Raw genomic sequence first — 57,671 nt, 5'->3', positions numbered from 1 at the left:
ATGACGTTTTCAGCTTCGGCAAATCCGATTGTATATTTGGGGGCAACTCCAGTTTTTGTAGATTCTGAACCTGAAACGTGGAATATTTGTCCCCAAGCGTTGGAAGAAGCCATCAAAGATCGAATGGCGAAAGGGAAAAAACCCAAAGCGATTATAGCGGTACACTTGTATGGGATGCCCTTTCAAGTAGATGCTGTGGTGGCATTGGCGCGCACCTATGATATTCCGTTGATTGAGGATAGTGCTGAGGCGCTGGGTAGTCACTATAAGGGTCAGTTTTGTGGAACGTTCGGGAATTTTGGCGTGTTGTCGTTTAATGGTAATAAAATCATCACAACATCTGGCGGTGGAGCTTTGGTTTGTCGTACTACCGAACAAAAAGACCATGCTGTATTTTTAGCGACACAAGCCCGCGATGCCGCCCCACATTATCAACATAGTCATATTGGATATAATTACCGCTTGAGTAATATTTGTGCGGGCATTGGTCGGGGACAGATGGAGGTATTGGACAATCATATTGGTTTACGCCGTAAGATGCATGATTTTTATAGCGATTTATTTCAATCCCATGAGGGCGTTCGGGTTTTTCAAGAGCCGAGTTCCGACTATTTTTGTAATTTTTGGTTGTCTGCTATCCTTGTCGATCCCTCGCAATGCCAAGGTAAAAATCGTGAAGATTTGCGTTTGAGCTTGGAGGCAGCCAATATTGAAAGTCGCCCTTTGTGGAAACCCATGCATTTACAACCTGTATTTGCTTCGGCTCCATACTATGGAGGAACCGTTGCAGAACAGTTATTTGACAACGGATTATGTTTGCCTTCAGGATCAAATCTAACCGATAACGATTGCGAACGGATAGCCCGTGTAATAAATTCTTTTTAGTTTTTTTTAAGAATTAAAATTCCCTAACTTTACGTCAATTATTAGGTTGGATTGGAGGATAAGGATAGATATAATTATTTTGCCCTATTTCGAAGAGCTTTTGCGGACGTAAATACGTCATTTACTTTTCGTAACCTCGGGTATTTGCCGCGATGGCTCATTTTGTTACTGGATGTGTGTATTGTTTCACTCTCCAGTATCATCACCTATTTTTTATTCAAAGGGCTCCGTTTGTCGTATGTTCCCGACAATTCACTCTCTTTTGCATTGGTGTTTTATCTCCTCATCAATGTATTTTTCTTTTGGTTATACCGCACCTATTCAGGGATTATTCGACACTCTTCGTTAATTGATGCCTTAAAATTATTCTTTTCGCAATTGTCAACCTTCATTGCGATTTTGGTTTTCAATTTTATTGTTATTGTATTTACTAACTCCAAAGTATATTTAACGACAGGAGCTTTTATCAATGCGGTATTGTCGTTCAGTTTTTTGTTTTTTTATCGTTTGGTAGTGAAGCAAATTTTCGATCGTATGTTTACTTCTACGACCGACGAGCATCGTATTTCAGCCATTATTTACGGGTCGGATGCCAATGCCATTGCGGTAGCCAACGCCTTATTTTCGGAGCGCCCAGGTCGATTTAAGTTGTATGGGTTTATCGATAAAGACAATCAGAATTTTACGAAGCGAATTTTGAATCTGCCCATTTTTCAAATTCGCAAAAGTGTCCCCGTATTGCTGCGTTCCAAAGGAGTAGAAGCATTGATCATTGCCGATCGATCGTTGACCAAAGAAGAGCGTTCGATTATAGTGGACGAATGTATTGAGTATGGATTTAAGGTCTATACCTTGCCCGTTGTTGCTGATTGGGACGATCAAAAAGAAATTTCCAAGAAAATTAAGAATTTTGAAATTCACGATTTATTGGAGCGTAAACCGATTACGTTGGATACCCAATTGATTTCGGAGTATTTAAAAGATAAAACAATATTAGTGACGGGTGCTGCCGGTTCCATTGGGAGCGAGATTGTACGTCAAGTGCTTTTATTCCAACCCAAGCGTATTATTCTATTGGACCAAGCCGAAACACCGTTGCATTCCCTTTCTTTAGAAATATCGGGAAAAGATTCAGCAGTTGAATTGATTGATGTAGTGGGCGATGTGAGGGATTATGCTTTTATGGAAACGGTTTTTAAAGCTTATCTTCCCGATGTAGTGTATCATGCTGCGGCCTATAAACATGTTCCTTTGATGGAAATCAATCCTGCGCAAGCCGTATTTACTAATGTTTTGGGTACGCGCAATGTAGCGGATTTGTCCAACCAATATCATGTCGATCGTTTTGTGATGGTTTCCACCGACAAAGCCGTGAATCCCAGTAGTGTCATGGGAGCCAGTAAACGCATTGCAGAAATGTATGTCCAGGCCAAGCATTTTAAGCACCAACTTCAGAACAGCGATCGATTTACGCGATTTATTACCACTCGATTTGGGAATGTATTAGGCTCCAATGGTTCCGTAGTGCCTCTTTTTACGAAACAGATACAAGAAGGTGGTCCCATTACGATTACCCATCCTGAGATCATTCGGTATTTTATGACTATTCCCGAAGCTTGCCAATTGGTTTTGGAAGCAGGATCTATGGGTAAAGGAGGAGAGATTTTCATTTTTGATATGGGGAAACCCGTTAAGATTATTGATTTGGCTCGAAAAATGATTCGTTTGGCAGGTTTTGTTCCTGAAAAAGATATTGCCATTAAGATAGTAGGATTACGTCCTGGCGAGAAGTTGTATGAAGAATTGTTGAATGATTCGGCCAAAAACTTGCCTACCCATCACGAAAAAATTATGATTGCCATGGAAACTAGTGCCGATTTTGAGGAGGTAAGTCAACAGGTAGAAACTCTGATTACTATCGCTCGAACAGGCGCTTATGAAGCCACGGTATCTCAAATGAAAGCGTTGGTTCCCGATTTTAAAAGTTTGAACTCGGTGTACGAAAAATTGGATAGTTAATCCAAACCACTAGCTTTGGGAATAATCCCTATATTTGCACCTCATAACGAATACTATGAAGAAAATTTCCTTTATTTTTTTATTGCTTTTGGCTCTTACCCAAGTGTCGTGTGTCTCTAAGAAAAAGTATTACTATTTACAAGGCGATTACAATATGAGCAATGCGGCTGCCAATTATGAGCCTATTATTCAGAAAGATGATCGAATTTCTATACAAGTGTTTACTTATCAACGCGAACTTTCAGAGCCATTTAACATTGATATAGGCGCTAACGGAAATATGGGAGGGGGTAATTTAGGGAATAATCCAAATATGGGATATTTAGTGGATAGTGAAGGTACCATTGATTTTCCTACTCTAGGGAAATTATCAGTGGCGGGATACACTATTGAACAATTGCGCTTAATGTTGACCGATAAACTAAAAGCCTATTTGGTTGATCCGATCATCAATATTCGTATTCTTAATTTTAAAGTCACTGTTTTAGGCGCAGTAGCAAGTCCTGGGGTGAAATCCTTTACTACCAATCGGGTTACGATATTGGATGTGATTGCAGCATCGGGTGATGTATCCCCTTATGGGCGTCGTCAAGAGGTGATGGTTATTCGCGATTATCAAGGCGTGAAATCGTTTAACACCATTGATTTGACCAAATCCGATTTAGTGAATTCCCCGTATTTCTATATGGATCAAAATGATGTGGTGTATGTGCGTGAGCGTAAAGCCAAAATTGATGCTACAGCATTACCCAACTTACCTATTATTGTTTCATCCATAAGTTTTTTAACTACAATGGTTTTGTTACTTACTCGATAATTGAACTATGCACCAACCCCTATTACAAAATACGACAACCCCAACCGAAACAAAATCGGACGAATTTAATATTAAAGACATTCTCTTTCGATATCTTATTTATTGGAAGTGGTTTGTGTTATCAGTGATTATCTTTTCGGCGTTAGCCTATCTCTTTTTGCGTTATAAAGAGGTTTACTATGGTGTTAATGCGTCTATTCTTATCAAAGATGAAAAAAAAGGAGGTACGAGTGAGTTTTCTGCTTTTAGCGACCTAAACATCTTTGCGGGAAAAAACAATATCGAAAATGAAATCGCTATTTTAAAATCGCGAGGCATTTCTCAAAATGTCGTAAAAAAACTAGATCTTGATCTTAGTTATTTCAGCGAAGGGCGGGTGGTTGCCAAAGAATTGTACCGGGATTCTCCCATTAAAATGGTCTTTGTCAAGAAGAATGAATCGTATGATTCTCGCGCTATATCTTGGCGTGTCCGTGTACTTGATTCTAAGTCTTTTGAACTTTCCCAACCTGATTTATCACAGTCACAACGGTACCGTTTTGGACAGTTAATTCCTTCGCCTGTTGGAACTTTTTTTATTCAAATCAAATCTTTCCCTGTCAACAAGCCGATGTCTGACATTCTTATCGTCAAAAGTTCGGTAGAGGCAAAAGCCAATGCGCTTCGTGCTAGCTTAGGCGTCTTGAACCAAGAAAAAACAAACATCGTCAATTTAAGTTTTACTGACTTAACCCAGGAACGTGGGTTGGATTATTTGAACGGACTCATTGAACAGTTCAATGAAGATGCGGTTCGTGATCGGAACCAAGTGGCGGAGTTTACCAAAGAATTCATCAATAGACGATTGGAAATCATTACCAAAGAATTAGGAGGCGTTGAAGGCGAAGCAGAGGTGTTTAAAAAGCAACGCGGTTTAACTTCCCTAGAGGCCGATGCAGGGTTGAGCTTGACCTCTAAAACGGAATACAATAAATCGGTATTAGCAATTGAAACAGAATTAAAAGTCAGCGACTTCTTGTTGGAAGAAGTTCGCAAAATGAAAAAAGGAATGTTGATTCCAACCAATGTGGTTACGGCTTCTCCTTCCATAGTATCTTTCATTAATAAGTACAATGAATCAGAATTAAGTCGAAAAACTTTTTTAATCAGTGGTACGGAAAATAACCCTCGCGTTAAACAAATTGAGCGTGAATTGGAGGACGTAAAACAAAGTGTTATCAGCAGTATTATCAGCCATCAACGGGACTTGCGTATCAAAAAGAACGATTTATTAAACCAACGAGCGCTTTATGAAGGAAAGGTGTATAATGTACCTACCAATGAGCGTTTTTATAATGAAATCGCACGGCAACAAAAAATTAAGGAAACACTTTATTTATACTTATTACAAAAACGAGAGGAAACAGAAATATCCTTAGCAGTCACTTCCCCTAAAGCCAAAATTATTGATGCCGCCTATCTAACAGGACCGATATCCATCAAAGCTTCTCTAGTGTATTTGATTGCTTTTGTGTTAGGTTTGGCATTGCCCATCGGATTTTTGACCTTACTTTTTGCGTTAGATACCAAGATTAAAAGTCGCATGGACGTGGAAGGAAAAGTGTCTGTTCCCTACTTGGGCGATATTCCACGTTCGGATAACAGTGAAGAACTTATCGACTCCAACAGCCGCTCCAGTTCGGCAGAGGCGGTTCGTATGATTCGTACCAATTTAGAGTTTGTTCTTTCTGATGTGCAACAAGGACGTTGCAAAACGATTTTTGTCACGTCATCTATACCCAAAGAAGGGAAGACGTTTATTGCTGTAAACTTAGCGACCACCATTGCGCTTTCTGGGAAGAAAGTCTTGATTATTGGATTGGATATTCGAAATCCAAAATTGGATACGTATATCAATCTTCCCGCCAAAGGACTAACTAATTTCTTGTCCAAAACGGGTGAATCTATTCAAGATTATATCATTAAAGTGAAAGGGTATGAAAATTTCTATGCACTACCCTCCGGCGTCATTCCCCCCAATCCCGTAGAACTTTTGATGAATGATAAAATCAATCGCCTTTTTGATGAGTTGAAAACGGAGTTTGATTATATCATTGTAGATACCGCTCCCGTGAGTGTGGTTACGGATACTTTCTTGATTTCGCACAATGCTGATGCCTTTATCTATGTGATGCGTGCCAATTATTTGGATAAACGTATGTTGCGCTTTGTGGAAACGCTTTACAAGGATCACAAGTTGCCCAATATGGCTATGGTGTTGAATGATACCGATATTCAACGTTCCTACGGCTACGGCTATGGCTATGGTTACGGCTATGGCTACGGCTATGGTTACGGTTATGGTGTAGAAGAAAAGAAACTCACCCTCACGGATAAGATACTCCGCTTTTTTAAGAAATAGTAGTTAACTTATTTCGCGTTAAAGTCTACATTTTTTTGGAGTAATTCTATTACGGCTTTTTCGTTTTTTAAGGCTAGGGGCTGGCGTAAGGCGAGCACATGTTTTTCATGGTGCACATCGGTTCCCGAGTAGTCATAAAGTCCTTCATTTAATAGCAATTCTGCAGTTTTTAGGACCGGCCAGCCATAATACCCTGTTAGCGCAGGAAGATTCAATTGAAATAAGCACCCTGCTTTTTTAAGACGTCGGTACTCGTCCATTTTACCATGATAAAAATTGTACCGTTCCGGATGTGCTAAAACCGGGCGATAGCCTTCAACTTGAAGCTCAAACAGCCAGTCGTATAAAGCCAAAGGAGGCTGTTGGTAAGACATTTCAACCAAAACCAAATTGTCTTTTAAGGTGCAAAGAGGCCCTTCCTGTAGTTTTTGCGTAAAATCGGCATCCAACATATATTCGGCGGCCCAATGAAACGAACTTGAGTCTAAAGGGATATGGTCTGAAAACGACTGCGCTAAGGGTTCGATGGTAGCCCTAGTATTGTTCCAAACGCCCGCCATAATATGAGGCGTAGCGGTAAAGTGATGAATCCCCAACGCTTTCAATTCCATGCACCGCTGTTGCGTATCTTCCCACGAATTACAACCGTCGTCAATCCCCGGCAAGAGGTGCGAATGAATGTCGACATAACCTTCAGGGAGTAAGCACGATAATGAAGGCTTTTGTTTCTTAAAGAACCACATGAAATTATCCGTTTTTAAAGCGGGGTAAAGGTAACTAATTCGTGATTTAGTTTTATATTTGCTCGACAAATAACCCAACCCTCGTGACTCAAAACACGCGCCCACATAACGAATCCGAAGCCTGGGATCTCATTATCAAAGGAAAACAAGGAATCTTTGCGCTCCATCTTAAGGATTTATGGCGATACCGTGATTTACTCTTCATGTTTGTGAAACGCGATTTCGTAAGTTTCTACAAGCAAACGATTTTGGGCCCGCTTTGGTTATTTATTCAACCTCTTTTTACCACCTTAGTCTTTACTTTTGTATTTGGGAATTTGGCAGGCATCAGCGCCGACGGTTTACCCCACCAGCTTTTTTATTTGTGTGGTATCACGGCTTGGAATTATTTTGCCGATTGCTTGACCAAAACAAGCACTGTATTTAAAGACAATACCAATATTTTTGGCAAAGTCTACTTCCCACGTTTGATAATGCCTTTAAGTATCGTGGTGAGCAATCTGGTGCGTTTTGGAGTGCAATTATTGTTGCTAATCGCCATGATGGGCTATTTTACGCTTTATCCTATCCCCGACACCTCGTTTCAGATAACGAAAGGTATTCTTCTATTTCCTTTTTTAGTCTTGCTGATGGCGCTTTTGGGACTCGGATTGGGTTTGATAATCACAGCCATTACCACCAAATACAAGGATCTTACTTTTTTGGTTACGTTTGGCGTGCAACTCATGATGTATGCTACTTCGGTGATTTACCCGTTGAGTTATATCCAACCCGAATATAAAAAATGGATTGCTTGGAATCCCATGACAACGATCATTGAGGCGTTTCGTTATGCCTTTTTAGGAAAAGGAGAATTTACTACGTATAGCTTATTGTATACCGCTGGGGTAACCTTAGTGGTATTGTTTTTGGGAATTTTGATTTTTAACAAAACCGAACGCACGTTCGTCGATACCATCTGATGCCACGCACTGTTATAGAAGTTCACCAGCTTTCCAAAGCGTATCAAATCGGTCAAATCGGTACTGGAACGATTTCCCGTGACCTAGAACGATTTGTGGTGACCAAAATTTTACGCCGTGAAGACCCTTTTTTGAAAGTAGGAGAGGTAAACGATCGTACCGTAAAATCCGATTCGGATATTGTTTGGTCTTTGCGCGATATCAATTTTGATGTCCAAGAAGGCAATGCGTTGGGGATTATTGGTAAAAATGGTGCCGGAAAAAGTACGTTGCTCAAACTCTTATCCCGCGTTACGGCTCCTACAACCGGTGAAATTCGTATCAAAGGACGTATTGCTAGTTTGCTGGAAGTAGGTACGGGTTTTCATCCCGAACTGACCGGCCGAGAAAATATTTATTTAAACGGGGCGATTCTAGGCATGCGCAAAAAAGAAATCGATCGCAAAATCGATGAAATTATTGCTTTTTCTGGCTGTGAACGCTACATTGATACGCCGGTAAAACGCTACAGTAGTGGGATGACCGTTCGTTTGGCCTTTGCGGTAGCGGCGCATCTCGAACCCGAAATTTTGGTGGTCGATGAGGTTTTGGCTGTGGGGGATGCCGAGTTTCAAAAGAAAGCCATTGGTAAAATGCAAGACATTTCCAAAGGCGAGGGGCGTACCGTATTGTTTGTTAGTCACGATATGACCGCCATTCATGCCTTGACGGATTCGGTGATTATTTTGAAAAATGGGGAATGCTCTGATCGAATGCCTACCGATGAAGGTATCCAGCAGTATTTAGCTACCAATTTGGCCCAAAGTAATGGTACGTTAATTCGTAAATCGGAGGGCGATTTGTATGTAGAACGCTTTTTGATCAATAGCGATGAGGTGAATTATACTCAAATTCCTTCAGGCGACCCTTTACGCATGCAGTTTTTTCTAAATAAACCCATTTCGGCGCAAGAGGCTTCGTCTTTAGCGTTTTATGTCGTTTTTAGAAACGAATTAAATTATCCTGTTTTTACGGTTTCTAATCGTTACGATGCCCATGCCCAAGTCTCCGATTCGGGTCAGGTGCAATCCATTGAATGCCTCGTGCCCTCTATGGCCTTGGCGGAAGGAAAATATACAGCCAAAACGTGGATGGCCTTCAAAGGAGGTTTTTGTGACGAAATTACCGATGCGTTTGAAGTGGAAGTGTTGGCTTCCAACTTTTTCCATACGGGTCAAATGCCCATCGCGCGGAAGCACGGTGCCTTTTTGTTGAATCAAAATTGGACGTTGAAATGATAGCGAACAAAATTCGAGAATTCATCTATCGCCGTTATAATATTAGCTTTTCCAAGGCAGGAGAAGACATGCAATTGATGAAATTAATCATTCATCGTACGCCCGGCGTTTATGTCGATATCGGTTGCTGGCATCCCGTGAAAGCTTCCAATACCTATTTGTTTTATATCCACGGTTGGAAAGGCATTTGCATCGATCCCAATCCCGAGCTTCGTCCTTTGTACCAAAAGTTTCGTCCTACCGATATTTTTGAAAATTGTGCTTTGGGTAATCAAGACCTTAATTTAAAGTATTATATGCTTCCCGATAGTTCGATGAACACCCTTGATTATGGGTTTATCGAAAAACGGGAATTGCAATCGCAAATTCAGCAGGTACTCGACGTACCGACCATTCCATTGGCTACTATTCTAGAACGGCATCTGCACCCTGGAGATCGTTTGGATTTCTTAGATGTTGATGTGGAAGGATATGATCTTGAAGTGCTGAAGACCAACAATTGGGAGCGTTTTCGTCCCCGATTTTTAGTCGTTGAATCTGATTTGCCACTTAATCAAGATTTGGCTTCCGAGATGCATGATTATCTCGCTTCTGTAGGGTATACTATCATTGGTAAAGTGGTCACCAAAGGAAATCTCGGCAATACATTTTATATCGATAACCGTTTGTAATATGCGCTCTGGTTTTAATCCCAATAAAGATCAGCTGGTTCCCCCTTCAAAATACTTACATCAAGTAGTTGTACCGGTGCATATACCCCACCAAACGGACTATTTTAAGGACAGTCTTCGAATTTTACAATATTGCCTCGACTCTTTAACGGCTACAATACAGCCGTTTACCTTAATCACCGTGGTCAACAACGGCTCTTGCGAAGCTGTAATACAAGAATTGAACCGCCGACACCAAGAGGGTACAGTGCATGAAATTATCCACACCACCGCCATAGGCAAAGTCAATGCCCTGATTAAGGGACTTGTTGGCCATCAAATCCCTTTGGTAACACTCACCGATGCCGATGTGCTGTTTCAATCAGGTTGGCAAGAGGAAACTATAGATTTGTTTGAAAAAGTGGAGCGGATCGGAGCAGTGGGACTCATTCCGCAGATGAATTTGTTTCGTATCGATGGTTTTTCGTTGGTGTGGGAACATTTGTTTTCTCACCGCTTGCGTTTTGCAAAAATATCCGATCTCGCTGCTGCCGAACGTTTTTACGACAGTATAGGTTGGAACGACAATTACAATCCCAATCACCTCATCTACAATTTGCAATACACCGAAAATGGCAAATCCATGTGGGTAGGTTCCGGTCATGTGGTCACTACATTTCGACGGGATGTTTTTCAGGATTTACAACAGTCCGTTCCGCATCAGTTAGGGGGCGATTCGGAATGGTATCTTGAAGAAAAACCCTATCAGTTTCATTACCATAAAGTGACTACGCAGTCCAATTTTGCTTTTCATATGGGCAATGTTTGGGAGTCTTGGATGGAAGTTCCACCAACGATGCCAAAGACCTCCAGTCGAACCCATATTGAATTGTCTCCCTCAGCTCCAAAGATTAATCGTATATCTTACTTTTGGCGGTATCGCTTTTGGCGAAGAATTATGATGAACACTCCAATACTTTTCCGTCGATTCATTCTTCGGAAAGGACTCCCAAAAACGGTCATAGACACATGGTAACAAATCCCGTATTCAGCCTTTTAATCTCTACCCGCAACCGTTGGTCGGACTTACAGTTTACGTTGCAACAGCTATTGCCTTTATTACAACGATCCGATGTGGAATGTTTGATTGTTGACGATGGCTCTACCGATAGTACTTCTGCGTTTGTCAAAGAACAATTTCCTCAGGTGCAACTTTTTACCAACCCCAAGCCAAAAGGTTATATTTATAACCGTAATTTTTTATTGCATACCGCCAAGGCGCCCTACCTAATAAGTTTGGACGATGATGCACATTTTGTGTCGCCACAACCCCTTGAATTCATCCAACAGCACATGGAGAAACATCCCCGTTGCGGACTCATTGCTTGTCGTGTTTTTTGGGGAAAAACGTTGCCTGCTTCTCTCCAAACGGACGCGTTACCCCACAATGGTTTTGGATTTGTAGGCTGTGGACATGTTTGGCGAAAATCGGCTTGGGAAGCCATTCCCAATTATCCAGAGCATTATGGGTTTTATGGCGAGGAAGAATTTGCTGCGATGGCCCTTCTCCAAAAACGTTGGGAAATGTATTATGTTCCCGATATACTTGTTCACCATAGGGTAGAAGTTCGCCAAAGAAAATTTGATCCTGATTATGCCTACCGTCAACGAAAAGCATTTGTAAATGGGATTCGCAATTACATGACTTTTTACCCGTACTTTCGACTTCCCTATACGTTGGCGTATTGCACGGTCTTGCAGTTTTATAACAAATTAAAAGCACGGGATTATGTGGCTTTTTGGGCTACGTTTCGAGCGATTTTTAGTATATTAGGTGCCTTAGGCGACTTGTTTCAAAACCGATACCGTTTGACCAAAATGCAGTATATTCGGATGAAAAAGTTACCTTTGAATCCCATATTCTGGAAACCTAACCCATGACAAACCAGTATATCGCTATTATTCCAGCCCGCGGCGGGTCAAAACGCTTACCCGGTAAAAACATTCGTTTATTGGGTGACCTGCCCTTACTTGCCCATAGTATTCGGTATGCACAAGCTTCTTCTCGTATCCAACGGGTGATCGTAACTACTGATGATCCTGCGATTGAAGCGGTGGCCTTGGACTATGGCGCCGAAGTCATCCAACGTCCCCATGAATTTGCGGGCGATGAAGCCCCTACTGTAACGGCTTTGCAACATGTGTTAGGGCAACTAACTGATCTTCCCGATGGGGTAGTGGTGTTGCAACCTACCAATCCGTTACGACCTCTGGGTCTTTTGGACGAGGCTTTGGATTGTTTTGAGCAAAATAAAGTGTCGGGTTTGTTTACCGTTTCCCCTAATACGCATAAATTAGGACGCATCCAACAGCAGCGGTTTGTGCCGTTTAATTATCATTTTGGTCAACGCAGTCAAGATATGGAACCATTGTTTTATGAAAATGGATTACTCTATGTTTGCACGCCTTCGCTTATCGACAGTGGCGCTGTGATGGATGAAACCTGCTATCCCTTAGTTGTTACGCATCCCTATGCTGCGGTCGATATCGATACAGAAGCCGACTTTGTCTTTGCCTCATTGTGTTTCAACTATTATCAAACTCAACCTAAAGAAAACCACCCATGAATCCCTACTTTGAAATCGCTGGTCGCAAAATTGGACCAGATTACCCACCCTTGGTGATAGCCGAAATTGGAATCAATCATGAAGGCGACCTGGAAGTGGCCAAAGCGATGGTTGATGCCGCGCATCGTGCAGGTGCTGAGGTCGTAAAACACCAAACCCATATTGTTGCCGACGAAATGAGTGGTGCTGCCAAGAAGGTAATTCCGGGCAATGCTTCGGTTTCCATCTATGAAATTATGGAGCGTTGTGCTTTAAATGAAGCCGACGAATGGGCGTTAAAATCCTATGTGGAAAGCAAAGGAATGCTATTTATTTCTACTCCTTTTTCCCGAGCTGCCGCCGAACGTTTAAAGCAATTTGATATTCCCGCGTATAAAATCGGTTCGGGTGAATGCAACAATTATCCCTTACTCGAGCATATCGCGGCCTTTGGAAAACCCGTGATTTTGAGTACAGGCATGAATACCATCGAAAGTGTACAAAAAGCGGTGGCTATTTTTGACCGTCATCAGGTCCCCGTAGCCTTATTGCATACCACCAATTTGTATCCAACGCCTATACCGCTGGTCCGACTGGGAGCCATGACGCAGTTGCATGAAGCTTTTCCCGATAAAGTTTTCGGATTGTCGGATCACACCCTAAACAACAATGCATGCCTTGGGGCAGTGGCGCTAGGAGCGAGTATTTTGGAACGCCATTTTACCGACCACATGCAACGCACCGGTCCCGATATTGTGTGCAGTATGGATGAACAAGCGTGCCGTGAATTGATAATTAGTTCCAATGAGATTTGGCAAATGCGGGGTGGTGAAAAACGTCCTGCGGCCGAAGAACAAGTGACCATCGATTTTGCTTTTGCAACGGTTTGTTCCATCGCACCGATTGCTGAAGGTGAAACGCTAACCAAGGACAATATTTGGGTAAAACGACCCGGAACCGGTAAGATTTTAGCGGAGCATTATGATTCGTTGCTTGGAAAAAAAGCAACCCGTGCGATTGCAGCCGATGAACAATTGGACTTTTCAGATTTTAACTAAGTACTATGCGCGTAGGAATGAACCCTCAAAAAAGCGAAGGCTTTATTTCGTTGACGTCCAAGCACCGGATGATCATGGTTTGTTATATTCCTGATTTTAGTGATTATTACCAAGCGTCCTTTGAGGTGTTACAACTTTGTGTCGAATCGGCAATAAAAACGTTTAATGCGCACGGAAAAATTACCCTAGTCAACAACGGGAGTTGTGCTGCAGTACGAACCTATTTCAATGTATTATTTGAGTCAGGGCAAATAGATAGTGTGATTCACCATCAAGAAAATATGGGTAAAATAGATGCCATGATGCAGGCAGCTCGCGGCGTTCGTGAAGAATATATTACCTTTTCGGATACCGATATTTTATTCAAAAACGGCTGGCAACAAGCGGTGGAACAGCTTTTAGATGCGTATCCCGATATCGGGTCGGTTTCTCCCATATCGGTTCGCAACACACACAGTTATGTCACCATGGCTACGATGCGAAAATTGCTTCGCGGGAAATACCGTTTTTACTACGAATCGTTACCCCAAAATATGGAGGACTACAATCGTTTTCTCCTTAGTATCAATTGGAAACCCATTGACGATGTTCAGGTGAAATGGCCTGTTATTGACTTGGGCGCTCACAAAGTTTTGATGGGAGGTGGACATAGTGTCGTGACGATTCGTCGTTCAATTGTACGGGATTTTGTTCCCAAAGATCCCACGTTGATATTAATCGGGAAGCATTCGGTGTATAATTACATCGATTTGCCCGTAGATTTGGCGGGAAAAATGCGGGTTTCCACTTATGCCAATTGGGCATATCACATGGGGAATGCCGCCGATACTTGGATGTATGACGTGCAAAAAGACAATCAAGCCGCGCCTCAAGTACCCTATGACCCTCCTGTTTTTCAACAAGGGAAAATGATAGACTATAAAACGTTTTGGTACAAAATTCAAAAAGAGGTGTTTAAAAAACTATTCTTTTTACGTTATCCCAATCCATGAAAAAAATTGTTTTTTTAACTGGTACCCGAGCCGATTTTGGTAAAATCAAATCCTTAATTCAAATTCTGGAGGAACATCCCGATTTTGAACCCTATGTTTTTGTCACCGGAATGCATTTGCAACAAACCTATGGCTATACGCTCATTGAGATTCAACGGTGTCAGTTTTCACACGTTCATACCTTTGAAAATCATACGCATGAAACCACGATGGATTTGACTTTGGCCAAAACCATTGAGGGATTTTCGGTCTATGTCAAAACGGTTCAACCCGATATGATTGTGGTTCATGGCGATCGGGTGGAAACACTGGCGGGTGCCATCGTGGGTTCGCTCAACAATATTTTGGTCGCACACATTGAAGGCGGCGAATTGTCGGGTACGGTTGATGAATTGATACGGCACAGTGTCTCCAAATTAAGTCATGTGCATTTTGTTTCCCATGAAGAAGCGGCCAACCGATTGATTCAAATGGGCGAAATGGAACCGTCTATTGTGACAATCGGGTCGCCCGATGTTGATATCATGTTTTCCGATCAGTTGCCCTCCCTCGAAACCGCCAAAACGTATTATGAAATTCCGTTTGAGACCTACGGAATTCTCATGTTTCATCCCGTGACTACCGAAGCAACAGCCATGCAGGGGTATGCCCAGCAATTGGTGCAGGCCTTGCTTGATGATACCCATCATTATGTCGTGATTTATCCGAATAATGATTTGGGCAGTCAAAAAATTCTAGACGCCTACGCTGCTTTTCAAGGGCATTCGCGGTTTCGGGTGTTTCCCTCCTTGCGGTTTGAGTACTTTTTGACCCTGTTAAAAAATGCGCAGTTCATCATTGGAAACAGCAGTGCGGGCATCCGTGAAGCGCCCTATTATGGCGTGCCGATCATAAATATTGGCACCCGTCAGCAAAATCGTGCCTTGCATGCCGATATTATCAATACCGATTATTCTTTTGAAGCCATTCGAGAAGCTTTGAAGGGAATCGATGCGCATGCTGTGCAACCTTCGGCTTCCGATTTTGGAGCGGGTAATAGCGCAGCGCTATTTCTTGAAGCTTTGCAACGCCCGGGGTTGTGGGACATCAACCACCAAAAACAGTTTAAAGACCGTTAATTTTTGAGGTGTAGTGAAAAAAAGAGTCAAATCAATCCTCAGTCGTCTCGTGCCCCAAGGTTTATTTCGGGAGCACATAAAGTTGCGGTATTACCAATGGCGTGCGCCACGAGGTATTCGATTTGCTTTAGAAACCACCGCTTCGGGTTGGATTTACCGCACAACGATTGAAGGCGTTTCGATTCGCACGGTCGACCCAGTGTATACGGTGGCCAACGATTTTTTTTACTATCAAAAATTGTACAAACCCCAACCCGGCGATGTGGTCATGGATGCGGGCGGCAATGTCGGTATGTTGGCCTTGTATTTTGCACAACTTGTGGGTCCTTCGGGCAAGGTATATTGTTTCGAACCCGATGCGCATAACCTTCGCGATGTTCAGCGGAATTTGGCGATCAATCCCGAGTTGCAAGACCGCATTGTAGTGCAGCCTGAGTTATTGTGGAATGCCAATACGTGGGTCGATTTTCAGGAATCGGGTACGGTAGGTTCGTCTGCGGTATGGTTTTCCAGTGGTGAGGCCATTGTAAAAAAACAAGCCTTAACCATTGATACTTGGGTGCAATCGTTGGGATTGACCCGTTTGGATTTTATAAAAATGGATATTGAAGGCGCTGAGATTGAAGCTTTGGAGGGCGCTGTTGAAACCTTATGCACCTTGCACCCCAAGATGGCGATAGCGACCTATCATATCGTTAACGGTGCTCCCACGTATGTATGGGTGGAAGCCTTTTTGACCCAACTCGGGTATCCACATCAAACCATTCGGTTAACCCGCCAAGAAATTTTAACGTTTGCGGGGTAACGCTGTTCAAAAAACCTTACTCAAAGACAACTTCGGCGCTGGGGTGTAGGCGTAAGCTTATGGATCAATGGCAAAAAAGCCGATACCAAGAAGATTATTTTTAACTAATTTGCTAAAGATCATTTTAAAAACGCTGGGCTTTGGTTCAGCGTTTTTTTATCTCTAAATTTGACCCATGAAAAAATTAGGTGTGGTCATCACTGATGGGGTTGGTTTCCGAAATTACGTGTTGAGTGATTTCATGAAAGAGGCTGTGCAGCAATTTGACGAAGTGGTCATTCTCTCGTATCTTCCACAATCAGCGTATATTGATTTAAAAATTCCAGTTAGGGTTATCGAGTTGGAAGCGCTTGAAGAAAATTTCCTTCAATGGTTTTTTCGAAAAACGAAAGAGGTAGCTCATTTGAAAAAACATCAAAAGGGAAACTTCGGCATACAAGATAATTTACAAACCAATACAACCAAAGCAATGACCTCTCGTGGCATTGCAACACGTTGGATTTTTCGCTTTACCCATTTTTTTCACTCAGAAAGATGGATTCAACGATATACTCGCTGGCAACAATTGTGTTTTAAAAATAATCCAATTACTAAAAAATACCAAACCATCTTAGCTCAAGAAGGATTTAGCCATTTGTTTTTCACACACCAACGACCCCCTTTTATCGCTCCTCTTGTATACCAAGCGCAAAAGCAAAATATAACTACGTCTACCTTTATTTTTAGTTGGGATAATTTAGCTTCCAAAGGACGTATGGCCGCAAACTTTGACTATTATTTGGTGTGGAGCAAACTCATGAAAAATGATTTGAAGTCGTTTTATGAAAAAGTTCAAGAGCATCAAATCGCCATTGTTGGAACACCTCAATTTGAGCCTTATGTCCTCTCGCGCTATGAAACTTCAGAGGAAGCCTTTTTTGAAAAGTTTCAATTGAAAAAAGAACTTCCTACCATTTGTTTTAGCTGTGGTGATAGTTCTACCAGTAAAAATGATGAACTATATATTCAATGTATTGCTAAAGCTATTGAGTCACAAAAATTACCAGAAGCCAATCTTTTGGTTCGTACTTCACCCGCAGAAGACCCTATTCGTTTTAAGGAATTAGTTGCCAAATACCCTTGGATTCAATGGAATTTTCCGAAATGGGAGTTGTCGAGAAGTTCCCACCAAGAATCGTGGTCACAGCGTATCCCTTCGGTGGAAGATGTTATGGATTTGCGTGCTATTTTGATGTATTCAACACTTAACGTCAATATGTTGTCAACGATGAGTCTTGATTTTATGCAATTTGATAAACCAGTTGTAAATCCTGTTTTTGGTAATGAAAATAATGGGTTATACAATGATCAACGGTTTTTAAAGTATGCTCACATCGAACATGTTCTCCAATCAGGTGCCACTCAAGTTGCTTTGGATGAAGCCTCTTTGATAAACGCTGTAGCAGACTATTTGGAACGACCTGATTTGCATTCAGAAAACCGTCAACAACTAGTCGACCTCGAAATCGGATTGCCCTTACCCGGAACCAGTGCTCGAATCGCTGATACCCTTTACCAATGGTCGTAACGCCCATGCATATCGCCCTTGTGTGTAACTATCGTTTGATGCCCGAACGGGTAGGAGGGATGGATCACTTTTTTATGCAATTCAACCAACATTGTTTGGCTGCCGGTATCGCTGTCGATTGGTATTTTCCCAATTGCGCTACCCATTTAGACTATGGCTCGTTTTCCATAGTTGCAGCCGAACCCGATGCCTTGGAAACCGTATTTTTAGCGCACTTGCCCCAGAAAAACTATCAGGTTATTTTTACCCATTTTCTCGAACTCTGCACGCCTTTTTATGCACAAGTTCGTCAATTGTCGCAAGCCCGTATTGTTGCCGTTGACCATAATCCGCGTCCTGCAGGAGGTTATTCTTGGAAAAAGCGCCTTGAAAAACGCATCAAAGGGTGGCGCTATCAAGCCGCTATCGATCTATTTATTGCGGTTTCCGAGGCGATGAAAAGTGATCTTATCACTGATTTCGGTTCGATCCCTCAACCTAAAATTCGCGTCATTCCCAATGGAATTGCCGATGCTAGCTTGATTCAAAAAACCGATTTTACGCCCCGCTATCATTTTTTAACGGCCTCTCATTTGCGCCCCGAAAAAGGCATTCACGATCTTATTGCAGCGGTAGCCCAATTGGATCGTACCGCTTTGCCTCATTTTAAAATCTCAATTTTTGGGGAAGGACCTGCCGCCGCGGCGTTGCAACAACAAGTCGCCGAACATCAGTTGGAGTCGGTCATTCATTTTGAAGGAAGTGTACCTACGTTACAGCAGCGGTACCACGAATTTGACGCACTTCTCCATCCTTCACATGGCGAAACCTATTGCTATGCTGTTGTCGAAGCCCTGATGGCCAACCTGCCCGTGATCACGACTCGACACCAAGGCAATGTGTTGGGATTGGTGCAACACGGGGTCAACGGACTTTTATTTGAGGAAGGGGCTGTTGATGAATTGTCGCATCACCTAAAAACGCTACTTTTGAATCCGACCATGCTTCAAAATGGCTTGCATCGTTGCCCTGAAGTACGGCAATATACGTTGGTTCACATGGTTGAAAATTATTTAAATATCGTGCGCGAATGCTCTTCAACTCCATAGGCTTTTTACTCTTTTTACCTCTTGTGTTTGGGGTGTATTGGCGCTTATCTCGTAAGGCATTGTCGATACAAAATGCCTTTTTATTGGCGGCCAGCTACTTTTTTTATGCGTGTTGGGATTGGCGGTTTTTGTTCTTGCTCTTGTTTTCTACGGTACTCGATTATTATACCGGATTGCGCATGCACCAAGCCCGAACACAGCAGGCCAAGTCCTTTTGGTTTTGGCTGAGTATCGGCGTCAACATCAGCTTTTTAGGAGCCTTTAAATACTATGACTTTTTTGCGACTTCGTTTCAAGCCTTGATGGGGCAGTTGGGACTAGAGGTCGATGTAGTGACCCTATCGTTGGTGCTTCCCGTGGGGATTTCCTTTTATACTTTTCACGGTCTTTCGTATGTGATTGATATTTACAAAAATCGCATCGAACCCGAACGAAATCCCATTACTTACGCGCTATTTGTAACCTATTTTCCGCTTTTAGTGGCGGGTCCGATAGAACGTGCTACCCATTTGCTTCCTCAAATAAAGGTCAAACGTCAATTCTCCTATCCCTTGGCGGTTGAAGGAGTGCAACAAATCGTTTGGGGTTTGTTTAAAAAAGTAGTTGTGGCCGACAATTGCGCTTTTTTTGTGGATGAAATATTTAAAAACAGCGGTTCATTGTCAGCATGGGAATTGCTGGGGGGCATGTTTTTATTCTCCTTTCAGATTTACGGCGACTTCAGCGGCTATTCGGATATTGCGTTAGGGACCTCAAAATTATTTGGAATTCAGTTGCTTAAAAATTTCAACTTTCCCTATTTCGCCACCGATATCGCTGATTTTTGGCGCAAATGGCATATTTCATTGTCCTCTTGGTTTCGCGACTATGTGTATATTCCGTTGGGCGGTAGCCAAGGTACTCGTATGCAGCAGTTGCGCAATGTAATGGTGATTTTTTTGCTCAGCGGTTTTTGGCATGGCGCCAATTGGACATTCATCGTGTGGGGATTGCTACATGCTTTCTTGTTTATTCCTTTGTTGCTCATGCAACGAAACCGAAATTCGGTACACCAAACGGGTTATCGTTGGTCGGATGGATTTCGCATGCTGACTACTTTCGTGTTGGTAAGTATCGCTTGGGTTTTCTTTCGCGCCGATTCGCTCACCGAGGCGGTGCAGTATCTCACACAAATGACGCATTTGTTTCCTTTTGATGTTGACTTTTTCTTCAAAAATGCCAAGTATACCTTACTCACCGGAATTACCGTTTTAGCCCTAGTTTACCTGCTAGTTCAAGAAGGGTATTGGGTGTTTAAAAAACAAAGTCAACCCGTATTTTCTCCGCGATGGACCCTTTGGGTAATCGTCATGTTGTTTGCTATGGGTACGTATCGCAATCAAATGAGTTTCATCTATTTTCAATTCTGATGCACAAGTTTTTAAAGAAAATAGCGCTGTATGGTCTTGGGGCATTTTTGCTGGTCAACGTTTTGGCAATAGCAGTGCTGTATGGTTTGCGAAAATCCTCGTTTTACAAGCCGTCGTATGTGGCTTCGCATTACGCGCCCAAAAGTTTGGATTATGTGGTCATCGGCTCCAGTATCGGATTGACCACCTTAAACACCCAACGCATTGACAGTCTGACAGGCTTACAGGGTTTTAACCTAAGTATCGACGACACCTCGTTAAGTTCTAATTACTTGATGTTGCAGCATTTTTTTGCCCAAGGAAAAACGGCGAAGAATTGTATTTTGGCCGTAAGTTATTGGGATGCCGACAATGCGCAGCCCCTGTTGAACAATAATGATTATCGGTTTTTGCCATTTGTCAATGAACCCTATGTCCACGACTATTACGCCGAATTGGAATCTGGGTTTTTCAAGCCCCTTACGATTTCGCAATATGTTCCCGCCATTGGGGTGGCTTATTACAATACCGAATTGATTGTTCCCTCGCTATTGGGAATGGTGCAACCCCAACGAAAGAATCGTTTTGATGCTCATGGCGATTATGCTTATCCGGGCGAAGGGATTTCCAAAAATGTCCCTTTTAAAACCGTTACTCTTTCGTGGAAGAATCCGTTTATACAACGTATCGCCGATTTATGTGCACAGCATCAAACCCGTTTGATTGTCTATCAAGCGCCGCAATACCATACGCAAGTCGTGATGCAACATCCGAAATACCGTTTCCTTAATCATTCGCAATACCTTACTGAGGCGAAGTATTATTACGATGCCATTCACGTGAATTACCGCGGTCGTCAAGCGGCTACGGATGGCGTTATCAAGGCGATTAACGAAGGGTGCTTCCAAAAATAATGGCTATATTTGGCGCGATTCATTTTCTAATGTCAACCCTTGCATGATGCATATTGGTTTTATTGCTATGGAATTTCCGCACCCCCGTATAGGGTCTTCTGGCGGCATTGGAACCAGTATTTACAACCTTGCCAAAGGGCTTATCGCCAGAGGGCACCAAGCTACGGTCATTTTGTATGCGCAAAAAGAGGATGCTGTTTTTGAAACAGAGGGTATCACAGTATACATGGTCAAAAATGTGGTTGTGCGCGGACTTTCCTTGTATTTTTCTCAAAAAAAGGTGGAAGCCCTAATCAATAAGTTGCATTCCGAAGGAAAAATGGATATCGTCGAAGTACCTGAATGGACAGGCTTTTCGGCATTTGTTCAACCTAAAAAATGTCCCGTCATTATCAAGTTGCACGGTAGCGACACCTACTTTTGCCATTTGGAAAACCGAAAGGTGAAATTTAAGAATCGGTTTTTGGAAGGACGTGCCCTACGCAAAGCCGATGGTATCATTGCTGTAAGTGATTTTACAGGGCGAACCACCAATGCGTTGTTTGGCTTGAAAAGATCGTATTCCGTACTTCACAACGGGTTGGATACCCAACAGTTTACCCGTGTACCCCAAGCCACTACAACCAAAACCATAGTGTATATCGGGACTTTAATTCGCAAAAAAGGGATGATGGAATTGCCGCATATTTTTAATGCCATTTTCCAAAACGACCCCGAGGTAAAGTTGGTGTTGGTGGGCACCAATGCCTTAGACATCAGTACCCACTGGCAGCCTACTTGGGATTTGATGCAGCCGCTTTTTCACCCCGATGCGTTCCAAAATGTGCAGTATGTAGGGGCGGTTCCCTACGAAGCCGTGCAAGGCTATTTGGACGAGGCGGCGGTGTGTGTATTTCCTTCTTTTGCAGAAGCACTTCCCGTTTCCTGGATTGAAGCCATGGCGATGGGGAAAGCCGTGGTGGCCTCCAATATTGGTTGGGCACCCGAGATTATCACCGATGGTGAAGATGGCTTTTTGGTCGATCCGCGGGATCATGTAACTTTTGCCCAACGCATTTTAGCCCTACTTCAACACCCAGAAAAGGCTGTAAATATGGGGAAAGCCGCCCAAGAAAAGGTGCGTCAAACGTTTCAACTGAATGCCATAGCGGCCCAACATGAAGCCTATTACCAGGCGCAAATTCAAGCCAAAAAATAGAACACTATTTTCCGTATTTCGGTGTAAAATCGTACAAGCTAACCCGTTAGAATTGCTTACATTTGCGGGAATTTGAACGATTTTTGCAGTATGAATTTTCAAACCTATACGACTTCCAAAGGAGAAACGCTGTATTACTTGGGTCAACCCGATACGACTAAGTTGGAGGCGTTGGCAGAAGGCTATGGTGATCTTTGGCATTCGTCTTTGGATCAAGGATTTAAGAATGCTTTTTCCGATATTGTCTATCAAGCCGTTGTTTTCTTTTGGTTTGTTAGTGATTTTGATGATTTGGACCAATGTGTGAGTTGGCGTATCAATCCAGAGGCTTTTGTGGTACGGAAGTCGGTTTGGGATGCTTTGCAAGGATTCGATACCACGTACACCAATCCGGTGATGGCGGCGTTCGATTTCGGATTCAATGCGTTACGTTATCAAGGAGCGATTCCGATGTATGTGCAAGGACTTTTCTCGGCTACGCCACAAGCTGCACCAAAAATAAGTCGTCAAGACCGTTACGATTTTTACCGTCGTAATTTTAAATCCTCACATGCGCTGTATATGGCGTTTCGAAAAGGCTGTTGGAATCCTTTAGAGTGGTGGGCTATGGCCAAAGCGAAATCCCGTCTTCATCAAAAGAAAGACTTTCCAGTCATTCCACCCAAGCCTTTGGAACCCGTTCAAGGAAATCCCACGGTGAGTTATATTATTCCCACGATGATGCGTCAAGATTTTACGCTGAATTTGTTGGGTGACTTAAAGCGGCAAACCTATCTTCCGTCCCAAGTGGTTGTGGTCGATGCTACCCCCGAAAATGCAAGGGATGCTTCCTTATACCGTCCTGAGGATTACCCCTTTGAGGTGATTTTTCGTTGGCAAACGACCAAAGGAAGCTGTCGGGCTCGCAATGAAGCCATTGGGTTGTGTACAGGGGACTTTATCATTTTTGGGGATGACGATATCCGTATCCCTCCTGATTTTGTCGAAAATCATATTCGCTTGTTGCAAACGTACCGCGCAGGAGCCACCAATGGATTGGATATTCGTGCCGACCACCAGCAACAGGACCTGACCGATTTAGCCTATAAATTGCAACATTATAAAGCACAACGTTGGTTAGTAGGTTGTGCGGCGACATTCAATAACGCCAATTCTTGTGTACGACGTGAGCATGTGCAAACCCTTGTGGGGAATGACATCAACTACGATGGCGGTTATGGCGAGGACAGTGATTTTGGATTGTCCCTAACAAAAATTGGTGTCGATGTGTTGTTCAACCCTTTTTCGACCAATTTGCATTTAAAACCCCCTATGGGAGGGTATCGCTTTTGGGGTAGTCAGGCGAAGTTGATGGGCAAAAAACGCAAAGCCCAACCCTGGGAATTGGATACACCTGTAAAAACGATTCGTCCTGTTCCTAGTCCTACTATCATGTACCAATTACACAAGCATTTTACCGTCGAACAACGAAAAGAATACGGGGTGAAATATTTTATTTTTTATCTTTTTAAAGGGAAACCGTTGACATTGCCAATGCGGATTTTCCGACTTCCTTTACGTATTTTGCAATACCGAAAATCGGTTTTTTATGCTAAAAAATTAATGGCTTTAGGCAAACGAACACAATGATATGATCGTCTCGGTTCATTGGGAAAAACAAGGCATTCGTCGGAAATTGGATACCGCGTTTCACGGGTTGCAATGGCAGCCTGAAACTTTTGCTGTGACCGATTTTTCCGAACCCTGTTTGTTGGAGTTTGTCTTTGATGCTCCCATTACCGCTTTTCAAAATCACGGCTACCATTGGGAGGTTTTACCCAACAAACAACCCGTATTTTGCGGTTTGATGGTCCCCAAAGTGGTCCGATTAGCCAATGGGCAATTGATTCAAGCCACTATTCAAGGCGGCCATTGGGAATTGTATGCGCGCTATCCTAATCGTTTGCGGTGGTGGTTTTATCCCGAAAAGAGTCAGGTACTTACTCGTTACACCGGAATACATCACGAGCGGCAATTGGAATCGGTGGCAGGCTTTGCGCCATTACCTGCGTTGCCGGGATTGCTTTTTTGTGCCCAATATGTGTCGTGGAGTAGGGCGCCTATACCGTTTGCTGCGACCGCTTGTTTTACTGACCACTGTGATTTTGATACCCCTGAAAATTTGGAATCCCAACGTAAATTACTGCGAGAATGTGGTATTCGAGTAACCAAAGGGATGTTTTTACACCATTTTTCTAAACGGGTTGACAATGCTTCTTGGGAAAGGGAAGCGATGTTATTGCAGGCTTGGGCAAACGATGGACATGAACTAGCCTACCATTCGTTGACCCAATCCATTCGTGACAAGGAAGCAGCATTTCAAGAATTTGAAACAATCATTCCTCCTATACCTATGTCCACTTGGATTGACCACGGGTACCAACCGTATAATGTATCGTTGTATGCCAATGAAGGAAAAAGTGGTGCTTGGATGGGACAACATTTATCCAACAAAAACATAGTTAATCTTTGGAATTATGTTGATTGCGGTACCGCCACGAAAGGTGTGTTGAATCAACTTAACCCACAGCATTTTACGTTAAAGGCATACCATAAAGGTAATCGAACCTTGGGTATAGTCACCCGACTTTCTTTACTCCTTAAAGCCATTTTATTTCATTATTATGCCCAAGAGTCCTTGATTCGTCAGTATAAATCGTTGGCTTCACAATTTAAAGCGGTAGTATTCCGTGGGCAATGGCGGCAGTTCCTAGAGTTTTTCAACAAAATGATACACTTAGCGGGTCCCCTTTCAAAAGTGGTTTTCGGCTGGGGTTCCCGTGGCTGCGAATCGTTTCCGTTGGCCCGATACCAAACCCTCTTTTTTGAATATGCCATTGATACCCATCCCGTTGCTATTTTTCAAACTGTCGAAATGGTCGATTTTGAACGCGCTTTATGTCCCACGAATATTGACGATTTGATTGCAGATAGTGGCGTATTTATTGCCCATACGTATTTTTCGGTTCCTTTGGCCTACCATAGCGGTCGTGTCTTGTTGAATGACCAAACGGTGCAACCAAAGGTGCGTGCCAATTTTGAGTATTTGGGGGAGAAAATCCGCGAGCAAGTAGTATGGAATCCAACCCTTGACGAATGGATGGCCTATGTCAAAGGATTTACAAAAACGGTACTTACCTGCGATGCTTCGGGCAATATTATTGTATTAAGAAACGGTCAATTAAACTATCGCACAACGACATCATGATACAATTTCTAACCACTACGACTGAATTTGAGGTTTGGGATGCCTTTGTAGAGCAGCATCCGCAAGCGTCTCATTTGTTGTATTCCGATTGGTTGCATACCTACCGAAACTACGGATTTCAAACGGAAATTGGGGTGTATCAAACGGCAGAGGGAATTCAGGGCGGTTTCGGTGCTGTTATTGCCAAAGTATTGGGTTTTCGGTTTTACATTATCCCATACGGACCGATTGGTACAGCGCCCGAAGTGATTCAAGTCTGTTTGGATGCGGCTTTGAATCGCGCTCAAGCAGTGGGTGCCTGCATGATTCAGGTTACCATTCCGATGGGAAGCCAATCCTGTCGCCCCATGTATCGATTGAATGAAGATTACATTCCCCAGGGATTTCAATTGGGAAATGCCTTCAAATACGTATACTCCAGTCCCGGATTTAATTGGGTGGACCTCACGGGTCAAAACACCATTGAGGGTTTGATTGAATCCTTTCCTTCGGCCTCTTTTCGCCGGGACGTTCGGAGCGGTATGCGGAAAAACGAACAACTCTCCTTTGCCCTCACTCCTGATGAAGTGGCTCAAGCCTACGCTTTATGTCAGGAAAATGCCGACGAAAATGGGTATCAAATTCGATCGTGGTCGGATATCGGTCCCACGCTGTTGACCTTGATTGGTAAAGGGCGATTAAAACTATTGACCACCACATCGGACGGGCAACTGAAAGGAGCTGGCTTGTTTTTGAAAGCGGGACAGTATTACACCTACGTTATGGGCGGCACTAAGAAAGAAAAACCCACGCGACATACGGGCCATTACCTTCAAATGAAAGCGATAGAAATGGCGCTTCAAGCAGGGATGGATGGTTACAATATTTCACTAGGGGGCTCAGAAGGCGTTAAGGCGTTTAAAGGAAGTTTCGGTACAGTTCCTTATTATTTTCAGGAAGGAACCTATTACCGGGTACTGAAACCGGTTCGCTTTAAAATTTTTCGTTACTTTGACACTTGGATAAAACCCTATAAAGGACACATTGCACAACTCTTAAAACGGATTAAACGATAAAATGAAGATTGAAAATAAGGAATTCTGGGAGCGTGAAGACGTAATTTATTCTCAGGATAAGACGGTAGAAAATACGGCCAATTATGAAGCGTATTTGTATGATAAAGCAGTAGCTTATTTTCAAGAGCAACAAGTTTCCATTCAACAAGCGAAAGTGTTTGGATGTGGAACAGCGCGTGAGGTAAAAGGACTTTTGGAATTTATGGATATTCAGAAAATCTATGCTACAGATATTTCTGAAAATATGATTGCCAAAGGGAAAGAAAATATCCAACGTTGGGGTTTCTCCGATAAAGTGACGCTGGGTGTTCAAGATGCGGTAACATACACGGCTCCCGAGGCAACCTATGATTTGGTAACCTTAATGAGTTGTATTCTTACCTTTGTGGCTACTCAAAAAGAACGGTATACCCTTTTTCAAATGGTGTATCGCATTTTAAAACCCAACGGTTGTTTAATCGGTGTTGTTCACAATCAAGTGGGTACTCCTCAGAAAACCTTTTATTTCTGGTTGCGCCGATTGTTTAAACCGTTCCTTCGCAATGAGGTAGGCAATCGGAATACAGGATTTTATGGGTTTAATGTAAAAGGCTATTATTTTTCTAAAGAGGGTTTGTATGATCATTTGAATGATAATGGTTTTAAAAAAATAGAAATCAAATCGCTTTCAGAGCTGTACAAAGAAATGGGTGTTCCCTACAACCGATTGAAAGGCTATAATAATTTAATCTTTATTGCAACGAAGTAACCGATTCAGCAGGCATGAGTATTTTTAAATATTTTAAAATGAAAACCATCCACATGTATGTGTATCAATGCGATACGCCTTATGTAGTGGATTTGCTTGAACCTGAATATTCGTATACTGTTGAGCACAACAAACCCAACCAAACCACCTACCGAATTGAAAAAGACGGTTGCACGATTCACGAGAGTACCGTTTACAAACGTCTTCACTTTTTAGGAATCATTGATAAGCAAGGGCCTACCATTGGTAATTGTTTTACGCACAACGATTATCGCGGACACGGGATTTACCCCGCCATGCTTAATTTAATCACCAACAAACTTTTGGTGGAAGAACAAGTACCTGAGGTTTTTGTGATTGTAGATATTCAAAATATTCCTTCTATAAAAGGAATTGAAAAAGCAGGTTTTACCTTGTATGCCACAGTAAAAACCAAGCGATTTTTATTTTTTTACCTCAATCAAGAAGTCCATTATGGCGCTTAAGGTTACCTTAATCATTTGCACCTACAAACGCGCTGAAAGTTTGCATCGCCTACTACAAACCGTACGTGCGCAAACGCAGTATCCCGATGCCATTCTCATCATTGACGGTTCGCCCGACGATCAAACGGAAGTCATGTTGCAAGCGAATTCGATTGCCAATCTGGTTTATTTTCGAGTGACGCCAGCGCAACGCGGTTTGACCAAACAACGCAATTTTGGGATTCAGCGCGTGGAGCCCCAAACCGATATTGTTTGTTTTTTGGATGACGATGTATTACTAGAACCCAACTATTTTGAGGCCTTGTTGCAAACGTATGCGGTGTATCCCGAAGCGTTGGGTGTGGGAGGCTATATTACCAATGAAACGCAATGGGTTCCGATGCAAGCCAATGAAACCCACAGTAATTCTTGGTTTGCCTTTGATGGTTGGAAGCGAAATGAACCTTTGCGGAATAAAACTCGTCGCCGACTAGGATTGGATGCTGATGTGCCTCCAGGCTTTATTCCGATGTTTTCCCATGGACGCAGTGTGGGATTTTTACCGCCAAGTGGGAAAATTTATCCCGTGCAACAATTCATGGGGGGTGTTTCTTCATTTCGGAAATCGGTTTTTGATCGTCTACAATTTTCACATTATTTTGAAGGCTACGGGCTCTATGAAGATGCCGATTTTACCTCACGTCTTTCAAAGTTGGGGCCTTTGTATGTTAATACAGCGGCACGATTAAGTCACTACCACGATTTTTCGGGTCGTCCCAATGCTTATAAATACGGACGCATGGTTGTGCGAAATGGTTGGTATGTGTGGCGCGTCTATGCTCCACAACCCGGATGGCGCAACCGTGTGAAATGGAATCTCATCACCGCCGTATTGATTGCCATTCGATTTAGTAATATCTTTACCGCTGCTAATCGCATGGACTGCCTTAGAGAAACGTTAGGTCGGCTTTCGGGATGGCTTAGCCTTATCGTCCATCAACCCAAAATTGAACATTCATGATCGCTGACGCTATACTTCAATCCCTTATTCACCCCAAAACGAAAGCTTCTGTTACCGCTGTTGATACCGATAGGATTCGTTTTGCAGATGGTCATAGCATACCGATGATGCAAGGGCGGCCTATTTTACTCTCGGAAGATTCCTTATTTACCATCGAAGGTGTTTTACAAAATGAAGCAACCACGCAAGAAGCAACTTTTATTGACACCCAAGGTTCGATCAAGAATTATCTCCGCAAACGAGTGCTCCCTTCTTTGGCCAAAGATTTTCACATCGAAAAGCGTTACCGCGAATTGGCCCAAACTGTTAATGCACAAGGCGGTCGCGTACTCGTAATCGGTTCAGGGGATAAGGTAACTTATTATAAAAATCTATTTCATGCTTGTGAGGTCATTTGCAGTGATGTACACCTAGGACTGGGTGCCGATTGTGTCATTGATGCACACGAGATTCCTTTTCCAAATGCATTTTTTGATTTGGTGTTTGCGGCCCAGGTATTAGAACATACCATCAATCCCTGGAAAGTGGCTCAAGAAGTGCAGCGCGTGACCAAAATTGGTGGTCGTATTCAAATGGAAGTCCCTCAAAATTATCCTTATCATGGGCAGCCTTATGATTTTTTCCGGTTTACGTTCACAGGATTACGCGTTTTGTTTGAACAATGTAGTATTGAAAAAGTATCGATAACCGAGAGTAATGCCGCAATGGTTGGGGTTACGTTAGGCAATTATTTGATGAATTTATCGGCACAAAAGCATTACCGTCGTGGGGCACTTTTCCTTTCACGGTTTATGTTTGGATGGCTAAAATACCTCGATCGTTTTACCCTACACCAACGTTCGGTATCTTTCCCCAAGGGATATGCATTTACTTTTTTAAGAGATGGTGAAGTGCGAAAAGGGGCTACATTATTGGAAGAATATTATGCTTTAACGCCCTAATGATTCCAAGAAAATAGAGATTCTTTTTTCTTTTTTAAACCGCTGTATTTACATCGTTTCAATCTTCAGCTTATTTTGAAGATTATGGTTTGTGTGAAGTCGCTGATGTTGCCTATAGATTGTGCAAAACAAATAAATTGGATGGGAATACGAATGCGTAACTTGGTCATTTTTGCGATCAATCTAGTAGACCTAATCAATACCAATAGCGTAAAACGGGGTTAGAAACAGCTTTTAAGTATGGTGAGTGAATTGTCTAAATCCTTTGTTCACATTACGATTAAAATGGAATGCGATTGAGTTATTGTTGACATTCATCAGATTTAGCAATATATTTACCACCGGCAAAAAAACAAGAAGCTTTGACCGAATCGTTAGGCCGATTTATCGGTTGGTTCAGTTTTTTTTGAATATACCGAAATTACTATACTATGACACTATTCAGCCTAATTCGTTCAGATTACCGTAAATACAAAAAGTATGGAGCCAATGGCTTTGTTATTTTATTTCTTACTCAGGGATTTTGGGCGCTGTTTCAATACAGAATAGCTCATTTTTTTCACCAAAAAGTTAGGATCCAGCCTTTCAGAATGCTGGTCATGCTTCCGATGTATGTTTGGCAAAAAGGCGTTGAAATCATGACCGGTATATCCATTCCGGCTTCTGCGCAAATTGGTCATTCATTTTACATGGCCCATTTTGGCGGCATCATTTTAAATTCTAACACCATAATAGGCAATAATTGTAATATTTCACAAGGGGTAACTATTGGTGTTTCTGGTTTGGGTGTCAAAAGAGGTGTGCCAATTATTGGCAATAACGTTTACATTGGCGCCAATGCGGTAATCGCCGGGAAAATCAGTATAAGTGACAACTCGCTTATTGGTGCCTGTTCTTTAGTCAGCAGCGACGTTCCGGAAAATGGAGTTGTGGTGGGTGTACCGGCCATTTTAGTTTCGAATAAAAGCTCAAAAGGATACATTTAATGAAGCTGTTAGTTATTTCATCCGCGCCATTCATTAAAAAAGATAATGATTATTTTGCCTATGGTCCATATGCCAAAGAATTAGTTATTTGGGCCAAATATGCTGATGAAATCGCTTTCACTTGTCCGATTTGGAAACAAGACAACGGCTTGTTGATTTCTAAGATTTCCTTCCCTTTGACCAAAATATATGAAGTTAAAGATTTCAATGTAAAAACAGTAAAAAATACGCTCCAAGCATTACTGTATTCTTTTTTTAATTGCTATTTGATTTTTAAGTCAATGCTTTGGGCCGATCATATTCATTTGCGTTGTCCAGGTAATATTGGTTTGATGGGATGTATGTTACAAATCTTTTTTCCGCACAAAACCAAAACTGCTAAATACGCCGGCAATTGGGATTTAAAAGCCAAACAGCCAATCAGTTATCGAGTGCAAAAATGGATTTTGAGAAACACCTTCCTAACTAAAAATATGCAGGTCTTAGTATATGGCGAATGGGAAAACAGTACGAAAAGAATCAAACCGTTTTTCACGGCAAGTTATTATGCCTCCGAAATTCACCCCGTTCCTGATCGATGGGACCGTCGTCCGTGGCATGTTGTTTTTGTAGGAACACTCGGTGCCAACAAACGTCCGATGTATGTGGTGCAGTTGGTGGCAAAAATACGACAACAAGGGATTCCAATCACCTTGGCACTATATGGGCATGGGGCTGAACAGGCTCGCATAACGCAGTTCATTCAGGAGCAGCATTTGTCGGAGTGGATCGTATTGCATGGCAATCAACCCCGTGAGGTAATTCAACAAGCCCTTTGTGAGGCTCATTTTGTGTGTCTGCCCTCGCAAAGTGAAGGTTGGCCCAAAGCGGTGGCTGAGGGGATGTTTTGGGGCGCTATTCCTTGGGCTACCTCTGTTTCGTGCGTGCCTCAAATGCTGGATGAAGGGCGAAGAGGACTCCTATTGACCTTAGACATGGACCGAGATTGTGCCCGTATTCAGCAGTTGTGTAACGATTCGAATGCTTTGCGTCAACAAGCGCAACAAGCGATGGAATGGTCACGGCAATATACGTTGGACGCTTTTGAATTGGCTATTCGTAAACTGATGCAACCATGAGGATATTGCAGTTAATCGATACATTAGAAACGGGAGGTGCCGAACGCATGGCGGTGAATTATGCCAATGCTTTGCACCAAACAGGCGATTTTGTGGCGTTGGCAGTAACCCGAAAAGAGGGGCCTTTGCGTGCCGAATTGCATCCTGAAGTTCCTTATCTTTTTGTACAGAAAAAAGGAACGATTGATATGGCAGCTCTTTTTCGCGTGAGAGCCTTTTGCAAACGCCATAAAATCGAATGGATTCACGCGCATTCCAGTTCGTTTTTTTTGGCTGTTTTGTTAAAATTTACCTTGCCACGATTGCAGATTATTTGGCATGACCACTATGGTTTGAGTGAGTTTCCTGAGGATCGACCGCTGTATCCCTTACGGTTTTTCTCTTTGTTTTTTTGGGGCATCCTTCCGGTGAATCAGAAGTTAGCCACATGGTCCCAACAGCGCTTATGGTGTAAAAATATTCAGTATTTCCCAAATTTTTCATTTCCTTCAATACAAGAGAAAAAAGTGACTTTATTGCAAGGGAGAGCAGGAAAGAGGGTTTTGAATCTCGCCAATTTGCGTCCTCAAAAAAATCAGCTTCTTTTGTTGGAAGCCGTATTACAAGTTCGCAAAGCGTTTCCCGATTGGACCTATCATTTGGTGGGGAAAGATTTTAACGATGAATATGCCGCAAAAATAACTACTTTTATCCACGACAATCAACTGGAAACGGTAGTGTTTCGCTATGGGGCCTGTCCCGATACAGATTGGATTTTTCAACAAGCTGATCTTATGGTATTGAGTTCCGATTCGGAGGGGTTGCCCGTTTCTTTGTTGGAAGCCGCACAGTTCTGTTTGCCTGTTGTTGCTACAGCCGTAGGGGAGATTCCATTCATCATTCACTCGGGAGAAACTGGAGTATTAGTGCCTCAGGGGGATGTTTCAGCATTGGTCTCAGCACTTACAGAACTCATGGCTTCGGAAGAAAAGCAACAAGCTTATGGGACCGCTTGGCATCATGCTGTAAAAGAGAATTTTTCGGCTACCGCCATAATACAACGCTATAAAAATTGGACGTGTGTTTAAGTTTTTAGAACAAAAAGAACGGAATTATCTTTTACTCATCCTTGTGCATGCGGTGTTAGGGGTACTGATTTATTACAATCTTTTTATCTCAAAAATATACGGCATACTCATCTTCGTCGTGAGTTTGTATTTTATTTTTAAAACGCGTAATCGTAACAATGAAGTGCTCTACGCCTCAGCTTATCTGGTAGGAAGTGAAGTATTTCTGCGAATGACGGAGGGTAATCCCAACCACGAATTTTCTAAGTACGGTATCATCCTTTATGTGTCTATCGGAATGATTTACAGTGGGTTTTCCAAAAATGCGATACCGTATTGGATTTTCTTGGTATTATTGGTACCGGGACTGATTTTAGGAACTCAAGAATTGGATTTGACGACCCAAAATATTCGAAAAACATTGGCCTTTAATATCTCAGGACCAGTTTGTTTGGGAATGGCATCGCTGTATTGTTATAATAGGAAACTCACCTTTCCCGAGATGAACAATATTCTACTCATGGTAGGTCTCCCTATGGTGGCTTGTTCTACCTATTTATGGTTGTTTACTCCCGAATTAAAAGAGGTTTTAACCGGTACAGGTTCCAATGGAGAAACGTCCGGTGGATTTGGTCCCAACCAAGTATCGACGGCCTTGGGACTGGGGATGTTTGTGTTCCTTTCGCGGCTTTTTGTGGCTTCCAAAACCAAAGTCTTGTTTTTGATTAATTTGGTGGTTGCACTAAATATTTCCTACCGAGGTTTAGTAACTTTTTCGCGCGGTGGAATGATTACGGGATTTGCCATGCTGGTGATTTTGTTTGCATTTATGTATTTCAATTCGAGTAAACGTGGCCGTATAAAGATGTTTTACTTTGGGGGAATCATGGCGGTTATTCTCACCTCAGTTTGGTTTTATACCGAAGTCCAAACGGGCGGGTTAATCGGCCTCCGCTACGCCAATAAAGATGCCTTAGGTAGGGAAAAGGAGAGTAAATTTACCGGTCGGGAAGAAATTGCCGAAAGTGAAATAAATGCTTTTTTGGATAATCCCTTTTTTGGTGTGGGCGTGGCTAAAGGAACCGAAATTCGCTTGGCTGAGACAGGTCAGGTCATCGCCTCCCACAACGAAATCACCCGCATGTTGGGCGAGCATGGTTTTTTCGGTTTGTTGGGATTGGTCTTGTTGGTGATTACCCCTTCCATTTTGTTTTTGGGGAATAGGCAACACGTGTATGCTTTCTGTTTTGTAGTCTTCTGGCTATTAACCATCAACCATGCCGCGATGCGAACGGCTGCCCCTTCGTTTATTTATGCATTATCATTACTGAAAGTTTATCTAATCGACCCCAATGAAATTACTCTACATCGGGAACAAACTGTCTAAACATAATCGTGGACAAACGGTTATGGAATCCTTGGGTCCCGATTTGGAACGGGAAGGGTTTACGGTGCGGTATGCCTCCGATAAAAAAGGCTTGCTGTGGCGTTTTCTCGATATGGTAGGTTCAGTGTTGCGCCATGCCCGAAGTTCTGATTATGTACTCATTGACACGTATAGTACGTGGAGTTTTTATTATGTGGTGGTAACGGCCACGCTCTGTCGTCTATATCAAGTGCCTTACATTCCCATTTTACATGGAGGTCATCTACCCCGGCGTCTGCAACAATGGCCCCGACTTTCTCGTTGGGTGTTTGCCCATGCCTATGCCAATGTAGCACCTTCAGGGTATTTGTATGCGGTATTTAAGCCCCTTTTTTCGCAAACGATTGCCATTCCCAATGCGATACCGATTCAAGAGTATACCTACCAACCGCGCGATACACGTGCACTTCATTTGCTTTGGGTACGTTCGTTAGTGTCGCTATATCATCCCGAAATGGCATTGCAAGTTTGTGCCGCATTGCAACGCCATCTGCCGTGTAAACTTACCGTTATTGGACCTGATCCACAACAGCGTCAACCTGGACTCGAAGCTTTAGCAAAACAATTAGGTATCTCGGTTACTTTTACAGGAAAACTTACCAAAGCCGAGTGGCATCAGCGGGCAACCACAAGTTCTATTTTTCTCAATACAACCCGAGCCGACAATACACCTGTTAGTGTGATCGAAGCGATGGCGTTAGGATTGCCCGTGGTGAGTACGAATGTTGGCGGACTACCGTATTTGATTACACCCCATGAAACGGGTCTGTTGGTACCTTCCGAAGATGTTCAAGCGATGACGGAGGCGGTATTGCAACTCCATCGTCATCCTGAAAAAGCCTTGCAAATGACGGAAAAGGCGCGCGCTCAAGTGGAAAAGTATGATTGGTCGGTGGTAAAAGAAGCGTGGATAAAACTTTTAAAATCGTAGACTTTCATTTCAGAATTTGTAACTTGCACCCGTAATTAGGAACTTCTAAATGAATAGCAACAAGAAAATACATTTTGAAATCTCCGAACGGAAGTTATTGCTGCGCTTGTTTGATACCTTGCTAGTTCTTATGGCGCTTTACATCATCAGCTCGCTTTATGATTTCCGGTATTTTACATTTTCCAAAGACAATTTTATTTGGTCGGTCGTTTTGGCTGTTTATCTTAATATTTTCAGCTCGGTGTTTGAAATGTACAACCTGCAAGTGGCGAGCAACCAGTTTCAAGTGATTCGAAGTATCATTTTGACCACCTCGACTACCGTTTTGTTTTATTTGTTAACGCCTATCTACACGCCTGTTTTACCGTCGAATCGAATTCAAATTATTATATTCTTCCTTTCGATTTTTATCACATTGCTGCTATGGCGGTTATTTTACGTATTTTTCTTAGCGTCCCATCGTTTTGTAAAAAAAGCGATTTTGGTCTGTGACCAAGAGCAGTTGGATGCATTGATTTCAGGTATCGAAAGCGTGGATCCGCATTACAAATTTATTGCCTTTGTAAATTCGGATGAAACGGATGCCGATAGTGCAAAAACCTTTTCTATTCGCCGAATTCCCTCCCAAAATCTCGAAGCTTTTGTGCGCAAAACCTCAATTTCTGAATTGGTAATAGCCACTCAAAAAACGGATGGAATTACGGTAAATCTTTACAATCAATTGATCCATTTGCTTGAAAACGGGATCATCATTCGCGAATACACTCAAGTGTATGAAGATAGTACAAAGCGCATTCCTGTGCAATATGTTTCGCGCGATTTTTACCGGTATTTCCCCTTTAGCCGAAGCAATCAAAATCATTTGTATTTGCTTTTCTCTAGGATTTTTGATGTGCTTTTTTCGGTGATTGGACTTCTTTTAGGGCTCGTGTTTTTTCCATTAATTCTTTTTGGAAATCTCTTTGGCAATCGCGGACCGTTGTTTTATACGCAAGAACGCATTGGTAAAAACGGTGAAGTATTTCGTATTTATAAATTCCGCACCATGGTTAAAAATGCTGAAACTAACGGGGCTGTTTTTACCACCATCAACGATACCCGAATTACGGCTTTTGGAAAATTCATGCGGAAAACCCGATTGGATGAATTTCCACAGTTTATTAATATTCTCCGCGGCGATATGTCGATTATTGGGCCTCGTCCAGAACGCCCTGTTTTTGTGCAGCAAATTGCCGAAAACATGCCGTTTTATGAAACCCGACATGTAGTTAAACCCGGTTTAACAGGCTGGGCGCAGGTTAATTATTCCTATGGCGATTCCATCGATGATAGTTTGGTGAAGTTGCAATACGATTTGTATTACATCAAACATCGCAGTATTTTCTTGGATATCAATATTGTGATTAAAACCTTTAGTACGATTTTATTCTACCGCGGGCAGTGATTTTTTGCGAATTTGTTGCAAACGAATCCGCAGCATCAACACATGGGCAACCACAAAAGGAAGCATCAATAAAAGATAGGGTTTGTTAAATAAGAGTACGGCATAGATACCCAAAGCCACCAATGTTACTCCCATCCATCGCACCAAGACTTTTAACGAACGGACAAACGGAAGTACAATACATATAGGGTTGAATAATAAGGCGTTGTAATTCCATAACACTTCTTTATGATCTGAGTATAATCCTATTAAAACCAGAAAAATTCCTAATCCACCGGTCAAAAACCAATATGCATTATAAATCCAAGCACGGCGACTTAAAACAAGGGCACCTAAAATTAAGATAACTACAAAAATGCTATTCCAAAAGGAGAATACAGCGGTTAAAGGCTTTCCTTCCACCCATTTTTTCTCTTCAACGACGATAGGTTTTCCATTGATTTTCGCTTGGTTGAGACTGTGCATTAATTCAACAGGTAAAAACATCTGGGTGGCGGCTCCATCGGTTTTCGCGCCAAACAAAATATTAATCCCCAATTGAAAATAAAAGTGATTGTTGAAATAGGGGTACAATAATTCTCGGTACGAAATCGAGGTGTCATCCACTTTTTGCAAAAGGGGTTTCCCTAATACAGCATTGATTTTTTCATAGACCATGGTGGTACAATTCCGGTCAATGAATTTATATGTGTAATAACGCTCGTCAGAATACAACGATTGGTTAAGCACAGTAAATAAGGTGCTGACTTGCTCAGGAGATAATCGTAAGGTTTGTTCAACTACCTCCCGTTCACTCATTTGGTATTCCATCAAAAAGTCAGGAAAGGCATACGCTGCCACAAAATATTGCAAATCGCCTTTGACAAATTTGGGGTAAAAATTGGGCGTCTGAAAATCAAACATCCCATAATTATAAACAATATCGAGGTTTTGTATCGTATCCTGAACCCGTAAAGCGGTATGCCCGAAGGTGGTATACAATTCCGAACCGCGTCCACAGGTGAGCACACTTATTTTTGCATCTTTGGAAAGGGTGGGAGTCTGTCCCAGCAGTGCTAGAGGAACCCATAAAAACAGCCAACGGAGGAGTGCTTTCATCTTAACGGAAAATACTAAAATCAACTTTCACAGAAAATATATTGGAGTATAACGCCGCACTTTGGTCGCCCAAATCGGTGAGTGCATAATCAATTTGAATGCCTTTGTACTTGAATCCAATGCCAATATTGGGTTGGAATCCAATACGACGACTCCCATCAATTTGGGTTACATTTTGGAAATTCCCCAATCCAGCACGAACAAAAATCAAGTCGGTGTAATTGTATTCCAACCCTAAAGCTGGATCAATACTTACCACATCGGTAGCTAAAATATCGTTGGTTTTGGTAAACTGCATGTTGAGGTTGCCCGACACCCGCAAATAGGTTTCGTTGTGTAAATCAAAGGCTCGCGATACCCCAAATTGCGCTTTCGGAGCCGTAATTTCGGTGCTTTCGGGGAGTTCCTGGTTTTGTCCAGCCACCGCCCCTTGAATGCTCTTAAAAGCCTCTTCATTGATGGCCCACACATTGTAAGTAGTTGTAATATCCCGCACCATGAGTCCGAAATTCCAATCGTCACGGTCCCATTGTAGTCCTAAATCAAATCCGAAACCCCAGGAACTAGCAAAATCACCAATCGTACGTCGGATGACTTTGGCATTAATGCCGTATTGGAATCCAGGAATTTTTAATTTGCGGGCGTAGGAGAGGGTGAAGGCGTAATCGGCGGTTGAGAATTTACTGATGCGATTGTAGTCAATGTTTCCCTGACTGTCAATCAATTGCGTCGTATTCAAAATATCATCAACTCCAAAGCGAATGACCGAAATTCCCCAAGCACTCTCCGTATCGATGGGTTGGGCAAACGCCGCGTAATCGTATTGGGCGATATTGGCAAAATAACTGGCGTGCATTGCTGCTGCTTGTCCGTCTTCCAAATGGACCAAACCCGCGGGATTCCAGTACACTGAGTTCACATCCTGCGTTTGCGCAACGACTGCATTGGCCATACCAAAAGCAGCGGCATCTACTCCAATGTTCAAAAATTCATTGGAATATTTCCGTACCGATTGGCCAAAGGAAACCCCTGCAATCCAAAACAATACCCATGGAGCAATTTTTTTCAAGCGCAATTTTTTTTCAAAAGTAGCAATTTTCTGAGCGGTTTCCAACATACAAACTGTCGAAAACTACGTCTTTAAACGTGTTTGTAGATACACTTATTGTGCTACCTTTGTGATTTAAATTCAAGTGCATGGCGTTGCTTAAACACCTTCCCAATTTTCTCACTCTTCTCAACTTGCTTTGCGGTTGCATTGCACTCCAACACGCGGCTGAATTCAATTTTGAAGGCGCCTTTTCCTGGGTGTGTCTCGGTATCTTTTTTGACTTTTTTGATGGGTTTTTCGCGCGTAAGTTAGGAGTAGCAGGACCCTTGGGGGTGCAACTCGATTCGTTAGCCGATATGGTGACTAGTGGTGTTGTCCCAGGGTATGTGATGATGTGTATGTTGAGTGGGCATGCGTTTCCGATGCCGATTCATGGATTCTTTCCCTACCTCGGATTCCTCATCACTTTGGGCGCTTGTTATCGCTTGGCTAATTTTAATATTGATACCCGTCAATCCGATTCTTTTATTGGGTTGCCCACTCCAGCCAATGCTTTATTTATTATGAGTTTACCTCTTGTGATTCGGTATGCGCCAAACCCAATTTGGTTTGTTGGGTTGCAACAGCCGTGGGTTTTAATCGGAATCACCCTGCTGAGTTCAGGGATGATGAATGCACCGATTCCGCTTTTCTCCCTAAAAATCAAAAAATTTAGTGTCAGCGCCTACAAATTGCAATTGGGTTTTGTGGTCTACGCAATTCTTTTACTCGTTTTTTTAAAAATAGTGGCGGTCCCTTTAATTATTCTTTCCTACGTTATTGTGTCAGTCTTGTATACGTTTTTTTCTCGCCCACCGTTAGGAATAAAAAAATAGCATGGCAGCCACACCGCGCAAAAAATCTCCCGTTCGTCGTAAATCCACTTCCGCTTCTCGTTTTTCGTGGGCTAAAGTGCTTATTTGGGGTTTTGTCCTCTTATTTACCGCAGGAGTAGTACTCCACTACCGTGACGCGCTTTTGTATTACTTCAGCTTCAAGTCCAAACACAGTCTCCAAGAAGACAAAGTCGCCGAAGCCCGTATTTTTCAAATCCTTCAAAAATACCCCGATCGTTGTGTCGGCCTCGATGTTTCAGAATACCAAGGAAGCATCGATTGGGAGGCTGTTGATTCGCTCGAAGGACGTCCAATTCGGTTTGTATTTGTGCGCGCAACCTGTGGTAGTGACCGAAAAGATGCGCAATTTGAGACTAACTGGAAAGGAGCAAAAAAGTACATACGTGGTGCCTATCATTACTACCGTCCCGACGAAAATTCATTGGAGCAAGCCCGTAAATTTATCGCCACCGTTTTGTTGCAGCCGGGCGATCTTCCCCCCGTGTTGGATATTGAACAATTGCCCGAAAATCAATCGATGGAGCGTCTGAAAATGGGTTTGCAAAAATGGCTTGATGCTGTCGAAAAGCATTACCGTCGGAAACCGATTATTTATTCAGGGCAGCGCTTCTATGAAGATTTTTTAAAGGAAGAATTTTCAGCGTATACTTTTTGGGTGGCCAATTACAATTTCTTTGCCGAGACCCTACAGTCAGAGTGGTTGTTTTGGCAGTTTTCCGAAAAAGGAAGGGTCGAAGGAATTCCCGAAAAAGTCGATGTCAATTTGTACAATGGTACCCCCAAAATGCTTGAATACCTCGTACACCCTTAGTCCAAAAACCAAACCGGAAGCAATATTACGACGAGCAAAAGCACTAAAGCGAGCACAGCCTTCGGATGCGCAAAATTCACCATCCATCCCATCCATTCAATGGGTTTGGGTGGAAAATACCGTGGGTCCTCCGAATTATGATAGATTAATCCTCCCCAACGCCAATTTTTGGGGTCTTCCATCCATGATTGATGCGTTTCTTTAGAAATGGGGTTCATAGCATACATTTTTTGGGCGTGCCCCCTCGGTGATAGTGCGCAAATGCTATGTGAAGTTCAGGTTCCTCGGGGTCAGGCTTTCCGCAGTACGCACCTCCCTTACGTCCGGTGGGTACTTGCTGCAATCCTTCACGCGATTCGGGAGCCGCATTGGGCGGGTGTTAAAATTCGAGTTTCTTTTTACGCAACTCAAAGTTTTGTCCCAAGTATACCTTCCGTACCATTTCATCGGCCGCCAATTCTTCGGGAACACCGGCTTTTAAAATGCCACCTTCAAACATTAAGTAGGTTTTATCGGTAATGGCTAGGGTTTCTTGTACGTTGTGGTCGGTGATTAAAATACCGATGTTTTTATTACGTAATTGGGCTACAATGCGCTGAATGTCTTCTACCGCAACGGGGTCAACCCCTGCAAATGGTTCGTCCAAAAGTATAAATTTAGGGTCTGTCGCCAAGGCACGCGCAATCTCCGTACGTCGTCGTTCCCCTCCCGAAAGCAAATCTCCACGGTTGGTGCGAATATGTTGCAAGCTGAATTCGTCCAACAAACTCTCCATTTTGGCCTCTTGTTCGGCTTTCGAAAGTGAGGTCAATTGCAATACACTCATGATGTTGTCTTCCACACTCAACTTGCGAAAAACCGACGCTTCCTGCGCCAAATAACCAATACCGTGTTGGGCGCGTTTGTACATCGGAAATTCCGTAATGTTCAAATCGTCCAGGTAAATGGTCCCCGAATTGGGTTTTACCAACCCTACAATCATATAGAAGGAAGTGGTTTTTCCAGCGCCATTCGGACCCAGTAGTCCTACAATTTCGCCTTGGTTTACTTCCACCGAAATGCCTTTTACGACGGTTCGTTTTTTATAGGTTTTAATTAGCTGTTCTGCGCGTAATTTCATAAGTAAGCAAACGTTTAGGGGTCAAATTACTACTTTTTCATCGTGTTAATCGCCCAATAAAGTGTTAAATGATTAGGGTTCTTGCGTTTCCAAAGCTTCCCAAAATTCGTAAGCACGACGCAAATGCGGAATCACAATGGTGCCTCCAACCAACGTGGCAATTCCCATGGCTTCCATCATTTCAGCTTTTGAAACCCCTTGTTTGTAGGCAGTCTCCAAATGGTATTTGATGCAGTCATCGCAACGCAAAACGGTAGAAGCCACCAAACCTAGGAGTTCTTTGGTTTTAACATCCAAAGCTCCCTCGGCATAAGCGTTAGTGTCTAAATTAAATATGCGTTTGACGACCAAATTGTTGTCAGCCATCAATTTTTCGTTCATTTTCGAACGATAACTGTTAAATTCTTCTACAAGATTACTCATGATTTTAATCTTCTTTTTTCTACTATTCCTGCAATTACCACACTAGCTTCAAACACCAAGAGCATCGGTATAGATACGGTAACCTGACTCACCACATCAGGTGGCGTGACTATTGCGGCAATAATTAATACAATTACAATGGCATAACGCCGGTATTTGCGCAAAAAGGCAACCGTGATTAATCCCAATTTGGTTAAAAAGTAAATGATGACCGGCAATTCAAAAAACAATCCACTGACCAAAACCGAACTCTTGATCATGCTGGTGTAGGACTCTAGGTTGAATTCGTTGACTACGGCGGTACTTATTTGAAACGTCGACACAAAGTTGATGGTCATCGGTATTATTACAAAATACCCAAACAACACCCCTAAAAAGAACAGAAGCGACGATACGATAATAAAGGCTTTGGCACTTTTTCGCTCTTTTTCATAGAGGGCGGGACTGATAAAATTCCAAAATTGGTAAATAATGTAAGGAAAGGCCAGAATGAATCCCGCCGTGATACATATCCAAATAAAGGTATTGATTTGTCCCTCCATCGAGGTGTTTTGGATTTTAAAGTCCAAATCAGTGATGCATATGTTCTCAGCAATACCTAAATACTTTGAGGCATCACAAAAAAAACGGTACGTTACAAATTCGGCTTTCGTAGGACCGAAAATTACGGTATTGAATAAGAAGTCATTGACCATATAGGTGGCAAAAGCCATAATTACCGTAGCCAACGAGCACCGAACCAACACCCATCGTAATTCCTCTAAATGTTCCATGAAGGACATGTCTTTGTGTGCTTTTTTTGCCATTAGACGACGCCTTCTTTTAAAATATCATGCAAATGAATCACGCCAAGATAGTGCGTACCTTCCACCACAACCAATTGGGTAATTGCATACTGTTCCATTCGATTTAAAGCATCCACCACTAGCGTATCGGGCGCGATTGTTTTGGGGTTGATGGTCATAATATCTCGCGCTTTCCACCCCGTAATCGTTTCCGTTTTATTCAACATACGTCGAATATCTCCATCGGTGATAATTCCAATCACTTGTTCTTCTTCTAGCACAGCGGTTACTCCTAAACGGCCTTCAGAAATGGATACAATCACTTGTTTGATATCCGAATTCGGCTCCACTACAGGACGATGAGCCGTATCGAGGAGGTCGTTTACCTTCAGTAAAAGTTTTTTTCCCAAGGCACCTCCCGGATGGTACAATGCAAAATCTTCTGCGGTAAAATGTCGCATTTCAATTAAACAAACGGCGATAGCATCGCCCATTGCTAATTGTGCCGTAGTACTGTTGGTGGGGGCCAAATTATTGGGGTCCGATTCCCGTTCTACCCAGGTATTCAATACATAATCAGACGCTTTACCCAAATAGGATTCAGGATTACCTGTCATTCCTATAAGTACGTTGCCTTGACGTTTTAACAAAGGTACCAATACTTTGATCTCGGGACTGTTTCCACTTTTGGAAATACACAACACAGGGTCGCCCGGTTGCACCATCCCTAAGTCGCCATGAATCGCTTCGGAAGCATGGAGAAAGAGGGCAGGAGTTCCCGTAGAATTGAGGGTAGCGACAATTTTTTGGGCTATGATGGCACTTTTTCCAATTCCTGTTACAACCAAACGTCCTTGGGTTTGAAACAGGAGTTCCACCACAGCGACAAAGGAATCATCCAGAAATTCAGCGAGTTTGGCAATCGAGACACTCTCTGATACTAAGGTGCGTCGTGCACTCTCAACTAAGGCTTCTTTCGTTATCAAAATGAAATGTTATAAAATTTGTACGTACAGAAGTTTATTGTATATTTATGGTTGCAAATTTAGATAAAAATACCTGTAATTAAAGAATGAATTCCAACGAAATTGACATCCACGCAGCATTAAAGAAGTATTTTGGATTTTCCCAATTCAAAGGGTTGCAAGAGCGTGTGATTCGAAGTGTGATTGATAAGCAAAATACGTTTGTGATTATGCCTACGGGAGGCGGAAAGTCACTCTGTTATCAATTGCCAGCCTTGATTCAAGAAGGAACCGCCATTGTAGTGTCTCCTTTGATTGCTTTGATGAAAAATCAAGTCGATGCGATTCGCAGTCTTTCGGCAACCGAGGGTGTGGCGCACGTGCTTAATTCTTCCTTGAACAAAACGGAAGTTAATCAGGTGAAAAAAGATATTGCCACGGGTGTAACCAAGTTGTTGTATGTGGCCCCAGAATCACTTACAAAAGAAGAATACGTTGAGTTTTTACAATCGGTCCCTATCTCTTTTGTAGCCATTGATGAAGCGCATTGTATTTCGGAATGGGGTCATGATTTCCGTCCTGAATACCGTAATTTACGTGCCATTATCAAGCAATTGGGGAATATTCCTGTGATTGGTTTGACGGCTACAGCGACACCCAAAGTCCAAGAAGATATCCTCAAAAACTTAGATATGACCGATGCTACCGTTTATAAAGCCTCGTTCAATCGACCCAATTTGTTTTATGAAGTTCGAACCAAAACCAAAAATGTGGAGGCCGACATCATTCGTTTTATCAAACAGAACAAAGGAAAGTCGGGTATTGTTTATTGTTTGAGCCGCAAAAAAGTAGAGGAAATAGCTCAAGTATTGCAGGTGAATGGCATTAGTGCAGTACCGTATCACGCGGGACTCGATGCAAAAACACGTGCCAAACACCAAGATATGTTTTTGATGGAAGATGTTGAAGTGGTCGTGGCAACGATTGCCTTTGGAATGGGAATTGATAAGCCCGATGTGCGTTTTGTGATTCACCACGATATTCCAAAATCCTTAGAAAGTTATTACCAAGAAACGGGTCGTGCGGGTCGTGATGGTGGTGAAGGCCATTGTATTGCCTACTATTCTTATAAGGATGTTGAAAAACTCGAAAAGTTTATGGCCGGAAAACCTGTGGCTGAACAAGAAATAGGATTTGCGTTGCTTCAAGAAGTAGTCGCCTACGCAGAGACTTCCATGTCGCGCCGTAAATTTTTACTCCACTATTTCGGAGAAGAATTTGATGCTGAAACCGGGGAAGGCGCCGATATGGATGATAATGTGCGCAATCCCAAATCCAAAAACGAAGCCCAAACTCAAGTCAAAATGCTTTTAGAAGTTGTACGCGACACTAAGCATTTGTACAAGTCCAAAGAGATTGTCTTTACACTTATCGGCCGAGTCAATGCCATTATCAAAGCGCATCGTACCGATACCCAACCCTTTTTTGGTTGTGGAAAAGCATTTGACGAACGCTACTGGATGGCGCTTATTCGTCAAGTATTGGTCGACGGTTTGTTACTCAAGGATATAGAAACCTACGGTATCTTAAAAGTGTCTGAAAAAGGTCATGCGTTTATCGCCTCTCCGCATTCGTTTATGATGTCGGAAGACCATGAGTATAGTGAAAGCGAAGACGAAACGATTGTAGCCGCTTCCAAAGCAACGGGAACCGCAGATGAAGCCTTAATGGCCATGCTGAAAGAGTTGCGTAAAAAAGTAGCCAAACAGTTGGGCGTACCTCCCTTTGTGGTGTTTCAGGATCCCTCCTTGGAAGATATGGCGCTAAAATATCCTATAAACATTGACGAATTGACCAATATTCATGGTGTAGGAGAGGGTAAAGCAAAAAAGTACGGTAAAGATTTTGTGACTTTGATTGCCCGTTATGTTGACGATAATGAAATTATTCGTCCCGATGATTTGGTCGTGAAATCTACAGGAGCCAACTCCTCCAACAAATTGTATATCATTCAAAATATCGACCGAAAATTGTCCCTCGAAGATATTGCTTCCGCCAAAGGCATGAATATGGATACTTTAATGAAAGAAATGGAGCAGATCGTCTATTCGGGAACGAAATTGAATATTGGATATTGGATTGATGAAATACTTGACGAGGACCAACAAGAGGAAATTCATGAGTACTTTATGGAGTCCGAAACCGATCGAATTGAAGATGCCTTACGTGAGTTTGACGGCGACTATGATATTGAGGAACTTCGTTTGATGCGCATTAAATTTATCAGCGAAGTAGCTAATTAGGTACAAACTACACACAAGGTTTGGAACCGCAATTCAAGCAATTGAATTGCGGTTTTTTTAATTTAAAATTCATAATTCATAATTCATAATTTTTCATTCATACACCTCTCCCCGGTGCGGTTTCAACGCATCTCGTATCGAAATCATATACGATTCAGGAACCACTAAGTAGGCAATGGCGTGCATTTCATGGAAAATTTCAAACCCAGTAATTTCAAGGGGTAATTGTTCTCTACGAATGTATTCCTTTAAATGGATTTCATGGTGTTCTGCGGTTTTAGCCGAGGTGAGTCCTCGGAAATCCCAAATGAGTTTGATGTTACGATTCATTAAGTATTTAATTTTCAGTAGTTATGTTTTTTTTATACATTTGAAAAAACAAACTAAACCAATGAAACAAAAGTACATTTTAATTCTATTATTTATGCTTCTTAGCATAAATCAAAGTCAAGCTCAAGGGAATTATACGGTCAATGCATTTCCTTATATCCCTTTTCAAGGATCAATGACCAATATCAATACCAATGATGATATGTGTTCTGGATTGATACCCCTTCCTTTTTCGTTTGATTATTATGGTACCACTTACAATCAAGTGGTGATTAGTACCAATGGATATATTGATTTTAGAAGTTCGAGTGCAAATTTATTTTCGCCGTTTTCCTTTTCAATAGCTATTCCAAATACTACATTTCCAGTAAAAAATTCTATTCTAGGAGCCTATCAAGATTTGTATAACACGACAGGAGGTTTTATTGGATATGGAATCTATGGTACGGCTCCGTATCGAAAATTTGTAGTATATTATTATCAAAATGCTTTATTTGCTTGTTCAACCCGACGCAGTACATTTCAAATTGTTTTACATGAAACATCCAATCTTATCGATGTCATTCTTATCGACAAACAAGCGTGTCCTAACTCCAATGCTGGTCGAACTGTAACGGGGCTCATAGATGCCACAGGGGCTAATGGAATTGCACCTCCTGGTCGTAATACTGGATTCTGGGCGGCATCTCAAGAAGCGTGGCGATTTTCAAGACCGGGGTATTTTTCCAATTATAATTATGTAGTTTGTGACGCAAACAACGATGGTATTGGTGAATACCTTTTGGCTACCCTTCAAAATGATTTGGCTCCCTCCAATCCGTCGTCTGTTGTATTATATCAAACGTTAACCGATGCTACTCTTCAAGCCAATCCAATTACTGGATCAGTCTATACTTCGATTTCTTCCAATCAAGTGGTTTATGCGGCTTTTAATGGGCAAATCAAACCAGTGACGTTACAAGCTATTGATTGTGCCATTGATGTGGATGCAGATACTGTGCCTACTGCTTTAGAGGATTTGAATGGCGATACGAATTTGGCTAATGATGATACCGATGGAGATGGAATTCCAAATTATAGCGACAATGATGATGACGGCGATATGATTCTTACGAATTTAGAATACGTTTTTCCAAGAATGAATGCCAATGCGGTTCAAAATTCATTATTAGATACTGATGCCGATGGTATTCCTAATTATTTGGATAACGATGATGATGGTGATGGAGTTTTGACCTATTTAGAAGATTACAATGGGAATGGCAATCCAGCCGATGATGATACCAATGGCAATGGAACTCCCGATTACATGGAAAGTAATGTGGCTTTAGGAACTACCGAACTCACAGCAGGAGTTGTAGGGGTTTATCCCAACCCCGTACAAGATGTATTGTACATTCAAAATGATCAAAATATAACCCTTCAATCAATAACGATTTACAACGTACAAGGGACACTTGTGAAAAATATTGCCAAAGCGACAACGGTTTCTTCTATTCCGGTGGGTGACTTAGCTTCGGGGTTATATTTGATTCAATGGACCACGGACAAAGGGGTTTCCACTACGAAATTTGTGAAACAATAGCACATTAATAATTATCTTAAAAAAAGTCGGTTGTATTACCGACTTTTTTTATATTAAAAAAAAATCGCCCATGAACATTCATATAGTAGGTGTTGCATTTCTGTTTACACTTTTTGGAATGGCCCAAGAGCTAACATTAGATCGCGCCAATGGTTTAGCTCGTTTACCCCTAAAATGTTTGCAGCAAGAATATCCAAATAAGTTAAATCAACTACTCATCGACGCTACCGAATTGGGTTCTCCAAAAACCTTACATCCCGCCTTTTATGGTTGTTTTGATTGGCATTCGGCCGTGCATGGGCATTGGAGCTTGGTCTACTTGCTAAATCATTTTCCGCAATTGGACAACCGAAATCAAATTATAGAAAAACTACAAACCAATCTTAGCAAAGCCAATATTGATGCAGAAATAGCTTACCTTTCCAAAAAGCATGAGAAATCGTTTGAGCGAACCTATGGATGGGCGTGGGTGTTAAAGTTGCAAATGGAGCTGGAACGTAGCAACGATGCCGCCTTGAATACTTTGGGATATAATTTGAAACCGCTATCTCAATTGCTATGCGAGCGTTATATAGAATTTTTACCCAAACTTAATTATGCCCTTCGCGTAGGTACGCATACCAACACGGCCTTTGGAATGGCTTTGGCCTGGGATTATGCCGTTTATTCCAATAATATTGCCTTACAACAATGTTTACGTCACAACGCGCTTCGTCTTTTTATAAACGATCAAAATTGTCCCTTTACTTGGGAGCCGAGTGGAACCGATTTCTTGTCGCCTTGTATGGAAGAAATCGGATTGATGCAACGGATTATGGAACCCAACGCTTTCATGAAATGGTTGAAAGCCTTTGCTCCCGATTTATTTCGTAAAAATTATACCTGGGAACCGGGCAAGGTGAGCGATCGCACCGACGGTCATCTCGTGCATTTAGACGGTTTAAATTTTAGTCGGGCGTGGAATTTATATTATTTAGCCCATGCTTTTCCAAAAGAATTACCCCATTTGAAAGCGTTAGCACAAAGTCACCTCAATTTTTCTTTGCCTGCCATTGTGGATGGCAATTACGAAGGCGAACATTGGTTGGCGTCTTTTGCTTTGTATGCTTTTGAAGCCCAAGGAACGTTAGAAAAGTAGTACTTTTGCTCCATGCCACGTGAACTTCAATTTCAAGTCACTCCCGATGTCGCTGCACAACCTGAATTGCTACAGCTACATGTTGCGCGTCTTATGCAAGTTGGTCTCCAAGATATTCAACACGTTATCGTTCGAAAACGGAGTATCGATGCCCGCCAACGCGCTATAAAAATCAACATTAAAGCAGCCATTTATTTCCAAGGGGAAGCCATCACCGAAGAGGAGGTTCGCTTACCCGATTACCCTAATGTGGCCCACAAAACCCCTGTAATCATTATTGGAGCGGGTCCTGCGGGATTGTTTGCCGCCTTGCAGTTAATCGAATTAGGTTTAAAACCCATCGTGGTGGAGCGTGGGAAAGATGTTCGCGGTCGCCGACGGGACTTGAAAGCCATCAATCGCGATCATGTGGTGGATCAAGATTCCAATTATTGTTTTGGCGAAGGAGGGGCAGGAACCTATTCCGATGGGAAGTTGTATACGCGTTCGAAGAAGCGAGGCGATGTCGATCGTATTCTTCGATTGTTGGTGGGTTTTGGCGCTTCCCCCGAAATTTTGGTCGAAGCCCATCCGCACATAGGTACCAATAAATTACCCCAAATTATCCAAGATATTCGCGAAGCCATTATCCATTTTGGGGGCGAAGTGTTGTTTGAATCTCGTGTAACCGATATTTTGGTTGCGAATGGCGAAGTGCAAGGAGTTCAACTCCAAAATGGGCAACGCATTGAAGCAAAGAAACTGATTTTAGCGACAGGCCATTCGGCACGCGATATTTTTGAATTACTCGATCGAAAAAAAATCCTTATCGAAGCCAAGCCTTTTGCTTTAGGCGTTCGCGCGGAACATCCGCAAACGTTAATTGACCAAATTCAATATTCCTGTGATTTTCGTGGGGATTACTTACCGCCGGCTCCTTATGCGATTGTCAAACAAGTAAACGGGCGCGGGATGTATTCGTTTTGTATGTGTCCCGGTGGCGTGATTGCCCCATGTGCTACGAGTCCCAGGGAAGTGGTAACCAACGGGTGGTCGCCTTCTAAACGCGATCAGGCAACGGCCAACTCGGGTATAGTTGTTGAATTGCGACTTGAGGATTTCAAACCCTTTGCCAAATTTGGACCCTTAGCCGGTATGGAATTTCAAAAAGATATCGAGCAGCGCGCTTTCCGATTGGCGGGTCAAACGCAGAGAGTTCCAGCCCAACGCATGGTTGATTTTTCACAAAAAAAGGTGTCCGCCGATATACCCAAAACCTCCTATGTGCCGGGTACAACTTCGGTAGAGTTGGGTGAGGTGTTTCCGCCTTTTTTAACCCAAATCATGCGGGAAGGTTTTGTGCACTTTGGAAAATCGATGAAAGGCTATTTTACGAATGACGCTATTTTGCATGCCCCCGAGAGTCGAACTTCCTCACCCGTAAGGATTCCTCGTGATCCCATAACCTTAGAACATCTTCAAATCAAAGGCTTATATCCCTGTGGGGAAGGTGCGGGCTATGCAGGAGGAATTATCTCCGCGGCTATTGATGGAGAGAAATGTGCGCTTAAAATCGCTGAATCGTTAGAATAAAAATTACCCCAAAGAGTAGCTAACTTTTTGGGGCTTATCAATTACTGTATCTTCTTATTTTTCAAGCGGTCTTTAAACACTTTTTCAAATTTTTCCACTTTGGGGCGAACGACCATTTGACAATAGGGTTTGTTAGCATTGTTGGCGTAGTAATTTTGATGGTACTCCTCTGCGGCCCAGAATTTTTTGAGGGGTTCTAATGTGGTTACAATCTTCGAAGGATATACGTTTTTAAAGTTCAACTCGTCAATCAACGCTTGCGCTTCCTTTTTTTCATCCTCATTTTTATAAAAAATCACGGAGCGGTATTGGGTACCCACATCGCCTCCTTGTCGGTTCAGGGTCGTAGGGTCATGTACGGTAAAGAACACTTGATAAATTTCATCTAAACTTATTACGTTGGGATTGTAGGTGATTTCTACTACTTCTGCAGCTCCCGTTCGGCCGGTACAAACTTCTTCATAACTCGGATTCTCCACAGTGCCTCCCGCATAGCCTGAAACCACTTTTTCAACCCCATTCAAATTTTGGTACACGGCTTCAACACACCAAAAACAACCACCTCCTAAGACTACCGTTTTCAATTGCGCTGCTTTCTCAGCCGAATCGGGTACAAAATCAAGCGAAACGGCATTCATACAATAGCGTTTTCCTGTGGGTTCGGGTCCGTCGTCAAACAAATGACCTAAGTGGCTGTCGCAACGACTGCATAATGCTTCAACCCGTTGCATACCGTAGGAATTATCAGGTCGGAACCAAATGCTTTTGGGATTGTCTTGTTCAAAGAAACTCGGCCAACCGCAACTGCTGACAAATTTTTGTTGGGAGCGAAACAGTTTGTTGCCACAAGCCGCACAATAATAGGTGCCTTTGGTTTCACTTTTCCACATTGACCCCGTGAAGGCACGTTCCGTATCAGCATGACGCGCTACTTCATAAAGGTCGGGGGGGAGCACTTTTTTCCATTCCGCATCAGATAAAACTAATTTGCTTGTATCGGTATTAGAGTAATATGGATTTTCGGGTTTTTGAATTGTATTTTCCATCGTCGTTTTTTTTGTTTTTTGAGATTGTTGCGGCTGATTTTGACCACAAGCCGTTGTGGTCAATAAGCTTAAGCTGAGTAATAAACAATATATTTTTTTCATGTTTTCAATACTTTACCCTACAAAGGTATCAAGCAATTACGTTTCAAATCGTATTTTAGTTTATAAAGGGCGATGCTTTAAGGAAAGTTTAACGCTTGTTTGTAAAGCTTCGACAAAATTACACGAGAATTATTGTACTTTTGACCCTAGACATCCCGCTATGAAAGAAGAACAAGTCATTTTAGTCAACGCCAACGATGAGCCTATTGGTTTGATGAATAAGTTGGAAGCCCACGAAAAAGCCGTGTTACATCGCGCATTTTCTGTTTTTGTTTTAAATGATAAAAATGAAGTGATGTTGCAACAACGGGCGCATCACAAATACCATTCGCCATTACTTTGGACGAATACTTGTTGCAGTCATCAACGGGCGGGTGAAACCAATATTCAAGCGGGCAAAAGACGTTTGGAGGAGGAAATGGGTTTTGTAACCGAATTAAAAGAATTGTTTCATTTTATCTACAAAGCGCCTTTCGATAATGGGTTGACCGAACACGAACTGGATCATGTGATGATCGGGTATTACAACGGTGAACCTGCTATCAATCCTGAAGAAGTAGAACGTTGGAAATGGATGGACATCGAGGCCATTCGCGAAGACATGAAAAACCATCCTGAGTTTTATACCGTATGGTTTAAAATCATATTTGACGAATTTTATCATTACCTCGAAGACCATAAATTATAATCATGCGCGTTACTGTATCCCGAAAAGCTCACTTCAACGCGGCGCATCGTTTGTATCGAAAAGATTGGACGATGGAGCAAAACCAAGCGGTATTTGGCAAATGCAATAATCCTAATTTTCACGGCCATAATTATGAGCTTATTGTTTCTGTGACCGGAGAAATCGACCCTGAAACGGGTTATGTTATTGATGTGAAAATCATTTCCGACTTGGTGAAAACGCTGGTGGAAGACGCGTTTGACCACAAAAATCTCAATTTAGATGTGCCCGAATTCCGTGAGTTGAATCCAACCGCCGAGAACATTGCCGTTGTGATTTGGAATAAATTGCGTCTTCATATCGGTTTGGATAAAGATTTAGAAGTGGTGTTGTATGAAACCCCACGTAATTTTGTCACGTATAAAGGCATTTAATCATGGCATTACAAAAGGGTTCTCTAGTTCCGAATTTTACTGCAACAGACAGTCAAGGAGAACAATTCGATAGCGCCTTGGTTTTTGGGAAACAATGGGTTGTCCTTTTTTTTTACCCAAAAGATGATACGCCAGGATGTACCACACAAGCCTGTGCTTTTCGCGATCGCTACCAAGATTTTACCGATTTGGGCGCGGTAGTCATCGGTGTCAGCTCCGATGGTGTAGCTTCTCATGTGCGTTTTCAAAGCAAATACAAACTTCCGTTTACCCTATTGGCCGATAGCCAAAAGAAAATCCGAACCTTGTTTGGTGTTCCCAAAGATTTGATGGGTTTGGTAGATGGTCGTGCGACGTATGTTATCGGTCCCGATCAGAAGATTCACTATATTTTTGATTCTATACGTGGGAGTGGCCATATGGAGCGTGCCTTAGCTTTTTTAAAAAGCAAGGTTTAACCTCGTTTATTACAGTCAATACAACTAACTCCGTATCTTTGCCATTTATACACATGTACTATGAATTGGTATCCTTTGGTCTTCAAACCCATTATAAAAGAACGAATTTGGGGCGGAACAAAATTGCGTGATATTTTACACAAACCTATTGTTTCTCATGTTTCAGGCGAAAGTTGGGAACTCTCAACCGTTCCTGGGGATGTGAGTGTAGTAGCCAATGGAGCACTAGAAGGAACCGATTTAAATGCGGTCGTTGCCCTCAATCCTGAGGCGGTTTTGGGTAAGAAAGTGGTAGCACAATTCGGAAATCAATTTCCATTATTATTCAAGTTTTTGGATGCTCGTGAGGACTTATCGATTCAGGTGCATCCCAATGATACTTTGGCAAAAGAACGACATAATTCGTTTGGAAAAACGGAAATGTGGTATGTGATGCAAGCGGATTCAGGCGCACAATTAATCGTTGGATTTAAAGAAGATTCCAGTGTTGAAGCGTATCAAACAGCATTGATACAACATCAAGTAGTTGATTTATTGGAGAAACATTCTGTACAAAAAGGGGATGTTTTTTTCTTGGAAACGGGTACTGTGCATGCAATAGGTGCGGGGACATTAATTGCTGAAATTCAACAAACGTCCGATATAACCTATCGTATCTATGATTTTGATCGCAGGGATGCTCAGGGTAATCTACGCGAATTGCATACCGAATTGGCGCTTGATGCAATTAATTACCAGCACACCGAAAGTAAAAAAGCATACACCAAAAACAAGAATGAATCTAACGTAATGGTGGAATGTCCTTATTTTATGACCTCCTTTATTCCGTTGACGGATACAGTGCGTGTTCATTCCTCTTACGATTCATTTACGGTTCTCATGGTGATGGAGGGTGATTGCACGCTTTTGTATGGTGATGAAAAAATGTCAATAACCAAAGGAGCAACGATTTTATTACCCGCCGCTTTAGGGCCGGTGCAACTGAAAGGAATTGCCGAATTATTAGAAATCACAATTTCCTAACCGCATTCCGAAGATAATCCTTACCTTTGCCCAAATTTAAAATACCAAGTATTATGGGCAGTGTAAGAAACTTAAAAAAAGACATTAACTACGTATTGGGCGATATCATTGAAGCCGTTTATTTGTTGGAAATGACCACCGCAGGTAAACCCACCGAACCCACCCAAGCCATTATCACTGAAGCTTTAGTGGCTTTTGATGATTTGATGACAAAAGTGAATGCCAAAAACGTTGAAAATAGAAAAGCGCATTTCAAGCAAATCAATACAGAATTGGAAGCTACTGCGAATCAATTGGTTGATAAAATCAACGCTTTGTAAGACTGATTTTTTTCCAAAAAGTGATGGAATTATTTTGGAGAATTCAAATTCAAATTTATATTTGCATCACAATACACCGCCGGTGTAGCTCAGCTGGCTAGAGCAGCTGATTTGTAATCAGCAGGTCGTGGGTTCGAGTCCCTCCATCGGCTCTTAAAAGGAACACCTTTGTGTTCCTTTTTTTATTCGTGCTAGGGACGAGAAGTTTATCCCGAGTAACGCAGTGGATTCGGGGAGTCCCTCCATCGGCTCTTTAAAGGAACACAAACGTGTTCCTTTTCTTATTTATGAAAGGGACGAGAAGTTTACCCCGAGTAACGCAATGGATTCGGGGAGTCCCTCCATCGGCTCTTTAAAGGAACACATTTGTGTTCCTTTTTGTATATGGTATGATAGGAGAAACACTGTGGTGTTTCTTTACTGTTTCTTTATCATATCAATAACAAAGGCTCCTGTTGAGGAGCCTTTATCATATTCTATTCTTTATTTCAGATTATTTTCGAGCGATTACTTTTTCACAAGCGGCCACAATCGAAGTGCTATTTAAGCCATATTTCTCCATCAATTGTTCGGGTGTACCACTTTCTCCAAACGAATCTTTTACGGCGACAAACTCTTGCGGAGCAGGGTAGTGTAAAACCAATGTTCGCGCCACACTCTCGCCCAAGCCGCCCAAGAAATTATGTTCCTCAGCCGTTACGACGCAACCCGTTTTGGCCACTGACTTTAAAATCGCTTCTTCATCCAACGGTTTAATCGTGTGAATATTGATTACTTCCGCCGATATTCCGCGTGCTTCAAGGGCTTCTGCGGCCACCAATGCTTCCCAAACCAAATGCCCAGTGGCAATAATGGTTACATCGGTACCTTCATTCAATACAATCGCTTTTCCAATGATAAAAGGTTCGTCTGCCGGTGTAAAGTTAGGCACCACGGGACGGCCAAAGCGCAAATAAGCAGGGCCATGATGTTCGGCCAAGGCCAACGTCGCCGCTTTTGTTTGGTTGTAGTCACAGGTGTTGATAACGGTCATTCCCGGGAGCATTTTCATCAATCCAATATCTTCCAGAATTTGGTGGGTGGCGCCATCTTCTCCTAAGGTCAAACCTGCATGCGAAGCACAAATCTTGACATTTTTATCCGAATAGGCTACCGATTGACGAATTTGGTCATAGACACGACCGGTTGAGAAATTGGCAAAGGTTCCCGTAAACGGAATTTTCCCACCAATGGTCAACCCCGCGGCAATACCAATCATGTTAGCTTCGGCAATTCCCACTTGGAAAAAGCGTTCGGGGTGGTTTTTTTTGAAGTCATCAAACTTTAACGAGCCAATTAAATCGGCACATAAAGCGACTACATTTTCATTTTTCTGACCCAATTCGGTCATCCCTGCGCCAAATCCGGAGCGGGTATCTTTACTTCCTGTATTTTCGTATTTTTTCATGATGTGTTGCCAATTAATAGTCTCCTAACGTTGCTGGATTTTGCGCCAAACCACTTTCTAGTTGCGCATCATTGGGTGCTTTTCCGTGCCAAGCGTGGGTATGCATCATAAAGTCGACACCATTCCCCATTTCGGTATACAATAAAACGGCTACCGGTTTTCCTTTCCCTGTTTTCGCTTTGGCTTCCTTCATCCCGGCTAAAATCGCTTCGATGTTGTTTCCTTCTTTGATTTCCAAAACGTCCCAATCAAAGGCTTCAAATTTGGCACGTAAATTCCCCAACGACAACACATCGTGGGTTGAACCATCAATTTGTTGTCCGTTGTAATCCACCGTTGCAATCAGGTTGTCCACTTTCTTGGCCGACGCATACATAATGGCTTCCCAATTTTGCCCTTCTTGTAATTCACCGTCACCGGTTAAAATATAGACTAATTTGTTGTCTTTATTTAATTTCTTGGCTTCTGCTGCACCAATGGCAACCGAAAGTCCCTGACCCAATGATCCTGAAGCCATTCGGATACCTGGAAGTCCTTCGTGGGTAGTAGGGTGGCCTTGTAAACGAGAGTTTAATTTTCGGAAGGTGGCCAATTCTTCTACAGGAAAATACCCGCTTCGTGCGAGTACACTGTAAAATACAGGAGAAATATGCCCGTTGGAAAGGAAGAAAATATCCTCCCCAATACCATTCATATCAAATCCTTCTTTGCGCTCCATCACTTCTTGAAAAAGGCACACTAAAAACTCGGCACAACCCAAAGAACCCCCTGGGTGACCAGAATTTACAGCATGTACCATACGAAGGATGTCGCGGCGTACTTGTGTTGTTAAATCGTGTAGTTGTTGCATGTTAGACATTGTTGTGGTATTAAAATGTGGCACAAAAGTACACCGATTCTATGGGTTATACAAATCTTAAAACGTACTTATTCCTTACCTAATAATTCGTAATTCATAATTCGTAATTCATAATTTATAATTCATAATTTATAATTCATTTAGGGCGTGTCCCCGCCATCATTCTTCGCTTTCAACTCACTCTAGTCAGGCGGGGTCGGGCTGTCCGTTACAAGTCCGCGCTTGTCGTACCTCCGCGCTGTGGGCTTTCCACTGCCATCCCTCACGCAATCCTACTAAAAATAACCTTTGGTGTATTGTATCAAATTTCACATTGTCTCATT

General features: G+C 42.4%; 55 protein-coding genes and 1 tRNA gene (1 of these 56 running past the window's edge). 44 read left to right on the top strand and 12 right to left on the bottom strand.

The window, feature by feature from the left end:
* The 4 genes from Q0037_RS08715 to Q0037_RS08700 form a co-directional block, all read left to right on the top strand.
* Positions 1–885, top strand: partial view of an aminotransferase class I/II-fold pyridoxal phosphate-dependent enzyme gene (locus tag Q0037_RS08715; protein ID WP_297517251.1) — the 3' portion only. The gene continues 249 nt to the left of window position 1, outside the view; the window shows 885 of its 1,134 coding nt (coding positions 250–1,134); its start codon lies off the left edge, out of view; the stop codon is at positions 883–885.
* Between the two features lie 144 nt (positions 886–1,029).
* Complete coding sequence (locus Q0037_RS08710; RefSeq protein WP_297517250.1) at positions 1,030–2,904, top strand: nucleoside-diphosphate sugar epimerase/dehydratase; 1,875 nt, start codon at positions 1,030–1,032, stop codon at positions 2,902–2,904.
* A 55-nt stretch (positions 2,905–2,959) separates the two neighbouring features.
* Positions 2,960–3,721, top strand: coding sequence for a polysaccharide biosynthesis/export family protein (locus tag Q0037_RS08705; RefSeq protein ID WP_297517249.1), 762 nt, complete (start codon positions 2,960–2,962; stop codon positions 3,719–3,721).
* 7 nt (positions 3,722–3,728) lie between these two features.
* Entirely contained in the window at positions 3,729–6,122 is a 2,394-nt protein-coding gene (locus Q0037_RS08700) for a polysaccharide biosynthesis tyrosine autokinase (RefSeq protein ID WP_297517248.1), read from the top strand.
* A gap of 8 nt (positions 6,123–6,130) precedes the next feature.
* On the opposite strand, the gene Q0037_RS08695 is transcribed toward Q0037_RS08700, so the two are convergent.
* Complete coding sequence (locus tag Q0037_RS08695; protein WP_297517247.1) at positions 6,131–6,865, bottom strand: CpsB/CapC family capsule biosynthesis tyrosine phosphatase; 735 nt, start codon at positions 6,863–6,865, stop codon at positions 6,131–6,133.
* A gap of 83 nt (positions 6,866–6,948) precedes the next feature.
* Between Q0037_RS08695 and Q0037_RS08690 the strand changes: the two genes are divergently transcribed.
* The 28 genes from Q0037_RS08690 to Q0037_RS08555 all read left to right on the top strand — a co-directional run bounded on the left by Q0037_RS08690 (position 6,949) and on the right by Q0037_RS08555 (position 36,915).
* Complete coding sequence (locus Q0037_RS08690) at positions 6,949–7,827, top strand: ABC transporter permease (protein WP_297517246.1); 879 nt, start codon at positions 6,949–6,951, stop codon at positions 7,825–7,827.
* Positions 7,827–9,104 carry an ABC transporter ATP-binding protein gene (locus tag Q0037_RS08685; protein ID WP_297517245.1) on the top strand — a complete coding sequence of 426 codons (1,278 nt, stop codon included), beginning with the start codon at positions 7,827–7,829 and terminating at the stop codon, positions 9,102–9,104. The genes Q0037_RS08690 and Q0037_RS08685 overlap by 1 nt, the downstream gene beginning before the upstream one ends.
* Complete coding sequence (locus Q0037_RS08680) at positions 9,101–9,775, top strand: FkbM family methyltransferase (protein WP_297517244.1); 675 nt, start codon at positions 9,101–9,103, stop codon at positions 9,773–9,775. Before Q0037_RS08685 ends, Q0037_RS08680 begins: the two co-directional genes overlap by 4 nt.
* A gap of 1 nt (position 9,776) precedes the next feature.
* Positions 9,777–10,790, top strand: coding sequence for a glycosyltransferase (locus tag Q0037_RS08675; RefSeq protein WP_297517243.1), 1,014 nt, complete (start codon positions 9,777–9,779; stop codon positions 10,788–10,790).
* The gene (locus Q0037_RS08670; RefSeq protein WP_297517242.1) at positions 10,784–11,695 is read left to right on the top strand and encodes a glycosyltransferase; all 912 of its coding nucleotides are present in this window, start codon (positions 10,784–10,786) and stop codon (positions 11,693–11,695) included. Before Q0037_RS08675 ends, Q0037_RS08670 begins: the two co-directional genes overlap by 7 nt.
* Positions 11,692–12,381 (top strand): acylneuraminate cytidylyltransferase family protein, encoded by a 690-nt coding sequence (locus Q0037_RS08665; protein ID WP_297517241.1) that lies wholly within the window; start codon positions 11,692–11,694, stop codon positions 12,379–12,381. Before Q0037_RS08670 ends, Q0037_RS08665 begins: the two co-directional genes overlap by 4 nt.
* Complete coding sequence (locus tag Q0037_RS08660; protein WP_297517240.1) at positions 12,378–13,418, top strand: N-acetylneuraminate synthase family protein; 1,041 nt, start codon at positions 12,378–12,380, stop codon at positions 13,416–13,418. The genes Q0037_RS08665 and Q0037_RS08660 overlap by 4 nt, the downstream gene beginning before the upstream one ends.
* Positions 13,419–13,423: 5 nt before the next feature.
* Positions 13,424–14,410 (top strand): glycosyltransferase, encoded by a 987-nt coding sequence (locus tag Q0037_RS08655; RefSeq protein WP_297517239.1) that lies wholly within the window; start codon positions 13,424–13,426, stop codon positions 14,408–14,410.
* Entirely contained in the window at positions 14,407–15,528 is a 1,122-nt protein-coding gene (neuC, locus tag Q0037_RS08650; RefSeq protein WP_297517238.1) for a UDP-N-acetylglucosamine 2-epimerase, read from the top strand. The genes Q0037_RS08655 and neuC overlap by 4 nt, the downstream gene beginning before the upstream one ends.
* Before the next feature lie 13 nt (positions 15,529–15,541).
* Positions 15,542–16,333: an FkbM family methyltransferase gene (locus Q0037_RS08645; protein WP_297517237.1), complete on the top strand. Its 792-nt coding sequence runs from the start codon at positions 15,542–15,544 to the stop codon at positions 16,331–16,333.
* A gap of 175 nt (positions 16,334–16,508) precedes the next feature.
* Positions 16,509–17,900 carry a hypothetical protein gene (locus Q0037_RS08640; RefSeq protein ID WP_297517236.1) on the top strand — a complete coding sequence of 464 codons (1,392 nt, stop codon included), beginning with the start codon at positions 16,509–16,511 and terminating at the stop codon, positions 17,898–17,900.
* Positions 17,901–17,905: 5 nt separating this feature from the next.
* On the top strand, positions 17,906–18,988 hold the full coding sequence (locus Q0037_RS08635; RefSeq protein ID WP_297517235.1) for a glycosyltransferase family 4 protein: 1,083 nt from the start codon (positions 17,906–17,908) through the stop codon (positions 18,986–18,988).
* Complete coding sequence (locus tag Q0037_RS08630) at positions 18,970–20,397, top strand: MBOAT family protein (RefSeq protein ID WP_297517234.1); 1,428 nt, start codon at positions 18,970–18,972, stop codon at positions 20,395–20,397. Before Q0037_RS08635 ends, Q0037_RS08630 begins: the two co-directional genes overlap by 19 nt.
* On the top strand, positions 20,397–21,290 hold the full coding sequence (locus tag Q0037_RS08625) for a hypothetical protein (protein ID WP_297517233.1): 894 nt from the start codon (positions 20,397–20,399) through the stop codon (positions 21,288–21,290). The genes Q0037_RS08630 and Q0037_RS08625 overlap by 1 nt, the downstream gene beginning before the upstream one ends.
* Positions 21,247–22,488, top strand: coding sequence for a glycosyltransferase family 4 protein (locus Q0037_RS08620; RefSeq protein WP_297517232.1), 1,242 nt, complete (start codon positions 21,247–21,249; stop codon positions 22,486–22,488). Before Q0037_RS08625 ends, Q0037_RS08620 begins: the two co-directional genes overlap by 44 nt.
* Positions 22,489–22,578: 90 nt before the next feature.
* The gene (locus Q0037_RS08615; RefSeq protein ID WP_297517231.1) at positions 22,579–24,117 is read left to right on the top strand and encodes a glycosyltransferase family 2 protein; all 1,539 of its coding nucleotides are present in this window, start codon (positions 22,579–22,581) and stop codon (positions 24,115–24,117) included.
* 1 nt (position 24,118) lies between these two features.
* A complete protein-coding gene (locus Q0037_RS08610) occupies positions 24,119–25,735 on the top strand; it encodes a hypothetical protein (RefSeq protein ID WP_297517230.1) in 1,617 nt (538 codons plus the stop codon).
* A complete protein-coding gene (locus Q0037_RS08605) occupies positions 25,732–26,790 on the top strand; it encodes a GNAT family N-acetyltransferase (protein ID WP_297517229.1) in 1,059 nt (352 codons plus the stop codon). Before Q0037_RS08610 ends, Q0037_RS08605 begins: the two co-directional genes overlap by 4 nt.
* Before the next feature lies 1 nt (position 26,791).
* A complete protein-coding gene (locus Q0037_RS08600) occupies positions 26,792–27,538 on the top strand; it encodes a class I SAM-dependent methyltransferase (protein ID WP_297517228.1) in 747 nt (248 codons plus the stop codon).
* Between the two features lie 38 nt (positions 27,539–27,576).
* A complete protein-coding gene (locus Q0037_RS08595) occupies positions 27,577–28,023 on the top strand; it encodes a GNAT family protein (protein ID WP_297517227.1) in 447 nt (148 codons plus the stop codon).
* Entirely contained in the window at positions 28,013–29,023 is a 1,011-nt protein-coding gene (locus Q0037_RS08590) for a glycosyltransferase family 2 protein (protein WP_297517226.1), read from the top strand. Before Q0037_RS08595 ends, Q0037_RS08590 begins: the two co-directional genes overlap by 11 nt.
* Positions 29,020–29,964, top strand: a complete 945-nt coding sequence (locus tag Q0037_RS08585; protein WP_297517225.1) for a class I SAM-dependent methyltransferase — start codon at positions 29,020–29,022, stop codon at positions 29,962–29,964. Before Q0037_RS08590 ends, Q0037_RS08585 begins: the two co-directional genes overlap by 4 nt.
* Before the next feature lie 431 nt (positions 29,965–30,395).
* Positions 30,396–30,950 (top strand): serine acetyltransferase, encoded by a 555-nt coding sequence (locus tag Q0037_RS08580; RefSeq protein ID WP_297517224.1) that lies wholly within the window; start codon positions 30,396–30,398, stop codon positions 30,948–30,950.
* Positions 30,950–32,068: a glycosyltransferase gene (locus Q0037_RS08575; RefSeq protein WP_297517223.1), complete on the top strand. Its 1,119-nt coding sequence runs from the start codon at positions 30,950–30,952 to the stop codon at positions 32,066–32,068. The genes Q0037_RS08580 and Q0037_RS08575 overlap by 1 nt, the downstream gene beginning before the upstream one ends.
* Positions 32,065–33,135: a glycosyltransferase family 4 protein gene (locus tag Q0037_RS08570; RefSeq protein WP_297517222.1), complete on the top strand. Its 1,071-nt coding sequence runs from the start codon at positions 32,065–32,067 to the stop codon at positions 33,133–33,135. Before Q0037_RS08575 ends, Q0037_RS08570 begins: the two co-directional genes overlap by 4 nt.
* Positions 33,128–34,501 carry an O-antigen ligase gene (locus Q0037_RS08565; protein WP_297517221.1) on the top strand — a complete coding sequence of 458 codons (1,374 nt, stop codon included), beginning with the start codon at positions 33,128–33,130 and terminating at the stop codon, positions 34,499–34,501. Before Q0037_RS08570 ends, Q0037_RS08565 begins: the two co-directional genes overlap by 8 nt.
* On the top strand, positions 34,467–35,471 hold the full coding sequence (locus Q0037_RS08560) for a glycosyltransferase family 4 protein (protein ID WP_297517220.1): 1,005 nt from the start codon (positions 34,467–34,469) through the stop codon (positions 35,469–35,471). Before Q0037_RS08565 ends, Q0037_RS08560 begins: the two co-directional genes overlap by 35 nt.
* Positions 35,472–35,520: 49 nt before the next feature.
* Complete coding sequence (locus Q0037_RS08555) at positions 35,521–36,915, top strand: exopolysaccharide biosynthesis polyprenyl glycosylphosphotransferase (protein WP_297517219.1); 1,395 nt, start codon at positions 35,521–35,523, stop codon at positions 36,913–36,915.
* Here Q0037_RS08555 and Q0037_RS08550 read toward each other — a convergent pair.
* Entirely contained in the window at positions 36,895–38,013 is a 1,119-nt protein-coding gene (locus Q0037_RS08550) for a DUF4105 domain-containing protein (RefSeq protein ID WP_297517218.1), read from the bottom strand. The genes Q0037_RS08555 and Q0037_RS08550 overlap by 21 nt on opposite strands.
* 1 nt (position 38,014) lies before the next feature.
* Positions 38,015–38,998 carry a PorV/PorQ family protein gene (locus Q0037_RS08545; RefSeq protein WP_297517258.1) on the bottom strand — a complete coding sequence of 328 codons (984 nt, stop codon included), beginning with the start codon at positions 38,996–38,998 and terminating at the stop codon, positions 38,015–38,017.
* A 212-nt stretch (positions 38,999–39,210) separates the two neighbouring features.
* Between Q0037_RS08545 and Q0037_RS08540 the strand changes: the two genes are divergently transcribed.
* Both Q0037_RS08540 and Q0037_RS08535 read left to right on the top strand, forming a co-directional pair.
* Positions 39,211–39,939: a CDP-alcohol phosphatidyltransferase family protein gene (locus Q0037_RS08540; RefSeq protein ID WP_297517217.1), complete on the top strand. Its 729-nt coding sequence runs from the start codon at positions 39,211–39,213 to the stop codon at positions 39,937–39,939.
* A gap of 1 nt (position 39,940) precedes the next feature.
* The gene (locus Q0037_RS08535; protein ID WP_297517216.1) at positions 39,941–40,771 is read left to right on the top strand and encodes a GH25 family lysozyme; all 831 of its coding nucleotides are present in this window, start codon (positions 39,941–39,943) and stop codon (positions 40,769–40,771) included.
* On the opposite strand, the gene Q0037_RS08530 is transcribed toward Q0037_RS08535, so the two are convergent.
* From Q0037_RS08530 to Q0037_RS08510, 5 genes are all read right to left on the bottom strand, one after another.
* On the bottom strand, positions 40,768–40,989 hold the full coding sequence (locus tag Q0037_RS08530; protein ID WP_297517215.1) for a DUF5808 domain-containing protein: 222 nt from the start codon (positions 40,987–40,989) through the stop codon (positions 40,768–40,770). The two genes, Q0037_RS08535 and Q0037_RS08530, sit on opposite strands and share 4 nt — an antisense overlap.
* Positions 40,990–41,150: 161 nt before the next feature.
* Positions 41,151–41,891, bottom strand: coding sequence for an LPS export ABC transporter ATP-binding protein (gene lptB, locus Q0037_RS08525; protein WP_073363964.1), 741 nt, complete (start codon positions 41,889–41,891; stop codon positions 41,151–41,153).
* A 72-nt stretch (positions 41,892–41,963) separates the two neighbouring features.
* Positions 41,964–42,314: a carboxymuconolactone decarboxylase family protein gene (locus Q0037_RS08520; protein WP_297517214.1), complete on the bottom strand. Its 351-nt coding sequence runs from the start codon at positions 42,312–42,314 to the stop codon at positions 41,964–41,966.
* Positions 42,311–43,120 (bottom strand): twin-arginine translocase subunit TatC, encoded by an 810-nt coding sequence (tatC, locus tag Q0037_RS08515; protein ID WP_297517213.1) that lies wholly within the window; start codon positions 43,118–43,120, stop codon positions 42,311–42,313. The genes Q0037_RS08520 and tatC overlap by 4 nt, the downstream gene beginning before the upstream one ends.
* Entirely contained in the window at positions 43,120–44,085 is a 966-nt protein-coding gene (locus Q0037_RS08510) for an SIS domain-containing protein (protein WP_297517212.1), read from the bottom strand. Before Q0037_RS08510 ends, tatC begins: the two co-directional genes overlap by 1 nt.
* Positions 44,086–44,171: 86 nt before the next feature.
* On the opposite strand from Q0037_RS08510, the gene recQ reads away from it, so the two are divergent.
* Positions 44,172–46,367, top strand: coding sequence for a DNA helicase RecQ (gene recQ / locus Q0037_RS08505; protein ID WP_297517211.1), 2,196 nt, complete (start codon positions 44,172–44,174; stop codon positions 46,365–46,367).
* Positions 46,368–46,460: 93 nt separating this feature from the next.
* Here recQ and Q0037_RS08500 read toward each other — a convergent pair whose 3' ends face one another.
* Complete coding sequence (locus Q0037_RS08500; protein ID WP_297517210.1) at positions 46,461–46,697, bottom strand: hypothetical protein; 237 nt, start codon at positions 46,695–46,697, stop codon at positions 46,461–46,463.
* Positions 46,698–46,758: 61 nt separating this feature from the next.
* Between Q0037_RS08500 and Q0037_RS08495 the strand changes: the two genes are divergently transcribed.
* The 3 genes from Q0037_RS08495 to Q0037_RS08485 all read left to right on the top strand — a co-directional run bounded on the left by Q0037_RS08495 (position 46,759) and on the right by Q0037_RS08485 (position 50,992).
* Positions 46,759–48,282, top strand: a complete 1,524-nt coding sequence (locus tag Q0037_RS08495; protein ID WP_297517209.1) for a T9SS type A sorting domain-containing protein — start codon at positions 46,759–46,761, stop codon at positions 48,280–48,282.
* Between the two features lie 70 nt (positions 48,283–48,352).
* Positions 48,353–49,420 (top strand): DUF2891 domain-containing protein, encoded by a 1,068-nt coding sequence (locus Q0037_RS08490; RefSeq protein WP_297517208.1) that lies wholly within the window; start codon positions 48,353–48,355, stop codon positions 49,418–49,420.
* Between the two features lie 12 nt (positions 49,421–49,432).
* Positions 49,433–50,992, top strand: a complete 1,560-nt coding sequence (locus tag Q0037_RS08485; RefSeq protein ID WP_297517207.1) for an NAD(P)/FAD-dependent oxidoreductase — start codon at positions 49,433–49,435, stop codon at positions 50,990–50,992.
* Positions 50,993–51,033: 41 nt separating this feature from the next.
* On the opposite strand, the gene Q0037_RS08480 is transcribed toward Q0037_RS08485, so the two are convergent.
* Entirely contained in the window at positions 51,034–52,038 is a 1,005-nt protein-coding gene (locus Q0037_RS08480) for a bifunctional methionine sulfoxide reductase B/A protein (RefSeq protein ID WP_297517206.1), read from the bottom strand.
* 262 nt (positions 52,039–52,300) lie between these two features.
* Between Q0037_RS08480 and idi the strand changes: the two genes are divergently transcribed.
* The 6 genes from idi to Q0037_RS08450 all read left to right on the top strand — a co-directional run bounded on the left by idi (position 52,301) and on the right by Q0037_RS08450 (position 55,194).
* Positions 52,301–52,828, top strand: a complete 528-nt coding sequence (idi, locus tag Q0037_RS08475; protein WP_297517205.1) for an isopentenyl-diphosphate Delta-isomerase — start codon at positions 52,301–52,303, stop codon at positions 52,826–52,828.
* Positions 52,829–52,830: 2 nt separating this feature from the next.
* Positions 52,831–53,241, top strand: a complete 411-nt coding sequence (locus tag Q0037_RS08470) for a 6-carboxytetrahydropterin synthase (RefSeq protein WP_297517204.1) — start codon at positions 52,831–52,833, stop codon at positions 53,239–53,241.
* A gap of 2 nt (positions 53,242–53,243) precedes the next feature.
* On the top strand, positions 53,244–53,699 hold the full coding sequence (locus tag Q0037_RS08465) for a peroxiredoxin (RefSeq protein ID WP_297517203.1): 456 nt from the start codon (positions 53,244–53,246) through the stop codon (positions 53,697–53,699).
* Positions 53,700–53,759: 60 nt separating this feature from the next.
* Positions 53,760–54,722 (top strand): type I phosphomannose isomerase catalytic subunit, encoded by a 963-nt coding sequence (locus Q0037_RS08460; RefSeq protein WP_297517202.1) that lies wholly within the window; start codon positions 53,760–53,762, stop codon positions 54,720–54,722.
* Positions 54,723–54,775: 53 nt separating this feature from the next.
* Positions 54,776–55,042: a hypothetical protein gene (locus Q0037_RS08455; protein ID WP_297517201.1), complete on the top strand. Its 267-nt coding sequence runs from the start codon at positions 54,776–54,778 to the stop codon at positions 55,040–55,042.
* Positions 55,043–55,120: 78 nt separating this feature from the next.
* A tRNA-Thr gene (locus Q0037_RS08450) sits at positions 55,121–55,194 on the top strand.
* Positions 55,195–55,535: 341 nt separating this feature from the next.
* Here Q0037_RS08450 and Q0037_RS08445 read toward each other — a convergent pair.
* Together Q0037_RS08445 and Q0037_RS08440 are read right to left on the bottom strand one after the other, a co-directional pair.
* The gene (locus tag Q0037_RS08445; RefSeq protein WP_297517200.1) at positions 55,536–56,489 is read right to left on the bottom strand and encodes a transketolase C-terminal domain-containing protein; all 954 of its coding nucleotides are present in this window, start codon (positions 56,487–56,489) and stop codon (positions 55,536–55,538) included.
* Positions 56,490–56,502: 13 nt separating this feature from the next.
* Positions 56,503–57,348 (bottom strand): transketolase, encoded by an 846-nt coding sequence (locus Q0037_RS08440; protein WP_297517199.1) that lies wholly within the window; start codon positions 57,346–57,348, stop codon positions 56,503–56,505.
* Between the last annotated feature and the right edge of the window lie 323 nt (positions 57,349–57,671).

Origin of the sequence: Flavobacterium sp. (assembly GCF_027482425.1) — a bacterium.
GTDB lineage: Bacteria > Bacteroidota > Bacteroidia > Flavobacteriales > Flavobacteriaceae > Flavobacterium.
Note: the sequence above shows the minus strand (reverse complement) of the source record. Positions and strands in the feature narration are given on the sequence as shown.

Coding starts and splice junctions, on each gene's coding strand:
- Q0037_RS08705 (WP_297517249.1), top strand. CDS start 2,960: ATGAAGAAAATTTCCTTTATTTTTTTATTGCTTTTGGCTCTTACCCAA.
- Q0037_RS08700 (WP_297517248.1), top strand. CDS start 3,729: ATGCACCAACCCCTATTACAAAATACGACAACCCCAACCGAAACAAAA.
- Q0037_RS08695 (WP_297517247.1), bottom strand. CDS start 6,865: ATGTGGTTCTTTAAGAAACAAAAGCCTTCATTATCGTGCTTACTCCCT.
- Q0037_RS08685 (WP_297517245.1), top strand. CDS start 7,827: ATGCCACGCACTGTTATAGAAGTTCACCAGCTTTCCAAAGCGTATCAA.
- Q0037_RS08680 (WP_297517244.1), top strand. CDS start 9,101: ATGATAGCGAACAAAATTCGAGAATTCATCTATCGCCGTTATAATATT.
- Q0037_RS08675 (WP_297517243.1), top strand. CDS start 9,777: ATGCGCTCTGGTTTTAATCCCAATAAAGATCAGCTGGTTCCCCCTTCA.
- Q0037_RS08670 (WP_297517242.1), top strand. CDS start 10,784: ATGGTAACAAATCCCGTATTCAGCCTTTTAATCTCTACCCGCAACCGT.
- Q0037_RS08665 (WP_297517241.1), top strand. CDS start 11,692: ATGACAAACCAGTATATCGCTATTATTCCAGCCCGCGGCGGGTCAAAA.
- Q0037_RS08660 (WP_297517240.1), top strand. CDS start 12,378: ATGAATCCCTACTTTGAAATCGCTGGTCGCAAAATTGGACCAGATTAC.
- Q0037_RS08655 (WP_297517239.1), top strand. CDS start 13,424: ATGCGCGTAGGAATGAACCCTCAAAAAAGCGAAGGCTTTATTTCGTTG.
- neuC (WP_297517238.1), top strand. CDS start 14,407: ATGAAAAAAATTGTTTTTTTAACTGGTACCCGAGCCGATTTTGGTAAA.
- Q0037_RS08640 (WP_297517236.1), top strand. CDS start 16,509: ATGAAAAAATTAGGTGTGGTCATCACTGATGGGGTTGGTTTCCGAAAT.
- Q0037_RS08635 (WP_297517235.1), top strand. CDS start 17,906: ATGCATATCGCCCTTGTGTGTAACTATCGTTTGATGCCCGAACGGGTA.
- Q0037_RS08630 (WP_297517234.1), top strand. CDS start 18,970: ATGCTCTTCAACTCCATAGGCTTTTTACTCTTTTTACCTCTTGTGTTT.
- Q0037_RS08625 (WP_297517233.1), top strand. CDS start 20,397: ATGCACAAGTTTTTAAAGAAAATAGCGCTGTATGGTCTTGGGGCATTT.
- Q0037_RS08620 (WP_297517232.1), top strand. CDS start 21,247: ATGGCGTTATCAAGGCGATTAACGAAGGGTGCTTCCAAAAATAATGGC.
- Q0037_RS08615 (WP_297517231.1), top strand. CDS start 22,579: ATGAATTTTCAAACCTATACGACTTCCAAAGGAGAAACGCTGTATTAC.
- Q0037_RS08610 (WP_297517230.1), top strand. CDS start 24,119: ATGATCGTCTCGGTTCATTGGGAAAAACAAGGCATTCGTCGGAAATTG.
- Q0037_RS08605 (WP_297517229.1), top strand. CDS start 25,732: ATGATACAATTTCTAACCACTACGACTGAATTTGAGGTTTGGGATGCC.
- Q0037_RS08600 (WP_297517228.1), top strand. CDS start 26,792: ATGAAGATTGAAAATAAGGAATTCTGGGAGCGTGAAGACGTAATTTAT.
- Q0037_RS08595 (WP_297517227.1), top strand. CDS start 27,577: ATGAAAACCATCCACATGTATGTGTATCAATGCGATACGCCTTATGTA.
- Q0037_RS08590 (WP_297517226.1), top strand. CDS start 28,013: ATGGCGCTTAAGGTTACCTTAATCATTTGCACCTACAAACGCGCTGAA.
- Q0037_RS08585 (WP_297517225.1), top strand. CDS start 29,020: ATGATCGCTGACGCTATACTTCAATCCCTTATTCACCCCAAAACGAAA.
- Q0037_RS08580 (WP_297517224.1), top strand. CDS start 30,396: ATGACACTATTCAGCCTAATTCGTTCAGATTACCGTAAATACAAAAAG.
- Q0037_RS08575 (WP_297517223.1), top strand. CDS start 30,950: ATGAAGCTGTTAGTTATTTCATCCGCGCCATTCATTAAAAAAGATAAT.
- Q0037_RS08570 (WP_297517222.1), top strand. CDS start 32,065: ATGAGGATATTGCAGTTAATCGATACATTAGAAACGGGAGGTGCCGAA.
- Q0037_RS08560 (WP_297517220.1), top strand. CDS start 34,467: ATGAAATTACTCTACATCGGGAACAAACTGTCTAAACATAATCGTGGA.
- Q0037_RS08555 (WP_297517219.1), top strand. CDS start 35,521: ATGAATAGCAACAAGAAAATACATTTTGAAATCTCCGAACGGAAGTTA.
- Q0037_RS08550 (WP_297517218.1), bottom strand. CDS start 38,013: ATGAAAGCACTCCTCCGTTGGCTGTTTTTATGGGTTCCTCTAGCACTG.
- Q0037_RS08540 (WP_297517217.1), top strand. CDS start 39,211: ATGGCGTTGCTTAAACACCTTCCCAATTTTCTCACTCTTCTCAACTTG.
- Q0037_RS08535 (WP_297517216.1), top strand. CDS start 39,941: ATGGCAGCCACACCGCGCAAAAAATCTCCCGTTCGTCGTAAATCCACT.
- Q0037_RS08530 (WP_297517215.1), bottom strand. CDS start 40,989: ATGAACCCCATTTCTAAAGAAACGCATCAATCATGGATGGAAGACCCC.
- lptB (WP_073363964.1), bottom strand. CDS start 41,891: ATGAAATTACGCGCAGAACAGCTAATTAAAACCTATAAAAAACGAACC.
- Q0037_RS08520 (WP_297517214.1), bottom strand. CDS start 42,314: ATGAGTAATCTTGTAGAAGAATTTAACAGTTATCGTTCGAAAATGAAC.
- tatC (WP_297517213.1), bottom strand. CDS start 43,120: ATGGCAAAAAAAGCACACAAAGACATGTCCTTCATGGAACATTTAGAG.
- recQ (WP_297517211.1), top strand. CDS start 44,172: ATGAATTCCAACGAAATTGACATCCACGCAGCATTAAAGAAGTATTTT.
- Q0037_RS08500 (WP_297517210.1), bottom strand. CDS start 46,697: ATGAATCGTAACATCAAACTCATTTGGGATTTCCGAGGACTCACCTCG.
- Q0037_RS08495 (WP_297517209.1), top strand. CDS start 46,759: ATGAAACAAAAGTACATTTTAATTCTATTATTTATGCTTCTTAGCATA.
- Q0037_RS08490 (WP_297517208.1), top strand. CDS start 48,353: ATGAACATTCATATAGTAGGTGTTGCATTTCTGTTTACACTTTTTGGA.
- Q0037_RS08485 (WP_297517207.1), top strand. CDS start 49,433: ATGCCACGTGAACTTCAATTTCAAGTCACTCCCGATGTCGCTGCACAA.
- Q0037_RS08480 (WP_297517206.1), bottom strand. CDS start 52,038: ATGGAAAATACAATTCAAAAACCCGAAAATCCATATTACTCTAATACC.
- idi (WP_297517205.1), top strand. CDS start 52,301: ATGAAAGAAGAACAAGTCATTTTAGTCAACGCCAACGATGAGCCTATT.
- Q0037_RS08470 (WP_297517204.1), top strand. CDS start 52,831: ATGCGCGTTACTGTATCCCGAAAAGCTCACTTCAACGCGGCGCATCGT.
- Q0037_RS08465 (WP_297517203.1), top strand. CDS start 53,244: ATGGCATTACAAAAGGGTTCTCTAGTTCCGAATTTTACTGCAACAGAC.
- Q0037_RS08460 (WP_297517202.1), top strand. CDS start 53,760: ATGAATTGGTATCCTTTGGTCTTCAAACCCATTATAAAAGAACGAATT.
- Q0037_RS08455 (WP_297517201.1), top strand. CDS start 54,776: ATGGGCAGTGTAAGAAACTTAAAAAAAGACATTAACTACGTATTGGGC.
- Q0037_RS08445 (WP_297517200.1), bottom strand. CDS start 56,489: ATGAAAAAATACGAAAATACAGGAAGTAAAGATACCCGCTCCGGATTT.
- Q0037_RS08440 (WP_297517199.1), bottom strand. CDS start 57,348: ATGTCTAACATGCAACAACTACACGATTTAACAACACAAGTACGCCGC.